The sequence below is a fragment of the Veillonella parvula genome (assembly GCF_032575955.1).
GTDB classification, from domain to species: Bacteria; Bacillota; Negativicutes; order Veillonellales; family Veillonellaceae; genus Veillonella; species Veillonella parvula_J.
Window position 1 is genome coordinate 173,015 of the sequence record NZ_JAWFXN010000003.1, and the last position, 57,671, is coordinate 230,685.

52 protein-coding genes (2 of these 52 running past the window's edge) are annotated in these 57,671 nt (G+C 38.1%); 6 read left to right on the forward strand and 46 right to left on the reverse strand.

Annotated elements, in window-relative coordinates; genetic code table 11:
* From E7L28_RS04975 to E7L28_RS05100, 26 genes are all read right to left on the reverse strand, one after another.
* Nucleotides 1-205 carry the beginning of an NAD-dependent epimerase/dehydratase family protein gene (locus E7L28_RS04975; protein ID WP_077708304.1) on the reverse strand. The gene continues 719 nt to the left of window position 1, outside the view, so 205 of the gene's 924 nt are visible here — the first part of the coding sequence; the start codon lies at nucleotides 203-205; its stop codon lies off the left edge, out of view.
* Between the two features lie 22 nt (nucleotides 206-227).
* Nucleotides 228-953, reverse strand: coding sequence for a ribonuclease H1 domain-containing protein (locus E7L28_RS04980; RefSeq protein ID WP_004697169.1), 726 nt, complete (start codon nucleotides 951-953; stop codon nucleotides 228-230).
* Nucleotides 954-962: 9 nt separating this feature from the next.
* Nucleotides 963-1,454 (reverse strand): Cys-tRNA(Pro) deacylase, encoded by a 492-nt coding sequence (ybaK, locus tag E7L28_RS04985; protein WP_004697210.1) that lies wholly within the window; start codon nucleotides 1,452-1,454, stop codon nucleotides 963-965.
* Nucleotides 1,455-1,535: 81 nt separating this feature from the next.
* Nucleotides 1,536-2,534: a nucleoid-associated protein gene (locus tag E7L28_RS04990; protein ID WP_004696999.1), complete on the reverse strand. Its 999-nt coding sequence runs from the start codon at nucleotides 2,532-2,534 to the stop codon at nucleotides 1,536-1,538.
* Between the two features lie 27 nt (nucleotides 2,535-2,561).
* Nucleotides 2,562-3,857, reverse strand: coding sequence for an AMP-binding protein (locus tag E7L28_RS04995; RefSeq protein ID WP_004697325.1), 1,296 nt, complete (start codon nucleotides 3,855-3,857; stop codon nucleotides 2,562-2,564).
* 1 nt (nucleotide 3,858) lies between these two features.
* Nucleotides 3,859-4,965, reverse strand: a complete 1,107-nt coding sequence (locus E7L28_RS05000; protein ID WP_077708303.1) for an acetyl-CoA C-acyltransferase — start codon at nucleotides 4,963-4,965, stop codon at nucleotides 3,859-3,861.
* A gap of 62 nt (nucleotides 4,966-5,027) precedes the next feature.
* Nucleotides 5,028-5,540, reverse strand: a complete 513-nt coding sequence (locus E7L28_RS05005) for a biotin transporter BioY (RefSeq protein ID WP_004693338.1) — start codon at nucleotides 5,538-5,540, stop codon at nucleotides 5,028-5,030.
* Between the two features lie 8 nt (nucleotides 5,541-5,548).
* Complete coding sequence (locus E7L28_RS05010) at nucleotides 5,549-6,115, reverse strand: hypothetical protein (protein WP_008600605.1); 567 nt, start codon at nucleotides 6,113-6,115, stop codon at nucleotides 5,549-5,551.
* A 177-nt stretch (nucleotides 6,116-6,292) separates the two neighbouring features.
* Nucleotides 6,293-7,156, reverse strand: coding sequence for a UTP--glucose-1-phosphate uridylyltransferase GalU (gene galU, locus E7L28_RS05015; RefSeq protein WP_004693334.1), 864 nt, complete (start codon nucleotides 7,154-7,156; stop codon nucleotides 6,293-6,295).
* Nucleotides 7,157-7,169: 13 nt separating this feature from the next.
* Entirely contained in the window at nucleotides 7,170-8,723 is a 1,554-nt protein-coding gene (locus E7L28_RS05020) for an LPS-assembly protein LptD (RefSeq protein ID WP_008600604.1), read from the reverse strand.
* 37 nt (nucleotides 8,724-8,760) lie between these two features.
* Entirely contained in the window at nucleotides 8,761-9,873 is a 1,113-nt protein-coding gene (locus E7L28_RS05025) for a hypothetical protein (RefSeq protein ID WP_004693331.1), read from the reverse strand.
* A 108-nt stretch (nucleotides 9,874-9,981) separates the two neighbouring features.
* Nucleotides 9,982-10,428 (reverse strand): hypothetical protein, encoded by a 447-nt coding sequence (locus tag E7L28_RS05030; protein WP_004693328.1) that lies wholly within the window; start codon nucleotides 10,426-10,428, stop codon nucleotides 9,982-9,984.
* A gap of 261 nt (nucleotides 10,429-10,689) precedes the next feature.
* Nucleotides 10,690-11,697 (reverse strand): hydrogenase expression/formation protein HypE, encoded by a 1,008-nt coding sequence (hypE, locus tag E7L28_RS05035; RefSeq protein WP_077708299.1) that lies wholly within the window; start codon nucleotides 11,695-11,697, stop codon nucleotides 10,690-10,692.
* A 1-nt stretch (nucleotide 11,698) separates the two neighbouring features.
* A complete protein-coding gene (hypD, locus tag E7L28_RS05040; RefSeq protein WP_077708297.1) occupies nucleotides 11,699-12,817 on the reverse strand; it encodes a hydrogenase formation protein HypD in 1,119 nt (372 codons plus the stop codon).
* A complete protein-coding gene (locus tag E7L28_RS05045; protein ID WP_004693324.1) occupies nucleotides 12,777-13,028 on the reverse strand; it encodes a HypC/HybG/HupF family hydrogenase formation chaperone in 252 nt (83 codons plus the stop codon). Before E7L28_RS05045 ends, hypD begins: the two co-directional genes overlap by 41 nt.
* Before the next feature lie 233 nt (nucleotides 13,029-13,261).
* Entirely contained in the window at nucleotides 13,262-15,541 is a 2,280-nt protein-coding gene (gene hypF, locus E7L28_RS05050; protein WP_004697256.1) for a carbamoyltransferase HypF, read from the reverse strand.
* A gap of 35 nt (nucleotides 15,542-15,576) precedes the next feature.
* Complete coding sequence (gene scfB, locus E7L28_RS05055; RefSeq protein ID WP_004697254.1) at nucleotides 15,577-16,986, reverse strand: thioether cross-link-forming SCIFF peptide maturase; 1,410 nt, start codon at nucleotides 16,984-16,986, stop codon at nucleotides 15,577-15,579.
* Nucleotides 16,987-17,152: 166 nt separating this feature from the next.
* On the reverse strand, nucleotides 17,153-17,296 hold the full coding sequence (gene scfA, locus E7L28_RS05060) for a six-cysteine ranthipeptide SCIFF (RefSeq protein ID WP_004693318.1): 144 nt from the start codon (nucleotides 17,294-17,296) through the stop codon (nucleotides 17,153-17,155).
* Between the two features lie 100 nt (nucleotides 17,297-17,396).
* A complete protein-coding gene (locus E7L28_RS05065; protein ID WP_004697341.1) occupies nucleotides 17,397-18,158 on the reverse strand; it encodes an ECF transporter S component in 762 nt (253 codons plus the stop codon).
* Between the two features lie 49 nt (nucleotides 18,159-18,207).
* The gene (locus E7L28_RS05070) at nucleotides 18,208-19,050 is read right to left on the reverse strand and encodes a hypothetical protein (protein ID WP_004697021.1); all 843 of its coding nucleotides are present in this window, start codon (nucleotides 19,048-19,050) and stop codon (nucleotides 18,208-18,210) included.
* Nucleotides 19,043-19,447 carry a hypothetical protein gene (locus E7L28_RS05075; RefSeq protein ID WP_004697236.1) on the reverse strand — a complete coding sequence of 135 codons (405 nt, stop codon included), beginning with the start codon at nucleotides 19,445-19,447 and terminating at the stop codon, nucleotides 19,043-19,045. The genes E7L28_RS05070 and E7L28_RS05075 overlap by 8 nt, the downstream gene beginning before the upstream one ends.
* Before the next feature lie 115 nt (nucleotides 19,448-19,562).
* Nucleotides 19,563-21,701, reverse strand: coding sequence for a heavy metal translocating P-type ATPase (locus E7L28_RS05080; RefSeq protein WP_004697375.1), 2,139 nt, complete (start codon nucleotides 21,699-21,701; stop codon nucleotides 19,563-19,565).
* A gap of 16 nt (nucleotides 21,702-21,717) precedes the next feature.
* A complete protein-coding gene (locus E7L28_RS05085; RefSeq protein ID WP_004697111.1) occupies nucleotides 21,718-21,978 on the reverse strand; it encodes a DUF6110 family protein in 261 nt (86 codons plus the stop codon).
* 104 nt (nucleotides 21,979-22,082) lie between these two features.
* Nucleotides 22,083-22,289 carry a FeoB-associated Cys-rich membrane protein gene (locus tag E7L28_RS05090; protein WP_004697259.1) on the reverse strand — a complete coding sequence of 69 codons (207 nt, stop codon included), beginning with the start codon at nucleotides 22,287-22,289 and terminating at the stop codon, nucleotides 22,083-22,085.
* 231 nt (nucleotides 22,290-22,520) lie between these two features.
* Nucleotides 22,521-24,893 (reverse strand): ferrous iron transport protein B, encoded by a 2,373-nt coding sequence (gene feoB, locus E7L28_RS05095; RefSeq protein WP_316711482.1) that lies wholly within the window; start codon nucleotides 24,891-24,893, stop codon nucleotides 22,521-22,523.
* A 9-nt stretch (nucleotides 24,894-24,902) separates the two neighbouring features.
* The gene (locus E7L28_RS05100; RefSeq protein ID WP_004697076.1) at nucleotides 24,903-25,136 is read right to left on the reverse strand and encodes a FeoA family protein; all 234 of its coding nucleotides are present in this window, start codon (nucleotides 25,134-25,136) and stop codon (nucleotides 24,903-24,905) included.
* Nucleotides 25,137-25,673: 537 nt separating this feature from the next.
* On the opposite strand from E7L28_RS05100, the gene E7L28_RS05105 reads away from it, so the two are divergent.
* On the forward strand, nucleotides 25,674-26,972 hold the full coding sequence (locus tag E7L28_RS05105) for a DEAD/DEAH box helicase (RefSeq protein ID WP_004697119.1): 1,299 nt from the start codon (nucleotides 25,674-25,676) through the stop codon (nucleotides 26,970-26,972).
* 123 nt (nucleotides 26,973-27,095) lie between these two features.
* Here the strand turns inward: E7L28_RS05105 and E7L28_RS05110 are convergent, their stop codons facing one another.
* Complete coding sequence (locus tag E7L28_RS05110) at nucleotides 27,096-29,417, reverse strand: DNA topoisomerase 3 (protein WP_316691667.1); 2,322 nt, start codon at nucleotides 29,415-29,417, stop codon at nucleotides 27,096-27,098.
* Nucleotides 29,418-29,595: 178 nt separating this feature from the next.
* On the opposite strand from E7L28_RS05110, the gene E7L28_RS05115 reads away from it, so the two are divergent.
* Both E7L28_RS05115 and E7L28_RS05120 read left to right on the forward strand, forming a co-directional pair.
* Complete coding sequence (locus E7L28_RS05115; RefSeq protein WP_008600556.1) at nucleotides 29,596-31,191, forward strand: peptide chain release factor 3; 1,596 nt, start codon at nucleotides 29,596-29,598, stop codon at nucleotides 31,189-31,191.
* Nucleotides 31,192-31,636: 445 nt separating this feature from the next.
* Complete coding sequence (locus E7L28_RS05120) at nucleotides 31,637-32,884, forward strand: sodium/glutamate symporter (RefSeq protein ID WP_008600554.1); 1,248 nt, start codon at nucleotides 31,637-31,639, stop codon at nucleotides 32,882-32,884.
* 91 nt (nucleotides 32,885-32,975) lie between these two features.
* Here the strand turns inward: E7L28_RS05120 and rsmA are convergent, their stop codons facing one another.
* Complete coding sequence (gene rsmA / locus E7L28_RS05125; RefSeq protein ID WP_004697159.1) at nucleotides 32,976-33,830, reverse strand: 16S rRNA (adenine(1518)-N(6)/adenine(1519)-N(6))-dimethyltransferase RsmA; 855 nt, start codon at nucleotides 33,828-33,830, stop codon at nucleotides 32,976-32,978.
* Between the two features lie 13 nt (nucleotides 33,831-33,843).
* Nucleotides 33,844-34,371, reverse strand: coding sequence for a ribonuclease M5 (gene rnmV / locus E7L28_RS05130; RefSeq protein ID WP_227036793.1), 528 nt, complete (start codon nucleotides 34,369-34,371; stop codon nucleotides 33,844-33,846).
* 106 nt (nucleotides 34,372-34,477) lie between these two features.
* On the opposite strand from rnmV, the gene E7L28_RS05135 reads away from it, so the two are divergent.
* The 3 genes from E7L28_RS05135 to msrB all read left to right on the forward strand — a co-directional run bounded on the left by E7L28_RS05135 (nucleotide 34,478) and on the right by msrB (nucleotide 37,734).
* Nucleotides 34,478-35,416, forward strand: a complete 939-nt coding sequence (locus E7L28_RS05135; RefSeq protein ID WP_316691668.1) for a LysR family transcriptional regulator — start codon at nucleotides 34,478-34,480, stop codon at nucleotides 35,414-35,416.
* Between the two features lie 257 nt (nucleotides 35,417-35,673).
* Nucleotides 35,674-36,795 (forward strand): 5-methyltetrahydropteroyltriglutamate--homocysteine S-methyltransferase, encoded by a 1,122-nt coding sequence (locus E7L28_RS05140; RefSeq protein WP_227036791.1) that lies wholly within the window; start codon nucleotides 35,674-35,676, stop codon nucleotides 36,793-36,795.
* Complete coding sequence (msrB, locus tag E7L28_RS05145; RefSeq protein ID WP_316691669.1) at nucleotides 36,796-37,734, forward strand: peptide-methionine (R)-S-oxide reductase MsrB; 939 nt, start codon at nucleotides 36,796-36,798, stop codon at nucleotides 37,732-37,734.
* A 122-nt stretch (nucleotides 37,735-37,856) separates the two neighbouring features.
* On the opposite strand, the gene E7L28_RS05150 is transcribed toward msrB, so the two are convergent.
* The 17 genes from E7L28_RS05150 to E7L28_RS05230 form a co-directional block, all read right to left on the reverse strand.
* Nucleotides 37,857-38,834, reverse strand: a complete 978-nt coding sequence (locus E7L28_RS05150) for a 3D domain-containing protein (protein ID WP_316691670.1) — start codon at nucleotides 38,832-38,834, stop codon at nucleotides 37,857-37,859.
* 425 nt (nucleotides 38,835-39,259) lie between these two features.
* On the reverse strand, nucleotides 39,260-41,377 hold the full coding sequence (gene ppk1, locus E7L28_RS05155; protein ID WP_128114301.1) for a polyphosphate kinase 1: 2,118 nt from the start codon (nucleotides 41,375-41,377) through the stop codon (nucleotides 39,260-39,262).
* Complete coding sequence (locus E7L28_RS05160; protein WP_004697172.1) at nucleotides 41,367-42,932, reverse strand: Ppx/GppA phosphatase family protein; 1,566 nt, start codon at nucleotides 42,930-42,932, stop codon at nucleotides 41,367-41,369. The genes ppk1 and E7L28_RS05160 overlap by 11 nt, the downstream gene beginning before the upstream one ends.
* Complete coding sequence (ppx, locus tag E7L28_RS05165; protein ID WP_004693276.1) at nucleotides 42,932-44,479, reverse strand: exopolyphosphatase; 1,548 nt, start codon at nucleotides 44,477-44,479, stop codon at nucleotides 42,932-42,934. The genes E7L28_RS05160 and ppx overlap by 1 nt, the downstream gene beginning before the upstream one ends.
* 214 nt (nucleotides 44,480-44,693) lie before the next feature.
* Nucleotides 44,694-45,464 carry a TatD family hydrolase gene (locus tag E7L28_RS05170; protein WP_004693274.1) on the reverse strand — a complete coding sequence of 257 codons (771 nt, stop codon included), beginning with the start codon at nucleotides 45,462-45,464 and terminating at the stop codon, nucleotides 44,694-44,696.
* Nucleotides 45,464-47,410: a methionine--tRNA ligase gene (gene metG, locus E7L28_RS05175; protein ID WP_004693272.1), complete on the reverse strand. Its 1,947-nt coding sequence runs from the start codon at nucleotides 47,408-47,410 to the stop codon at nucleotides 45,464-45,466. Before metG ends, E7L28_RS05170 begins: the two co-directional genes overlap by 1 nt.
* 34 nt (nucleotides 47,411-47,444) lie before the next feature.
* The gene (gene rsmI, locus E7L28_RS05180; RefSeq protein ID WP_004693269.1) at nucleotides 47,445-48,293 is read right to left on the reverse strand and encodes a 16S rRNA (cytidine(1402)-2'-O)-methyltransferase; all 849 of its coding nucleotides are present in this window, start codon (nucleotides 48,291-48,293) and stop codon (nucleotides 47,445-47,447) included.
* Nucleotides 48,283-49,008 (reverse strand): tRNA1(Val) (adenine(37)-N6)-methyltransferase, encoded by a 726-nt coding sequence (locus E7L28_RS05185; RefSeq protein WP_316604031.1) that lies wholly within the window; start codon nucleotides 49,006-49,008, stop codon nucleotides 48,283-48,285. Before E7L28_RS05185 ends, rsmI begins: the two co-directional genes overlap by 11 nt.
* A complete protein-coding gene (locus tag E7L28_RS05190) occupies nucleotides 49,001-49,846 on the reverse strand; it encodes a PSP1 domain-containing protein (RefSeq protein ID WP_004693266.1) in 846 nt (281 codons plus the stop codon). Before E7L28_RS05190 ends, E7L28_RS05185 begins: the two co-directional genes overlap by 8 nt.
* Nucleotides 49,847-50,887, reverse strand: a complete 1,041-nt coding sequence (locus E7L28_RS05195; protein WP_004693263.1) for a DNA polymerase III subunit delta' — start codon at nucleotides 50,885-50,887, stop codon at nucleotides 49,847-49,849. It lies immediately after the preceding gene.
* A 75-nt stretch (nucleotides 50,888-50,962) separates the two neighbouring features.
* Nucleotides 50,963-51,649 carry a dTMP kinase gene (locus E7L28_RS05200; RefSeq protein ID WP_004693261.1) on the reverse strand — a complete coding sequence of 229 codons (687 nt, stop codon included), beginning with the start codon at nucleotides 51,647-51,649 and terminating at the stop codon, nucleotides 50,963-50,965.
* A gap of 2 nt (nucleotides 51,650-51,651) precedes the next feature.
* Entirely contained in the window at nucleotides 51,652-53,133 is a 1,482-nt protein-coding gene (locus tag E7L28_RS05205; protein WP_004693259.1) for an aminotransferase class I/II-fold pyridoxal phosphate-dependent enzyme, read from the reverse strand.
* 57 nt (nucleotides 53,134-53,190) lie between these two features.
* Nucleotides 53,191-53,769 (reverse strand): aminoacyl-tRNA hydrolase, encoded by a 579-nt coding sequence (pth, locus tag E7L28_RS05210; protein ID WP_004693256.1) that lies wholly within the window; start codon nucleotides 53,767-53,769, stop codon nucleotides 53,191-53,193.
* Nucleotides 53,770-53,779: 10 nt separating this feature from the next.
* Nucleotides 53,780-54,733 (reverse strand): ribose-phosphate diphosphokinase, encoded by a 954-nt coding sequence (locus E7L28_RS05215; protein WP_004693255.1) that lies wholly within the window; start codon nucleotides 54,731-54,733, stop codon nucleotides 53,780-53,782.
* Between the two features lie 127 nt (nucleotides 54,734-54,860).
* Nucleotides 54,861-56,234 (reverse strand): bifunctional UDP-N-acetylglucosamine diphosphorylase/glucosamine-1-phosphate N-acetyltransferase GlmU, encoded by a 1,374-nt coding sequence (gene glmU, locus E7L28_RS05220; RefSeq protein WP_004693251.1) that lies wholly within the window; start codon nucleotides 56,232-56,234, stop codon nucleotides 54,861-54,863.
* Between the two features lie 131 nt (nucleotides 56,235-56,365).
* Nucleotides 56,366-57,184 carry a pur operon repressor gene (purR, locus tag E7L28_RS05225; protein ID WP_004693249.1) on the reverse strand — a complete coding sequence of 273 codons (819 nt, stop codon included), beginning with the start codon at nucleotides 57,182-57,184 and terminating at the stop codon, nucleotides 56,366-56,368.
* A gap of 226 nt (nucleotides 57,185-57,410) precedes the next feature.
* On the reverse strand, nucleotides 57,411-57,671 hold the 3' portion of the coding sequence (locus E7L28_RS05230; protein WP_004693247.1) for a peptidoglycan-binding protein. Its footprint extends 348 nt past the window's final position; only the last 261 of its 609 coding nucleotides appear in the window; its start codon lies beyond the right edge, outside the window; its stop codon occupies nucleotides 57,411-57,413.

The following is a 57,671-nucleotide window of genomic DNA, read 5'->3' on the forward strand; positions in this document are numbered from 1 at the left end:
CGATAGACGGCTTAAACTCTTCAAATACAGATAGTAATTTTGGATCTCGTACATCCATCTCAATAAATCGAGCATCTTCATGTACAAAGGAGCGCATACCTGTAGATAAATCATCTATAACGAGTACATCGTGCCCTAATTCAATTAATCTATCAACTAAATGGGACCCAATAAATCCGGCCCCACCAGTAACACATATATTCATAGCGCCCTCCCTTCTAATATCTTTAAATACCTGCACCTTGTTTTGCTAGTGCATCAGCCATTTCATTATATGTATCGCCTGTATGAGCAGCCACCTTGTGAAAGTATACTCGCACATGATTTTTTATAGAATCATAAAATGCTGAATACTCTTTGGTTAGCTCATTATTACGTTTCCATCTCTTAGTAGCCCACATTTCTATGCCCATATAATCATAGTAAAGTGAGCATTCAGAAATTCCATTATCAACAGCATATTTCATAACATGCATAGCAGCCAACAACTCACCAGCTACATTCCAAAACGATGTATATCGTTCATCAGTAGAGGAAAAAGAAAAAGTTTTCCTCTTGCCATTCAAAAAGATAACCCCACCTGCCCCAACAGTATTAGTCTCTTTATTATAACTACCATCGATATACCCAACCATATAGTTTGGAATAGTAAAATCTGGTTTCACAACACTTGCTGATACTTTACTTTGAATACTAGAACTAGAACCTATAGGCCTAGAATTTTTAGATTTAAACTTCACTTCTTGTGGCGATTTAAGTTCACTCTTTTTAGCGCTCATAAAATCACTTAAAGACAAACCTGAATTCTCTACAAAAGCACGTGCTTCTACTTCTGTGGAAAATGATTTGTAGATAGCACCACCATAGCCCTTTACTTGTTTCTCACAGTCAGACCATGTAGTGTAAACTCCTGGCACACGACCCTGACGAACAGCATAAAACTTTTTTGCCATACGCCCCCCTTAATGGTCCATTGTCAGTTCAACAAATTCAGCATTTACGACAGATGCCAAATCCTTTGGATTTACCTTCATTTGCATCCCGCGTAAACCTGCGCTTACATATACAAACTTTTGGGGTTCCATAGTAGCATCAAAATAGGTAGGAAATGCTTTTTTCATGCCTACTGGAGAACATCCACCGCGCAAATAACCTGTAATACTTAACAAATCCTTAACATGAACAAGCTCTACAGACTTATTATGACTAACACGTGCTGCCTGTTTCATATCTAACTCTTCAGCCACAGGAATACAGAATACTACATATCCAGTTTTGTCACCTTTGCCAACTAATGTTTTAAAGACTTGTTTCTCATCGAGTTTTAATGCTTCTACTACATGAAGGCCAGCAGCACGCTCTTCAGACCACTCATATTCGCTAATACTATAAGGTATCTTATGAGTATCTAAAATACGTAATGCATTTGTTTTTTTATGTTTCTCTTTACTCATCATAACCTCCATATACTAGCATAGCAAATAAATTTAATCATTACATAATATATTTCTATAGACAAATATAATTTTTCATTACTATTTATTTATGATTTTATTAATATTTTTTAATTCAATACGCAAAGTACCATCATCATTAGTTTTTATCTCAATAAACTCACGATTTTTCATATATTCTACAGGAAATGAAATCTCAATACCTGTATCTGTTTTAATCTTATGATGCTCTCCAACCTTCGTGGCGAACTCACGATTTACTGGCAAAGGACGCAGCATATCCGCATCAGCTAATTCTTTCTTTGCCGCCTCTTGTTGAATAGGATTCGCTTTAAATACCTCTTCTACAATACGAACAGGATCAACGGTATCTGATACTTCTGCATTTTTAGCAATCATAGATTTAGCGGTTGTCAACTCAACAACGCCATCAGACTCATGAGCTTGAGCCACCTTATCTACGATAGTCTTTACCTTTCTCACCGTATCTCGCGAGGATTGATTAGTCCCTAATTGCAAGACCTTATCTGCTAGGATATAGGATACCTCACCATCAAATTCACCTTTAGGTTCAAAAATACGAACACTAAAATTAGAGAGATTAATAGATGCAAAGGCCCGTAATTTTTGTGATGGCATAGGTAGTACTGCCTTATGAGAAACGAGTTCTGTAGCCAATGTACCATCATCTTCACTGAATAATTGATGGGTAAAAGCATCATGAGCTTGACACAAAAGAATACAAACATAAGGCATATCCGTAACGGCTTCACAGATAATTGTATCAATAACAACAAAATCAGTAGCTTGTTTCATGTATGTAAACAAGCTTTCACCTAAATTCTTACATAAATCAATAAACTTAAGCGCTCCATTTTTATAGTCTACTAATTGTTTGCCTACAGGACTCGCATCATGTAGGGTTCCGGTTCTAGCCCCTGGATCTTTAAAAGCCTTAACTACATGATTTGCTATATAATCTTGTATAGCTTGATCCCCAACCTTTAATTCATGTTCAGAATATACAGCTAACGAGGATGTAAAGTCGAAAATCTCTAGCGCCGCCTTATTAATCTGCATGATGCCTCCTTGTAGTACAAAAAATGTTTACCCTTTATTATACCACTCTTTTAACTTTCGTTTATCAACTTTTGAGCATTCCGTAAGGGGTAACATAGGAATTTCTATTATAGCTTTTGGCCACTCTACAGGAGGTCTTTTATTATGAATAAGTTCTATAACTTCACTCAATCTAGCCTCACCATCTAGCACCATATAAACTACGTAGTCTTCTCCTCGTATCTCATCAGCAATATCGATAATAGCAACCTCGGAAACCCCTTGTAAGGATTGTAAATACAATTCCATCTCTGGGATAGAAATTTTATATCCCCCTTTATTGATTACGTCACCTGCTCTCCCATTAAACATAAGATACCCGTCACTATCAATGTATCCACAATCATTTACAGTATACGTATTGGGAATCCCTTCAATACGATAATTTGTTGTCACATAAATGACATTATCATTCTCTGCGATTTTCACGGTTGGAAATGGTCTCCCTACCGTACCTTCTCGCGCTAACCATTCTTTACCAGTGCAATACGTTATATAGTTAAGCTCTGATGCACCATAGTACAAGATAAACTCCATATCAGGGCATATATGTTGTAACTGTTCCATTAATTGTCGATCCAGAACTTGAGATCCTGCAATGATGTATTTAATGGATGATAATTTACTTTTACAATGTCGAACCAATAATCGTAGTTTCGTTGGTAATGCATATATATGGTCTACATTGTATTCCTCTATAAGCTGCATCCATCTACTAGGACGCAAGGAACTCGTTGTAACAACAGTCCCTCCAGCCCATAAAGAGGCAATGACCATATTGCTAACACCTGTGAAACTAAAGTTTCCCTGTAAAAAGATTTTAGTATCTTTGTTTATATGAAAAATATCATTTTGAATATCAAAAAAATCGCGCCAAGACATTTCTCGTCTCCACAAAGGTTTTGGTTGTCCCGTAGTCCCCGATGTAAGTACCCCAAAATCAGCTAATGGCGGTACACCTTCATAGGCTATAACACGAGCTAGCTCATCTACATAAGCCGTATCCATCTCATTGTGACATACCATAGGAATATTACCTTTATGTAATGCCCCAAGCCACTGTGTAAGTTGTTCAACAAACGACAGTTCCTGAATTAAAAGAATCTTAGTATTTAATGTCTTTTTAGACTGAGTAAGATTTACAATGCGACTTGTATTATTAATATCTACCGATAGAATAGCATCATATAGTTCACCATATGTATATTGTATGTCATCTACGATTAAAGCCATTTTATGGGGCTCTAAATCTTTATGCTGTTGTAAGCGTTCAATAATTGTCATATTACATGCGTTCCATAATTAAAGCCGTACCTGTGCCCCCTGCACCAGCAATAGCACATAAACCATAGCGACCACCACAAGATTCTAAAGCAGCCATACAGTGAAGCACTAATATGGCACCAGAACATCCATAGGGATGTCCATAAGCTAAGGCACCTCCAAGCATGTTATATTTTTTAATGTGATTAGGGTACGCCTTGTTAAAAAGAACATCAATGATGGCAAAAGCTTCATTCCATTCCACCACATCAATATCATCCATAGTTAAACCTGTACGTTTTAAAATGCCTTCTGTGCTTTCAAGAGCGCCCTCCGGACTAAACTGAGGATTTCCTGCCCAAGGTTTAACGCTATGAATTTTAAAAGGACCTTTTTTATTAGATAAATATACAAAGGCCGCTCCATCATGAGTTAAACACGCATTGCCTGCATTTGTAATAGAGTCAGCTCCCAACAAAGGTTTCATCCTAGACAAGAGTTTTTCGTTCATCGTAGGTCGAATACATTCATCTATACATCTTTTACCATCTATAGTAATAGGCATAATATATGACTGTAAATATGGGTTATCTAAAGCTGCTGATGCTCTTTGATGACTGCCAATAATATGCGGATATAAATCTTCCTTTGTTACATTGTATTTATGAATAGTCCGCTCGGCCCCTTTGAGCATAGCTAAAGGCGATTGATCTTGGGGCGTAAATTGAGCTACCTTATAGGGACCTTCTCGGTCATCCCCAGATGCATACACCCGCTCTGGCTGTAACGACGAACTTTCAATACCGCCTGCAATAGCAGAATCCATAATACCAGACACAATATGTGCATATGCTATCTCAATACTCATCAAAGCTGAGGCACATTGCATATCAACGGTGATAGCAGGCACAGAATTTGGTAAATTACACATAAGACCCATGAGACGGCCAAGGTTACCACCAGTACCAACTGCATTACCACAGAAGATTCCATCTATATGTGAAATAGTATAACGATTAATTATTTCATCAATTACTTGAGAGCCCAAAATCTCGGGTCTCATATGTTTATATTGTCCATTTAAAACGCCGATAGGACTTCTAAGCCCACCATGAATATATACTGACATATATACTCCTTCTATTAAAAGCAAAAAAGAGGCATCCCGCAGAATGCCACTTTAATTGTATTCTAAATTTTAACTTTAGTTGCTAACCAAGAAGCAACCAGACATTTTACGATATCTCCAGGAATAAATGGGAACATGACTACAGGCAAGGCCGCCCAAAGTTCTGTTTTTGTAACAATCATAAAACCTGCTACACCAAAGAGGTACACTACAGGAATGGTAATCACAAGAGATCGCCAGGCATAAGAGAAAAAGCTTTTTTTAGAACCTTTAAATATACTTAGTAATGTATATGCAACTGGCCAAGAAAAAATAAAGCCACCTGTTGGTCCCAACAATTTGCCAAGACCAGCCGTACCGCCAACAAATACTGGTAACCCAACTGCACCAAGCAAAATATAAATGATAAATACGATAAGTGCATCCTTAGGCTGTAACAATAGGCCGATTAATGTGGCTACCAAAGTCAAAGCCGTTACCATAGCGGGACTAAATGGCAATGGGAAAGAAATATATGCTGAAATACATAATAAGGCTGTTAATAAAGCCATTTTTGTTAAACGTCTTGTTTCCATAATTACCTCTAACTAATACATCTTTGTTTCAAAGATGATGAATCTTCATTTTCACCAAAAAACGTAGCCGAAAATGCCAATGTATCGCCAATGTAACCTTCTACATGAGCATCTTCAGGATATTCCACCAAAGTTACCTTGTCATCTGCAATAACTGGTGCATGAAAATAAATCGCCATTTGCAGAGCAGATTTACTAATATTCCAAAAATCCCACATCGTTTCTAAAATCATGCAGCCAGGAACAACATAAGGATTCTCACGATGGATGGGGTTCGTATCATTAATATCATTTACAAATCGTATGACCTCTTCCTTAGAGAAAGATATAGCACCATCTGTTCCCTGTTGGTTTATAGTAGAACGAATGTTAAATTGTTTTGGCACTGGTCGTAAATCGACCATTAAGAAGCCAGTCGTATCCATAATACCAATTGTGGTGGTTTTAGCTACTTTCGATACAATTTCACATACGGTTCTATCACTACCTGAGGAATCATAATGCATATGTTTAATAACGCTATGTCCTGGCAGGTTCAAATCATTATTACATAATGCTTTAAATAATGTTCTCATATAATCACAGTCCTTTTATTTATTCAATATCTTGATTATAATCAACATTATTTCATTCGTCAACAAAATGCATTGTTCATATGTTAACAAATAAATATCAAATGAGTTTGAAACTATAAATAAAAAGAGCCTATGACATATATCATAGGCCCCTCACATGGAAGTCTCATAGATTATCTATTTTAGATCTAATTCCTTTAGGTAAGCTTTAAAGCTTTCACCCAATTCTTCGTTGCGCAATGCATACTCAACAGTGGCTTTTAAATAGCCCAATTTATCCCCTGTATCGTAGCGAATACCTTCATATGCTAATGCATACGTATCCGTTTTAGAGGCTGCCAATGCATCAGTTAATTGGACTTCATTACCTACACCAGGCTTAGTAGCTTCTAAGATATTGAAAATATCTGGTGTTAAAATATAACGACCTAATACAGCGAGTCGAGATGGAGCATCCTCTTTCTTAGGTTTTTCCACCAAGTTATCAACGCGATATAAATTATCAGCCAATGCTTCACCAGATACAATACCATAAGAACTAACTTTATCTTCCGGTACAAATTGAGCGCCTAAAATAATACCAGGATGCTCATTATAGCAATCAATCAACTGTTTTAAGCATGGATTTTCTGGATTGTAAACAATATCATCACCAAGTAATACTGCAAATGGCTCATCACCAATAAATGCTTTTGCACACAATACAGCATCACCAAGTCCACGAGGTGCTTTTTGACGAATAAAGTGAACTTTAATGTCCGCCAAATCCTTAATCATAGCCAATGGTTTATTTTTACCTTGACTTTGTAATAACAATTCTAATTCAACACTACTATCAAAATGGTCCTCAATAGCACGTTTATTACGACCTGTAATAATTAGAATTTCTTCAATCCCAGAATCTAAAGCTTCTTTTACAATGTATTGGATAGCAGGTGTATCGACAATAGGAAGCATTTCTTTTGGTTGTGCCTTGGTAGCTGGTAAGAAACGTGTACCAAAACCAGCTGCTGGAATTACAGCTTTTCTAATGCGTTGCATAGTATTCTCCTAACTAAAAGTCTTTACCTACAAATTTAATTTTCCATTGATCATTTTTATTTTTATGTCCATCTTTATATGTTAAGTACATATCGAAGGAGTGTAAATCACGATGCCATGTATAATAGACCGAATCAATATCCCCACTCATCATGTTATTCTTAACACTTACAGAAATATCATCAAGGCGAGTCAATTTATAGGTACCACCATAAATAAGCTCTTTTGGAAGCTCTGTCGTATCAAAACGATAAGGTGAATTATTGTAGGTAATATTTCGTTGATTATAGCTAACCCATACATTAGCACGATTACCAACTTTAGATTGGAATCTAGCCCCCCAATAAGGCATGCTACGGATACTACCATCATAGCCATAGTAGTCACGTTGGTAACCACCTAAGAAGCGCAAATCAGCATTTTTGCCAAGCTTAATAGGATCATGAGAAACTTCTGCATAATATTCTTTATGAGAACCTTTTACAGAACCCTCTTTCCAATAACCAGCATTAATACCACCACGTACAGTAATTGGAGAATTCCCTACATGATATGTATGAGTATCCAAACGAGCTTCACCTATTTTTTCTACCCATACTGTTTCATCATTATATTCATTAGACTCCTTGCTATACCCAACAGAAGCAGTCCCCCAAGGTAAATAATGACGATATCCCACCTGAGGTTTAAAACCAGATTTAGAATACCAACGATAGTCAATATAAGCTTCACCGTTTTTACCGATAGGATATTCTGTACTACCATGTAAGCCAATACCATCATCGTTACTATACGTAGGTTTTGGTATTAAGGAAAAAATACTAAATTTGCCTTCTTTGTCATGACGCAATGAAGTCGTATAAGATGGCAAGGATAATACTTTAAAGTTTTTAATATAAAAGGATGGTTTTTTAATAACGACTTTATCACCAGGATATACCTGAATATCTTGACCCTCCACACGATAATCTGGAGTATGAACAAAAGCCATTGCATGTTTTGTAGTTACCATGCCCTTTTCCATATGGCCTATTTGTCCATCAAAAGTAGCGTTATTGCCCTTTACATAATAGGGATCGCTCCATCCCATGGCTTGGTCCGCCTCAAAGTGACGATCGCTAGTGCGATACGTCATATTTTGACCTGTAATATCTTTTGTTTTACCGCCATCTTCCAAATAGCGATAGCCCCCAACAGTACGATACTCTGTAGTTTTAGTATTACCTTCAATACGTGGAGCCATCAAAGTTTGATTACCTTGAGACACCACAACATCGCCTTGAGCATATACATCACCTGTAGAGCCAGTATAAGACATTTTGTTAGCATCGATACGTGTAGGCAACTGTTCAGCAGGAGTAGCAGATTTCGCTTTTTCACCACGACGTACAACACGGATATTACTATATTCAGGTGTAGATGCTTTAGAAATTTCTCCTGCATAGGATTGACCTACGCTATCCAATGTATCTTGATATACAATAGTTGACTCAGTAGCGGCCCATACAGGTTGTGCTAAACAAACAACACATGCCGCTGCCAGCCATTGTACTTTACGTTTCCTCATGGTTACTAGAACTCCTATTACTTTAAGAATTTGTTAATTATTGATTACGCTTTACAACAACGATAGGTTGAGAAACATTTTCTACAGGTTCTTCTGGCTCCTCAACTGCTGTAGCATCTTCAGCTACAGCTGCATTTTCATCAGTATCATTATTTTCTACATATTCTTCAGATTCACCTGTTGTATTAGGTACAGTTACAGCATCAGCTAATTCATCATCACTATGAGCTAAACCATCACCACCAATAACAAGACCTTGAATTGTTACGGAATCTTGAGGTTGTACATATACAGTAGCACCAGCTGGGTACTCAATATTTTTACCTTTGATGAAAGCGCCCCCTACAAGCCCAACAGGACCGAGTAGAACTGCGCCCGCCACAGATGCACCTGCTGCTTTAACTTCACTACGAGTTTTATCCTTAGCCTCTTTACCTTGTACAGCAGTAAATTCTGTACCATCAATAGCTGGGATTGTATCAAATGTAATATCTAACGCACCATTACGACCAAAGGAACGAGCCTTTTTCAAAGAAGTAATTGTTCCGGAACCTACAGTGCCCGCAGGTACTAATAAGACATTGCCATCCATTACATTTTCTGCAACAGTAAAGGATACAGTATCACCTTCACGACTAGTTTTAGAAGAAACCGCTTCATTTAAAGTCACTTTGAACACTTGGTTACCAGACAATGTGCCTACTTGGTTAGTAAGAGACACATTGCTACCATATACCTTTGTCTTCAAAGAAATAATACGTTTTTGTAAGGAACCGCTACCAATGCGACCATTAACACTACGTTCCATCTTTTCTACACGGTCTACAAGAGATCCTGCGTTAATGCTATTTTGATATGTATATTCCAATGCATCCATTTCTTCGCGCAAAGAAATATTAGTACCACTGCCTTCTACGGAATTGTAGAGGGAGTCAACACGTTTGCTCAATGTTGCGGAATTACCATTGAAACCAGTACCATACACGGTTTCATCAAGTTGATTAATGCGGTCCACAACAGCACCATCTTGTACAGTTCCATATACAGTAGTTTCTAAAACATTTGTTTTTTCAGTTACTGTACCAGGAGCGGCAAATGCAGTGCCTGAAATTAGGGATGCCATTAAAAGTGTAAGTACTTGTTTCTTCATAAATTCCTCCACAATGTATCTAATGTATAACTGTTATACAACAGAATAAGCACGGGCCTAAGACCGTGCTTATTCCCTGAGTCTATCAATTTATATGCTCAGTGGCCATTAAATTTTCAAATCAATAATAGCAGATACACCTACGCCTTGAACACGAGATGCACCAACTGGGTTTGTGCTATCAACAGGAACTAAGCCTTTGACACGAACCATACCATTAAAGCTACCTTCTACTTGAGCAACAGCTTTAACTTCTTCAATGCTAGAAGCAGGCCCAGTAACTTGAGCAGCACCGATATAACCTTTTGTACCAATACTGATAATAGGAACTACTTTAGTTGTATATTCAGTACTCAAGTTATTTTGTTTCAATAATTTATTTAGGAAAGAGTCAATTTGTGGACCAAATTTGTTAACAACAATGCCGATACCACCAATTTTAGCTGCACCACCAAGAATGCTACTAAGTCCACCAGCTTGAGTTGTCAAGATACCACCAAATGCAGTTGTAGTTAAACAAATCCCTAGAACAGCTGTAATAATCTTCTTTTTCATAATAAGCCTCCTATAGATACTTATATTTTAACAAATTCTATACATAGATTCTAGTGAAAGTATAAGAACTTACACATAAAGATACTAACATAATATAGATTTTCGATGAATTCTTAATGAATTTTACGCAACTTAATTTAATGCTATCATCAACGATAAATCGTGTCAATATCTAATACGAGCTACATCTAGAAAGCTCAAAAATTGAAATAAAAAGATTAACAAAATGATATAGTTTAATTACTTTTATTAATTATAAATTTAACAAATTCGTGGAACCTGATCTTCGCCTAATAAATCAATCAAACGAACACCTCCAATAGCCGTTTGTAGACCAACCTTACCAATATTTTTATCTAAAGTTTTACCAATTAAAACTGCTTCGCTTCCCTCTTCAAAACTATGAAGAATCTTGAGAACTTCGTCCGTAACAGATGGTTCAACGATAAGAACTACTTTCCCTTCATTCGCTAAATATAAAGGGTCATACCCCAATATATTACATACTGACTGCACTTCTTCATGAATAGGTATGGCCGTTTCTTCAACTTTAATGCCTACTTGACTCTGATCAGCGATCTCTTTTAAAACGGTACCTAGGCCACCACGAGTGGGATCTCTCAACAAAGCAACTTGAGTTCCTACTTTATCTAATACTGCTTGAACCATCTTATTTAGTGGTGCACAGTCAGTTGTTAAGGAGTCAGATAAATCTAACCCAAACCGTTGCCCCATAACGGCAATGGAGTGATCTCCAATAGCACCTGACAAAATGATATCTAGCCCTGCTTTCACACGATGTGGACCAATATCTATTCCATCTGGAATCATGCCAATACCAGCAGTATTAATGTAGATTTTATCTACTTCGCCCTTTTTAACGACCTTTGTATCACCTGTAACAATTTGAACATTTGCGGCTTTTGCCATTTCTGACATAGTGCGAAGAATTTCATCTAGCTCTTCAAAGGCCAAACCTTCTTCTAAAATAAGACCACAACTTAAATATTGAGGTATCGCGCCATTCATGGCTAAATCATTCACAGTTCCACAAACAGCCAACTTGCCAATATTACCACCAGGAAAGAACGCAGGTTGCACCACATAAGAATCTGTAGAGAAGGCCATGCGCCCGGCTGTAACAGGAAACTGGGCACCATCGTGTAGGGGCGCCAATAAATCATTTGTAAAATATTTCAAAATAAAACGGTCCGTCAACTCATGACTAAATCGTCCACCATTACCATGGACTAAGCGAACTCGTTCCATATTAATCCTCCCACGTCGATCCACCACTAGAATAACCATATTTATACCATGCAGCACAGCTACCCTCTACAGATACCATACAGGCACCCACCGGATGATCTGCGGTACAGCTTTTACCAAATAACGGACATTCACTCGGTTTAATAAGGCCTTGCAAAACACGTCCACATTGACAGCCTTTAGGATCAAGAGATGGTTTATCCAAGTTAATAGGAAGGACAAGCTCTACATCATAAGCTGCATACTCACCCTTTAATGCTAAACCAGAGTTAGGAATCACACCAATACCACGCCATACATCATCGCATACTTCATATACTTCCTCGATCATAGCTTGGGCTACAGGGTTTCCCTTCTGCATAACTACAGAATGATACGTATTGCCCACCACAATATTACCAGACTCACGTTGCTCTAAAATATTAGCTATGGCAGACAATATTTCTAAGCCATCAAAGCCAGCGATACAAGATGGAATACCGTATTCTTTGGGCAAAAATCGGTATGGTTCTTCACCAATAATAACACTCACATGGCCAGGTAAAATAAATCCATCGATATGACCTTCTTGTTTATCTAATAGTGCACGCAATGCTGGAGGCACTAATTTATGAGATACTAAAAAGAATACATTCTTAAGTCCTGCTGCGTGAACGGCTTTCACAGTAGCACATATAATCGCAATAGTCGTTTCAAAGCCAATAGCTAAGAATACTATTTTCTTTTCTGAATATTTTTTGCTAAGTTCTATTACCTCTAAAGGCGTATAAATAACATGGATATGAGCTCCTTTTGTTTGAGCTTCATTGAGACTACTATAGCTACCTGGAACCTTTAACATATCCCCAAAGGTAGCAATAATAACATCCTCACGTTCTGCATAGGCTAAAGCCTTATCCATATAGGTTTGATCAGTTACACATACTGGACATCCTGGTCCACTAACAAGTTCTATGCCACTTGGCAATAATTGACGAAGACCTTCTCGGAAAATCGATACTGTATGCGTACCACAAACCTCCATAAGCCGCACAGTTTCACCGGGCTTATGAAGCGCATTGATGCGCCTTAACAAAGCATCAGCTGTGTGCTGCTTTTCCTGCAAAGTAAGCTTCTTCAAGTTCTTCTAACTCCTTAAAGGCCTCTAATGTTTTTTGAGCCTCTTCTTCATCAACAATTTGTACAGCAAAACCTGCATGAACTAACAACCAGTCCCCGACCTTTGCATCTGGTACGAGGAGCAAGCTGCAGTCACGGGTAGCACCTGTCAATTCAACGGTACCAATAGCATCATTCACAGCAATCAATTGCGCTGGTACAGCTAAGCACATATTATCTCCTTATCTATATCATTTATAACAAGTTTTATATACATTTACTTCAATAAAACAGCTCCGAAATATATGAATAAAATTAATATTATTGTATCACAGTTACACTCATTATTTAGTGATAGTGTGCACAAACAACTAGAACTTAAACTAGCTATGGCACTCACATAGATTAAACAATATTCAGGACATTACTAAATAAATTTATCTAAGAATAAGAGCTATATGACAATTTATAATTGATTTCCTAACCACAGTTGTCCTAAAGCAAGTCCACCATCATTAGAGGGAACCGCTTCATTCATATATAAATTACCTATATGCCACGTCTTATATATAAATTCTAATAGTTTACGATTTTGAAATACACCACCAGACATAGCCACATCACTAATATTATATCGCTCCATCAAGTCTGCAGCCGTTTCGCATAGTGCGATTGCCATTGTTTTATGAAATGAAGCGGCTAAATGAGCTCGACATTCACCACGAACAACGCCATCCATAATAGATTGAACTGTAGGTGTAAAATCAAGAATATGTCCGTCATAATTGTAAGCAAGTAGTGATCCTTTTTCATCACCACATAGAGTTTCTAAGGAAATGGCAATTTGTGCATCATAACTATGGACCATACCAAGACCTAATAAAGCACCTACAGTATCAAATAATCGCCCACAGCTTGTAGCTTGAATCATGGGCATCGTAGATTGTAATGCTTTATCTAAAATTTCCCATCCCTTTGGAAGTTCTTTCATCCACTCTTTATATACAAAAGGGATATCATCGCCATAATAATTACGAATATACCATAAGGCTTGTCGCCAGGGTTCAGAAACAGCCTTTTCTCCACCAGGCAATGGAGCCGCATGAATATGTGCCAATCTCTGATATTGATTGCCTTTACAAAGGAGAAATTCCCCCCCCCATATAGTCCCATCTGGTCCATAGCCAGTACCATCCATAGCAATTCCTAGTACCAGCCCCCTTAAATTGTGTTCTGCCATAACAGACGCTATATGAGCATGATGATGCTGAACAGGTATAACAGAAAGATGGAAACTTTCACCTATTCTTTCACCTAACCGAGAAGAGAAAAACTGGGGATGACTATCTATAATAATCTTTTCTGGTTGTATAGAAAATAAATTTTTATATCGCTCAATGGTCCATTCTAAGGTTTTATGAGTAGATGCATTCTCTAAATCTCCAATATGGGGTCCTACAAGAGCTTCACTACCTTTATTCACAGCAAACGCATTTTTCAAATCACTGCCCATAGCTAATATCGAAGTTTGTTCTAAACAGTCACAATGAATTGGCTCAGGTACATAGCCACGACTGCGACGAATAAATCGAGGTTTATTATTGATGACCACCACCACAGAATCATCAAGAGGAGCATAGATTTCACGATTATGAACGAGGAAATAGTCTGCTACCTCACCTAGTTCATTAAACGCTTGGTCGTCATTATATAATACGGAATCACCACTTCTGTTACCACTGGTCATAACCCAGGCTGCATCAGAGGGCAATAACACCTCATGCATTGGTGAATAAGGCAACATCACACCCAACATATGATTGTCAGGTGCAACGTGAGGACTTAACCGAACAGAACTATTATGATTCCTTTCTAATAACACAATAGGACGTTCCATCCCCGTTAATACATCTAGTTCTACATCGTTAATATGTACTAACTCAATCGCCATATCTAGAGATCCCACCATTATTGCTAATGGTTTATGCGGTCTATTCTTCCGCTTACGTAATCGTTGTACAGCAGCGTCATTTCTAGCATCGCAAACAAGATGATACCCTCCTACACCTTTTATGGCGATAATATTACCTTCATTGATCAATTCCCGCGTAGTATTCCATACATTTACCGTATCTACAGCCGTGCGATTTGGCTTGTATAAAGTATACCAAGGCCCACAATAAGTGCATGCATTTGGTTCAGCTCTATAACGACGCCCCTCTATATCTTCATATTCAGCCTTACAATCTTCACACATGGGGAACTCATTCATCGTCGTCCGTTCTCTATCATAGGGCAAAGATTTGATTATCGTATACCTTGGTCCGCAATTTGTACAATTGATGAAAGGATATTCCTTTCTACGTTTATCTTGTTGTAACTCTTTAAGGCAATCATTACAAGGCGCAGTATCAGCACTAATAAAGGTACTCACGGATTCACCTAAAGGGGATGCCTGCACAACAAAATCACTTTCATGCATATTAAGTGTAAGATGCTGTACAGTTTGACTAGTAATACGACATAAACGAGGTTGCTCCTCTTGAACAGCATCTAAAAATAACTGCAATTCACCTAGAAAACCTTGAACTTCAACATACACGCCTTGACTATCATTATATACAAAACCTGTTAATCCTAGAGAATGGGCCAACATAGAAACAAGGGGTCGGAATCCGACCCCTTGAACTATACCGGTATAGCGAATTCCCCAGCGTTCTGTAGTTTGATTACTATTTTGTTTCATATAAACTCCTACTATACTCGGAGAATCAAGTGTAATTAACCTAATGCAACAGGAATACTGCCATCAATACCAGCTTGTTCTAATTCAGCTTGAATCATGATAGCACATTCAATACGTTTCTTCTGTAAACGACAACCAAATTCATAAGGTGTCTCTAGATCGCCACCCAATGTAATGTTGTTAGCATGACAGCCACCGGAACAGAAGAATTTCGCCCAACATTCAGCACAAATTGGCTTAGAGAATACATGTGTATTACGGAAATCTTTAGGAATCTCTGTATTTTGTAAACCATCATACACATTACCAAGCACGTATCCATCTTTGCCTACAAATTGATGGCATGGATAAATATCACCATTTGGTACAATCGCCATATATTCATGACCTGCCCCACAACCTCGAAGGCGTTTCGCCATACATGGCCCACGATATAAATCCATGCGGAAGTGGAAGAAGTTAAACTTCTCACCCCAGCCTTCTAACTGGCGTTGTAAATAAATATCTGCTAGTTTTTCATATTCTTTCTCTAAAGCTGGCCAATCTTCTTCACGAAGTACATAGTCCCCTTCTTCACCGACAACAGGCTCCATGGACAAATGCTCAAAGCCGAGATCAGACATTGCCATAACGTCTTTAGTAAAGTCTAAGTTTTTATGTGTATACGTACCACGTACATAGTATTCAAGACCGTGACGCTGTTTTACAGCATTGACAAGATTCTTTGCAATATATTTATAGGATTCAGCACCACTACCCGCTACAGGTCGCATCGCATTATGAACGGATTCACGACCATCCAAAGATAATACAAGACTCATCTTATGCTCATTCACATAATCAATTTTATCTTGTGTTAAAAGCATACCATTCGTGGTCAATGTAAGTTTGAAGATTTTGTTGTGCTTTTCTTGAATGGATTCAATGTATTCAACCGTTTGCTTAACAACATCCCAGTTCAACAATGGCTCACCACCGAAAAAGTCAATTTCACAATGTTGGCGAGGTCCACTCATTTTAATAAGAAAGTCCACAGCTCGTTTTGCTACATCAAAGCTCATCAATTCTCGTTTAACACCGCCGTAATCACCTTGACTAGCAAAGCAATATTTGCATGCTAAGTTACAATCATGAGCAATATTTAAGCATAATGCCTTAACAATAGGTTTCTCACCTACTACAAGTTTAAACTCTTTACTCATCGGTGCAAATAATTGCTCCGCTTTGATGAGCTCATCTAACTCGTCCATAATCTCATCTAGTTCTACTGCATCTTCTTTAGCATCTAACGCAGCATGTACAGCATCGCGATTAGTGCCATCATATATGTCAAGAACTCTATCGATGAGTTCGTCGATAACATGGATAATACCGCTATTTACGTCTAAGCAGTAATAGTTATCCTTCATCCGAAACTTATGGATCATTGGTTTTAATTCTAACATGGTACCTCCAATTGATTTGTATGGTAAAAGCTCTAGTATATAGAACTTTCTAGATAATTGTACCACATTTCCACACTAAACGTTATAAAAAGAGTCATAAAGATATACTATACAATGTATGTCTTTAAAACATAAATAAAAAAGGCCCGCTAAGCGAGCCTCTTCATTATTTTTGTTTGCAAACTTGGTTACCAACTGTGCAGCTTGTTTTACAAGCGGATTGGCAAGATGTTTGACATTCCCCACAACCGCCAGTTTTAGCAGTTTTTTGTAAGGATTCAGTGTTGATAGTACGAATACGTTTAGCCATGATTATCCTCCTCAATACTTATCGAATGATATTTATTTTATCATATTTATAAAAAGCCTGTAAAATACTATTTCGTTATATTTTCGTCTACAACTTCAGCTTATTTGGTTTCTACCACTTCAGTTTCTCCTAATTGATGGTCTGTAACTTTTGCGTCTCGCATAGCTTCACCTTTAGTTTTCTTAGGAGCATCCTTACGCAATACTTTTCGTAAAGCCATTGCCACTGGTGTTACAATTACAGCAGCAAAAACTGCTTCTGGAATACCATGTGTAACAGACAAGAATACAATAGAGCCTAATACTTGATCTGGACTAAGATTCATTTTAAGAGCAAACATATCTGCATAGAGTAAGAAGATTAATCCCATAACCATGATCGTATGAAATACAGTCCCCATAAAAGCAGAAACAATAATACGCGGACCTTGCGGTGCTTTCCACAATAATAGATATACCAAATATGCTAATACTGGGAAAAGTATACGCGGTAATACGGAAATGATTGGATTAATAAATAGTGGGGATAAAATATTAGGAGCTGTAATATTTTGCCACAAACTATAGCAACCAAAGATAAAGCCAACAAAGGCCCCCACTTTTGGTCCTTCTACAATAGCACCAATTAGAGTTGGTACATGTAAAGTTGTTACATTTAGCGGTCCTAATGGAATAATACCATAACCAGAAAGCCCTAATGCAATAGTGATACCTGCTAGTAGACCAATAATTGTCAATTCTCGAATCGTAATGCCACTTTTCTTCTCTTTTTTGGCCTCTTTACGTTCAACTTGCTTCAGTTTTTCATTGTCGTGGATTGATACAGTTGAGTTATCATCCACTGGACGTTCAATGTTGTTCATAGATCCTCCTTCGTTCTCATTCCTTACGGATATAAGTCGAAACTAGAAATTAAATACGTTCACGGCGTCGTGAAATTATACCACGTTCTACCAATGCGCCTATAATCACCGCTATACCTGTCATACCAGCTTCTAATAAAGTGGGAGTAACAAACACGAGCGGATTACCTTGATACGTTGGGAAAACGGTGGGAACTAAAGATACAATAAATTCTGGAATATAACCACCGTATAAAATATGGGCATTCATAGCAAGCCATAAAGCAGCGGTTAAAACAATGCGAAATAATCGTATACCTCTATATGCTATATCTCTTGGATATAAATAAAATACAAATACCAACAAAGAAACTAGTAATAATACAAGTTCAGCAAATAATATATTCACATTCATTGATGATGCATACATGAAGTATACCATCGGATCCTGTAAATCAATATACAAAAGCGAACCAATGTATAAAAATGGGATTGGTATAGTATACCCGATTATATCAAGGGCTTCATCTACCATGCCCCATCGATGTTTTCGATCAAAAAACTTAGTTGCTAACAGACCACAAAGTTCAATGAGCACTTGAACGATAAAATACACCACGAATAGAAGCAATGCTGTTACAATTCCATTCTCTGTTGTAAAGCTAAATGGCGTATGAAGAAATGAAAATACTGTCCACCAAGCCCAACTATATGCATGATAGCCCATACTCAATGGTAGGTCGTCGTTAAATTTAGCATTCTTAAGTCTACGCACCATGAGTGGTATTACAAGAGACAATACAGGGAATACTAATATAGGTAACGCTAATGCTCCACTCAAGGAAAGAACTGTTGTTACAGCACTTACAAATAAAGCGCAAACAACGGTAAATAACCAGAAACTCTTATTCATTACGGCCTCCCACTAAGCGAGTAAGACCATACGCTAGAATCAAGCTAATAGTGACACCGATATACATAGCTACTAAGAAAGCTACATCTCGGCCTGCTGTAGGCCAGCCCCATAACATCGATAAATCTACACCGAGAAAAATACCTTTATAGCTAATGCCGTGGATTATAATCCAACTTACAACATAAGCAATACGGCTAATCGATTTACCATCTCCAAAGGTACTACTTTTAAATGATAAATATGCCCAAGGCATAATTAGGGATAAAAGCAAATACCATACAAGTGCTACCATCGCACTCGATCCATTATGAATCATATACGCAATAATAGGAATGACTACAATAAATAGATTCAAGTAGATGGATCTTTTACAAATATCCATTAATGTGTTCATAAAGATCTCCTATGATATGTAATCTCTTTGTATTTTACAATAATCATAGATAAATGTCATCAAAAAAGAAAAACCTCCATATAGGTAAATGAATACCTTATATGGAGGTTTCTAATTAAGCTACTACAGAGTCAGCTGTTACATCAATTGTAGGAACAGCGTCCTTTGGTTCTTCTTTTTTCAACAATGGAGTCATGCTTTCTAAGCCGATACCCAATGTGAATAGATTATGCAACCATGCTGTTTGGCTTGGCGGCATAATACCGAGTACGCCACCACCTACAAGAGCACCGTTGAAACCAACGATACCATTGTAATTAGCTTTGATACGTTTCATCAATGCCATAGAAATGCGGCGTAAATCTACAAGAGCTTGTAGATGATCGGAAGAAATAGTAACATTTGCAATTTTTTGAGCGATTGGTGCGCCTTCATTCATAGCGATACCAACATGTGCTTCAGAAATTGCTGGGGAATCGTTAATACCATCCCCTACCATCATAACAGTATAGCCTTCAGCTTTTGCTTGTTTTACATAAGCTGCTTTATCTTCTGGCAATACTTCAGCATGCAATTCATCGATGCCGAGTTCGTCAGCTACACGTTGTGCATTACGTTTGGAGTCGCCAGTCATCATGACAACCTTTTTAATACCCAATGTGTGTAAATCAGCTATAACTTGTTTTGCTTCCTCACGAACAGGGTCTTTAATACAAATAACCGCTGCTAGTGTACCTCCAATAGCGAGGTAAATATGTGAAGATGAATTTGGTAAATTGTTGAATTTTTCTTGTTCATCTGCAGGAATTTTTGTCTTTTCATCATCAAAGATGTAGTGAGCACTACCAATGCGTACACGGTAGCGACCAACTTTAGATGCAATACCATGAGCTACAACGTATTCTACGTCGGAGTGCATTTCCTTGTGAGGCAAGTCATGATCCTTAGCAGCGCGTACAATTGCTTTTGCCATGGAGTGAGGGAAATGTTCCTCAATACATGCAGCTAATTTCAACATTTCATCTGCATCATGACCGTTGAACGGGATGATTTGTTCAAACTCAGGTTCTGCTTTTGTAAGAGTACCAGTTTTATCGAACACAATCATATCTGCTTGTGCAATTTGTTCTAAGAACTTACCACCTTTAACAGTGATACCGCGTTTAGATGCTTCTTGCATAGCGGAAAGTACTGCTAATGGAATGGATAATTTTAGAGCACAAGAGAAGTCAACCATAACGAAAGACAATGCTTTCATTACATTTCGAGTCAACAAATATGTTAAACCAGCACCAATAAAGCTAATTGGAACTAATTTATCTGCCATGCGGTATGCTTGTTGTTCCATACCGGATTTCATTTGTTCAGACTCTTCAATGAGGTTAACGATTTTTTCGTAACGAGATGTTTTGGATGTACTACGTACTTCTACAATAGCTTTACCGTCTTCAACAACAGTACCTGCATATACAGAACTGTCTTGATCGCGACGAACCGCTTCTGGTTCACCAGTCATGGAGCTTTCATTAACAAGAACAACACCATCGATAACGACGCCATCCAAAGGAATCACTTCGCCTTGGCGAATAATAATTTGATCACCTGCCACAACTTCGTTAACTGGCTTGCTCACTTCAATGTCATCAACTAAAACCCATACTTTATCTACGTTCAAGGACATGCTTTGAGCGAGATTTAATACAGATTTACGGTGAGTCCATTCTTCTAAGATATCACCAATACCTAATAGGTACATAACAGCGCCAGCTGTAGGGTAATCCTTTTGAAGTAATGCAGCACCAATAGCTACACCATCAAGTACTTCGACAGTTAACTTACGTTGCCACAATGTTTTAATAGCCTTACCAATAAATTTAATACCATCAAACCAAGCCCATGCAGCTGCAATAGGCGCAGGAAGCACTGCTTTTTTACCTAAGTAAAGTGCAGTACGGTTGATCATCATTTCACGGTATTTTTTATTTACCAAGCGAGGAGAATATTCGTTTAAAGCAGGAGCTTCAGACAAATCTAAATCGCGTAGACCTAGCACTGCATCACGCACAGCATCAACATCGCCAGTATGTTTAATGGCGATTTGACTGCTACGAGTGTAGAAGGTTACATCTACAATTGCATCATTAAGGAGTAATGTATCCTCTACATAAGCTGCTTCAGCCTCTGTAAAGTGATGACCAGTTACCTTAACATGCAAGCGATTTCTGAGTTTTTTTACTACAGAAAATTGTAACATATGTGCAATCCTCTAATTATTTGTTTTCTTCAAAGATTTCTTCGTTGCGTGCTTCGTTGATTTCTTGAGCTTCTGCCAATACATCAGATGCGGATGCTTGTACTTTTTCAGCTGTTTCTAATACAGTTTCTTTAGCGCGAAGACCAGCTGCTACGATACCAGCATATACTTTTTTAGCATCTTTAGAAGTTAATACTTTAAGACCTACAGTACCCAATGCAAGACCTGCTGCGAATAAGTTAGCGTTTTTAAGATTTTTTTGATCGATGTTGAACATGATAATATTCCTTTCTACTAAATATGATAAAAAATTTAATTACTATATTTGAAAAGAGGAGCCATTATAGAGACCCCTCATTCAAATTCAGAATTCGTATTAGCTTACTTAGCAGTACGTTTAATGCCTAGTGCTTTATTGGAACCATCACAGCTGCAGTTACCACCGCAACCAGAAGATTTTTTAGAGCCAGACTTGGAGCTACCGCCACCACAGCCGCAGCCACCTTTACCAGACATTTGTTTGTAAAATTTATTACCGATATAAGCTAATGCTAATACAACTATGAGTCCTATAACAAGATTATCCATTATTATGCCTCTTTCTCAATATCTACTAAATTATAATATGTGTATTAGTGATAAACAAGATAAAAGCAATATCTAAAGGATATTTCCCTTTTCTCATTATCATTTAACCACGAATATTGATAATTATCAAGTATTATTTTTAAATTACTTATAACAAAATCGCAATTTTTAAATTCATTTTTGTTTAAAGAATCTAAAAGTGGCTAAACTCTCCTATTTAGCGATTTTAGATTAGAAACCTAATGCGCGACCTATGTTATAGAAGATGAAACATGCAATCCATGCAAATGTATTTTCATAGCAGAACATGAATGCAACCCATTTCCAAGAACCTGTTTCACGTTTGATAACAGCTAATGTTGCCAAACAAGGTGGGTAAATTAATACGAACAACATCATTGTTAATGCAATCAATGGTGAGAAGTTTGAATCATTTTGTAAGTAATCAGTCAATGGAGCTGGATTTTTATCATCACCACCTACTGCATATACTGTACCCAATGTAGAAATTACTACCTCTTTAGCCGCTAAACCAGCTACGAGAGATAAGCCCATTTTCCAGTCGAAGCCCAATGGTTCAAGTACTGGGTTGATTGCTTTACCAAAGGATGCTGCATAGGATTGTTCAATTTTTTCAGCAGCTTGTTCTTTATCAAGTTTGTCATTTTCAGCATCTAAGTTAGCACTGTTTTTATACATTGCCCATGCTGCTGGGAACAAGTCTTTATTTTCATCTTTAATATCATTGAATAATTCAGGTGCTTCAGAATCATCCTCTACTGCTACTTCAGGTTCATCTTCTCCTGCTTGCTTAGCAGCATCAGTAGCATCTTGTACAGTAGATTTCATATCTTCAACAATTTTATCAACTGCATCTTTTTGGTCATCTGTAGCAATACCGAATTGAGATAATGTAGCTGCATCTTTTACTTCATACTCTTGAGCAACTTGTTCTTTCACTGCATCATAATCTTTGGAGTATTCTACATCCATTGGATATGCAGTGATGAACCAAATCAAGATGGAAGCAGCCATAATGAAAGTACCGGCTTTAATGATGTACAATTTAGCACGTTCATACATGTGCATCCATGTAGCTTTCAATGTAGGCAAATGATATGGAGGTAATTCCATTACAAATGGTTCTGCTTCACCAGCAAATAAGAACTTACGGAAAATTTTTGCAAAGATAATACCGAAGATGATACCCAAGAAGTATACAGAGAATACAACTAAAGTACTATCCCAACCATTTGGGAAGAACGCATTTGCAAATAAGATATACACTGGCAAACGTGCAGAACAACTCATGAATGGTGTAATCAAAATCGTAACCATTCGATCCTTGTAGTTGTCGAGGATACGGGCACCCATTACGGATGGTACGGAACAACCGAAACCCAATAATAAAGGAATAAAGGATTTACCATGTAAGCCACATGCGCGCATTACACGGTCAATAACGAAGGCTGCACGAGCCATATAACCTGTATCTTCCAAGAAAGAAATGCCAAGGAAGAGTAATAAAATTAATGGTAAGAATGAAAGTACCGCACCTACGCCGGCAATAATACCATCAGATACGAGTGACTGTAATTGGCCCTCTGGAATAGTCTGAACCGCATAAGCTTGTAATGCAGCGAAACCATCCTCGATCCAACCTTGAGGAATACCACCAACGAAGTTAACGAACGCAAACAATAAGTACATAACAACCATGAAGATTGGTAAGCCCCAAATTCGATGCGTTAAGATTTTGTCATAACGGTCAGAGCGTGTTTCCAATTGAGTTGGCGCTTGTGTTAAACATGTATTATATACTTCTACTGCAAAGCGGTGACGATATTCTTGGAAGACAATATCAAGATCAACTTGATCCTTAATTTCTTCACGAATAGCTTCAGCCTTTTGAATAACAGCTTCCGTATTATCAAAGCGCATAACTTTGCCAATAACGTCAGCATCTTTTTCTAACAACTTAACAGCAATCCAACGAAGTGGATATGTAACAGTGCCCGCTTGTTTTAGCAATTCTACAAGCTCACTAATTTTACCTTCTAACAAATCACCATAGTTAATTGTTACACCAGGAGCTTTTTGAGAAGCAGCTACACTAATTGTTGCTTCTAACAAGTCTTTTGTACCAATGTTTGTACGACCTACTGTGCTAACAATTGTAGCCCCTGTCATTTCTGCCATTTTTTTTAGGTCGTATTTGATGCCCATTTCTTCAGCAACGTCAGCCATGTTTAGAGCAATAACCATTGGCTTTTCAAGTTCCAATAATTGTGCAGCTAAATATAAGTTACGTTCCAAGTTAGATGCATCAAGAACATTAACAATAACATCTGGGTTATCATTTACGATAACATTACGCGCTACTAACTCATCCAAGGAACGTGCAGTTAAGCTATATGTACCTGGTAAGTCAATAAACAATAACTCATGGCCATCAAAGTTCGTATGGCCTTCCTTTTTTTCTACTGTAACGCCGGCATAGTTACCAACGTGTTGCTTCGCCCCTGTGATATTGTTAAACATTGTAGTTTTACCACAGTTAGGGTTACCTGCTAAGGCAATGCGAATTTGCCCATTCTCTGCCATGTGAACCTCCTATTGAACCTCTACATCAATCATGCCAGCTTCGCTTGTACGAAGTGCTAATTCAAAGTTTTTTACTTTGATTTCCACCGGATCCCCCAAAGGGGCAAACTTCATAACATGGATTTTTGTACCATTTACAAGACCCATGTCAATTAGACGATGCTTAACATTGCCACTGCCATGTAGTGCAACAATAAGACCAGACTCACCTGGTTTCATGTCTTTTAACTTTTTGATAGCCATACGACACCTCCTAATTATTGTACCTAACAACCTCATATTAAACACACCAAATAATAATGCGTATTAATATCTTAAATTATTATATCAAATCAAGCATTAATTTCAACAATTATTATCATTTTTATGGTTATTTTTTATCTCATATCTATATTTTATTATCATATTTAATATGAGATTATCTATATAATTATCTAATAAAATACTGAATACTAGCTGAAATTTAATATTTCATAGCTATATATTTAGATACTGTAATCAATAAACTCTATTAAGATTATCATTTACAAATACTCTCACATTCTCAATTAATAGTTTATAAACAGTTTAAATGTAGCTATTTTAATATTTTCATTTCTCATTTTACTTAGTTATATCAGTATTTTTCCATATATTATCAAAAAAATATACCCAAAATACTATAATATTTATTGAGCCTAGAGTATGTTAAGACTATACATCTTCCAAGTTCAATTCATTTGCCCCTAATATGTGCATACGTTATAATTAATATAATATGTATTATAGAAAGGACGATTCATGAAATCTTTTAAATCTTTAGGTGTTTGTGATGAACTTATCCAAGCCCTACAAAAACAAGGTATAAAGGAGCCTACGCCAATTCAAGAACAATCCATTCCTGTCGTCTTTAAAGGGAATGATGTCATAGCCAAAGCTCAAACCGGCACGGGGAAAACACTAGCATTCTTACTGCCAATTCTACAACGTGTACATACTGATGTTCATCAAGAACAAGTGCTTATCATTGCGCCTACACGAGAACTAATTAAACAAATTTCCGATGAAGCGAAGGAAATAGGTTCTATTTTAAATGTAGATATCCTCCCTCTTATCGGCGGCAAAACAATCGAGGCACAGTTACAACAGTTAGGCCGCCGACCTCAAGTCATCTTAGGTACACCTGGTCGTCTATTGGATCATGCAAAGCGCGGTTCTCTCCATCTAGACTGTATTCGTCGTGTTGTACTAGATGAAGCAGACCAAATGCTTCACATGGGCTTCTTACCAGATATCGAAAATCTCATCGGCCAAACAGATGCCAATAGACAACTATTACTATTCTCCGCTACAATTCCAGATAAAATCCGAAATCTCGCAAAGGCATATATGTCTAAACCCGTTTCAGTAACGGCAGAAGGAAAACACATCACTCTCGAATCAATTGATCAACGAGTGTATATGATGAATCCTGAAGAAAAAACACAACGGCTCATCAAAATGATTGAAGATGATAATCCGTTTTTAGCTATAGTTTTCTGTAATAAACGGGAAGGTGCCATTCGTTTATCCTACGAATTAACTGCAGCGGGGCTCAATATAGCAGAAATGCACGGTGACTTGACACAAGGTCGTCGCACACAAATTCTGCGAGACTTTGCAAAAGCTAAAACACAAATCTTAGTGGCTACTGATATTGCGGCTCGCGGTATCGACATCGAAGGTATCACACATGTATATAATTACGACGTACCTCGCGATGTAGATTACTACATCCACCGCATTGGCCGTACAGGTCGTGCTGGTAACTCTGGCGTGGCTGTAACCTTTGCGACACCACAAGACGAATCATGGTTACGACGCATCGAACGAGCTATCCAAGCTACACTTACAAAATATACTAAGGATGGTCAGATCAAAACTAAGGGCAATGCTAGCACTGCTCCAAAACGCACAAAATTAGCTAGTAAACCTAAGATTACAAGCACTTACCAATCCACTAAGGCTAAAGCTCACAAAGCACGAGGCCATAAAGGCTCCAATACACGCCAACGCCGTGCTTCTACCTCCCAAACTGGTCGTCGTGGCAAACGCAGATAAAATTCAGCTTAATATCCTAAACTAAATGAAGCAATTTTTCTTCTACAAGAACAGTTTCAAAAAAAGACGCGCACAGCTAAGCTGTACGCGTCTTTTTATTATTTACAATAAAAACAATCATTTCTAAGTAATGTTAGATTTGTTAACATAAATACTCGGTACCCCATCTACATCAGAACATTGGGTCTTACATTGAGATCGATTACTACAAATCCAGTTTGTTCGACCTCTCACCTCTTGTTTCACAAAGTAACCTACTTTACATCTAGGGCATTTATATTGTTTATCTTCATCAGATACTTCAATATTACCTTCAACACTAGAAGTATCCTCTTCTACTTGCTGCGTATGTTTACACCTAGGATAATTCGTGCACCCTAAAAAGGCACCAAATTTACCATTCCGCTGTTGCAAACGGCCCTTTTTACACTTAGGACATACAGGCAATGAAGACAAGTCTATGCTTTCATTATCCATAGGGCGTTTACGATTTTGGCTCGTTATAGTTCGAACCACATTTGGCATCATTTGATCAAAGTTTATTACTTTATCAAAATCAAGTTTATCAATTAATAATTGTAAAAACTTAATTTGATCCGCTAAGAAGGAATCTAACGTATCCGCTCCTTCACTCATGAGTGCTAAGCGTTCTTCCCAAACAGCTGTTTCATCAGGATAAAGCAGCTCTTCTGGCAGAGCATCTACTAAGAGATAGCCCGTTTCCGTTGGAGATAAGACTTGCTTCTTCCCTGACGTTTTCATAAAGCCTCGACTGATAAGCTCATCAATTATGTTTGCCCGAGTTGCTTCTGTACCAATACCAGATACAGCCTTTAATTGCTTTTTCAAGTCTTCATTTTTTACGAATTTATGAATTTCCTTCATCGCTTGTAGTAATGTGGACGGCGTAAAACGGGATGGTGGCTTTGTTTGTTTAGCCTCTACAGAAGAATCCGTATATAAAACAGTATCGTTCTTTTTAACCGCTGGCAAGTGGTCCGTTTCTTCAATAACCTCTTTTTTAGGGTCTGATTCAGCCCCACGCTCATCGGTTAGATCAGGCTCGTCATTGTCTGTCGTAGATTTAGACTTATGTCGTTTATAAAGCAATTTCCATCCTTCTTCGATAACTACACGACCATTAGCTACAAACTCTTCCTTACATTGTTCTACTACAATTTTAGTTTGCTCGTAAATATGCTTCCCATAAAATTGCGCAATATAAGCTTGACTGATGAGGAAATAAATATTTCGCTCCTCTTGGGACAAACTATTTATATTGCAGGCCACCGTTGTAGGAATAATAGCATGATGGGCGGTAATTTTCTTTTCATTCCAAGCACGGCTCTTAATAGAACGATCTGCATCGGCAGCCCACTGTGCTAATCTCTCATCACCTGCATTTTGTAGATTGTTGAGGATTGCATTGCGATCATCATATTGATTGGGTGGTAAATATTCACAATCAGAACGTGGATAGGTAGTTAATTTCTTTTCGTATAATTTTTGCGCTGTATCAAGTACAGTCTGTGGATCATAAGAAAAGGCTTTACCTGCCAATACTTGTAAGGATGATAAGGATAAAGGCAATCGTTGTACATCTTTTTTCTTAGACTTTGTAACACCTTTAATAAAACCGTCTGGTCCAGCTTGTAAACATTCTACTAATTCATCAGCAATAGCTTTATTAATGAGTCGTCCATCTGGGTCAAGCCCCTTTTGTTCGTCTGTAGGCTGCCAAGTCGCCCAAAACACCCCATTAGGATGGTTATATAATACCTTTACAGTAAAATAGTCTACTGGTTTAAATGCAGCTAACTCTCGTTCTCTACGTACAACAAGAGCTAACGTTGGCGTCTTTACACGACCAATTGGCAATGTTACCTTATGACCTTTATAACGTTCAGATAATGTATAGGCCCGAGATAAATTCATCCCAATGAGCCAGTCTGCTCGCGCTCTTGCCAATGCAGATTGATATAGATTGTGAAAGTCCTTGTTATCTCTCAAATCATCAAGAGCAGAACGAATAGATTTTTCATCGAGGGCATTTAATAGAATACGCTGCACTGGTTTTGTATTACCTACATAGTACAAAACTTCGTCAACTAAAAGTTGACCTTCTCGATCCGGGTCACCTGCATTGACAATGACATCTGCTTTACTAATAAGGTCTTTTACAATTTCAAACTGTTGACGGCTGCTATCTGTGACAAGCAATTTCCACTCATCAGGCACGATAGGAAGATCTTGAGGGCGCCAACGGATATATTTATCATCGTAATCTCCTGGCTCAGCCTGATGCAATACATGACCTACTACCCAAGTCACCACATCATCCCCTTGGATAAAATAACCATTCCGTTTTTGGATATTCTTATTTTCTGGTAAGCATTTACTGATTTCGCGAGCCATGGATGGCTTTTCTGCAATAAATAACCGCATGGATCCCCTCCTTAACCTGAAGATAACGGCTAACCCCAAGCCGTTCTATGAAATCTCATTATACTACAATTTAGTGGTCATAACTAGAAAAATCATGTATAATTTTTACGATATATAGACTGTGAAAGTAAAACCTAAAGATTTATCTGCTTTCACAACACATTAATAGAGGTGAATCATGACATTTTTAGAAGAAGTACAACGTCGCCGTACGTTTGCTATCATATCTCACCCGGATGCGGGTAAAACAACATTAACGGAAAAATTACTATTATATGGTGGTGCCATTCACTTAGCCGGGTCCGTAAAGTCTCGTAAAACTGCAAAACACGCCGTATCCGACTGGATGGAAATTGAGAAACAACGTGGTATCTCTGTAACGAGCTCCGTGTTGCAATTTGACTACGACGGTTGCCGCGTAAACATCCTCGACACCCCTGGTCACCAAGACTTCTCAGAAGATACATACCGTACATTGATGGCTGCCGACAGTGCAGTCATGCTTATCGACGTAGCAAAAGGCGTAGAGGCCCAAACAAAGAAACTATTTGCTGTATCAAAAGAACGCGGTATTCCTATCTTTACATTTGTTAACAAAATTGACCATTTCGGTCGCAGTCCATTCGATCTAATGGAAGAAATCGAAAATGTTCTCGGCATCCGTACGTGCCCTATGAACTGGCCTATCGGTATCAACGGCGAATACAAAGGCGTCTACGATAGAGAGCACGAAACTATCGAACTCTTTGCAAAAGACGAAACTCATGGTCAAGAAAAACTTGCATCCGAAAAAGGTGCTTTAACGGATCCGCGCATGAAAGAGCTATTAGGTGACGATGTATACCAAGCATTGCTCGACGATATTGAGTTGCTAGACGTTGCTGGCGATCCATTCGATTTCGATAAAGTTCGTGCTGGTGAATTGACCCCTATGTTTTTTGGTTCTGCTATGACGAACTTCGGGGTAAAACCATTCTTAGAAAAATTCTTGGAACTAGCTCCATCCCCTGCTCCACGACAAGCGATAGAGGAAATGGTACAACCCACTAGCGAAGACTTCTCTGCTCTAGTATTTAAAATCCAAGCAAATATGGACCCGAACCACCATGACCGTATCGTATTTATGCGTATCTGCTCAGGTAAATTCGAAAAAGGTATGTCCGTATTACACCGCCAATCTAATAAAACAATCCGTCTATCTCAGCCTCAACAATTCTTGGCTACGGAACGTACCATCGTAGAAGATGCGTACCCAGGCGATATTATCGGTGTTTTTGATGCAGGTACTATGGGGGTAGGCGATACACTTTGTGCACAAAAACACAAAGTAACTTTCGGTGACTTCCCTGTATTCCCTCCGGAATTCTTTGCCCGCGTATCCCCAAAGGATACTATGAAACGTAAACAGTTCCAAAAAGGTATGACTCAATTGGCTCAAGAAGGAGCTGTTCAAATCTTTGAACAACCAGGCGCCCTTGATTCCTTCGTAGTCGGTGCCGTAGGTATGCTTCAATTTGAAGTTCTTGAGTACCGCCTCAAAAATGAATATGGTGTAGATTTATTAAATCATACTTTGCCATATGGTGTTGCTCGTTGGATTGACGGCGAAGTTGATATTGCATCCTTGAAAGGTATAGATAATGCGATGATTGTAAAAGATAATCGCGATCGCACCGTAGTTCTTATCTCTAACGAATGGCAAATGGGTTGGGTTCAAGAGCGTAATCCGGATGTAACATTCTTAACGGCCCCTAAATTACACCATGAGCTATAACGCCTAATTAACTTATTGCTAGGTCTATACATTTTAGTTATATCTTAACATGCATTTATAGAGCGAATTTATCACCATATATAATTTAGAGTCTTACTAAATCAACATAAAAATATTAAGTTTTAGAACTGGAGTATATTTTATATGATTATAAATATAAAAAATATATTCCAGTTTATTTTTTTATAACAAGAAGGAAAATCACAGATTTAAGTCGAATACATATAGTATGATTATGTACATAAGTAATATATATTATTACTTTTCTATATTTATATGTATAATCATAAAATTAGTTTTATTAATATTATTGTTTTTTGTGTTGTTATGAGTGTTTAAAGATAAAAATATAAACTTTTTATACGTTATATATTCTATAGTATTTTTTGACCATTCATGATACCATAAAACTCAGATTTATTTTTTATTTTAAAGGAGTGATTTTATGCCACTTATTGACTTAGCCTTAGTCAACAATGTATGGACCTTAAAACTGTCCATGATTCAAACTGTAGGTCTTGCCGTAATTACCTTATTCATCGGTACTTGGATCAATAAGCATTCCAAGTTCTTACAACGTATGTGTATGCCTGCACCAGCGGTAGGTGCTCTTCCATTTGCATTTTTAACTGCTATTTTATCTTATTATAAGATCTTAAACATTACCTTTGAAGGTTCCTTACAAACATTTTTAATGCTTGCCTTCTTTACCACGATTGGTTTAATGGCATCTTTAAAAGTCCTCAAAAAGGGCGGTATCTTCATTATTTTCTTCTTCTTAGCTTGTGCAGTGTGGATTGTAGTACAAAATACTGCAGGTATTATGATTGCCAAAGCATTAGGGATTGAGCCGATTATCGGCATCATGGCAGGTTCTGTATCTATGATTGGCGGCCTTGGTACAGCTGGTGCCTTTGGTCCATATTACGAGCAATTACTTGGTATCCCTGGTACCGCTTCCGCAGCAGTTGCAGCTGCAACATTCGGCATGGTAGCTGGTACAATCCTCGGCGCGCCTGTAGGTGAACGCATTATTAAAATGCATAAAGTTAAAACACCTTATGAAAATCCTGAGTTAATGGAGGATGAAGGCATCGATATAATTGAAGATCACGTTGAGAGCGGTGGCAAACAATTCAACGCTCAAGATCTTTTAACAATCTGTATGTGGATTGGCCTTGCATTAGGTATCGGTACCATCGTAAGTGCTGGATTATCTGTTCTTACTCCACTACCTGCATATATTGGCGCTATGATTTGTGCAGCAGTAATTCGTAACTTTGGTGATTTTACTAAAGCATACAAAATCAACGATGCAGCTCTTGATGCAGTATCTAATGTAGCATTATCCTTATTCGTAACAATGGCTATCAACAGCTTGAAATTAGTTCAATTAATTGATCTTGCTTTACCACTCATTACAATCTTAGTTGTACAAATGGCACTTATCTGTGTATTTGCATACCTTATTTACTTCCTCTTTGGTCGCAACTACGATGCAGTTATGCTTGGTGCCGGAGCTATCGGTTTCGGACTGGGTGCTACACCAAACGCATTAGTTAACATGTTATCCTTAGCAAGTAAACACGGCCCATCTCCTCGTGCTTGGCTCGTAGTTTCCTTAGTAGGTGCATTCTTAATTGACTTTGCAAATGCTTTCCTCATTACAACCATGGCTGGTATTCTTTACTAACTAAAAAGGACCCATTCGGGTCCTTTTTTTCATGAAAAAGAGCTTACTGGAATGATATTTTATCAGTCCAATAAGCTCTTTATGTATTATACTATTTGATTAATGCTGCCCATGCGTTGGCTACATCAGCAAATTCTTGAAGTGTAAAGGTCTCACCTCTTCGTTGACCATCAATATTTGCTTTTGCTAATAACTCTTCAATTCTATCTCTTGTTAAACCCGTTGTCTTCATCGTATTAGAGAATGTTTTACGGCGTTGCGCAAAACCAGCTTTCACAACGCGAAAAAATAGTTTCTCATCAATCACATCTACAGGTGGTTTATCACGCAATACGCAACGGATAACAGAACTTGTCACCGCTGGAGCTGGCAAAAAAGATTTAGGCGGTACATCAAGAACAATATCTGGTTCCGTATAATACTGAACAGCAACAGATAATGCGCCATAGTCCTTTGTACCGGGCTTTGCTATCATCCGTAAGGCCACCTCTTTTTGCACCATCACAACTAGACGTTCAATAGGTAATTTACTTTCCAACAAAGACATAATAATAGGTGTTGTAATATAATATGGCAAATTGGCAACCACTTTAAAAGGTTTGTGATTCATAATCGTTGGCACATCAAGCTTTAACACATCACCATGAATGATACGTACATTGTCATAAGATGCCAATGTCGTATCTAGTACCTCTAATAAGCGACGATCTAGCTCGATAGCCGTTACATCTGCCCCACTTTGAGCTAAACCTTGTGTCAACGTACCAATACCAGGACCGACCTCTAGGACAGGTTCCCCTACGGTTAATTCCGCAGCATGTACAATTTCATCAACTATGCCTCGCTTAATAAGAAAATTTTGCCCTAGCTTTTTGCTCATTTTAATATCAAAACGCTTACATATATAATGCACAACCTCTGGGCTTGCAATTACTGATTCTAACATCTTAACTCCTATTTTAACAATTTACTGCCTCTTCATAAGCATCTCGAGTTATACCATAATGATTTAAACGGTACAAAAATTGTTTACCATTACCGTATCCAATACCTAATTTAGCACCAATAACCGCTCGACGTGCTGCACTACCAGGCATACCAGACAATCCGTGACGCACTAAGTCCACCATAGTAAATTCGTTGGATGATTCTAAAGACTCTACGTGTAATGTAGATAGAGCTTTTCTGATTGAATCTGGAGATGCTTGTTCTATGCCAATGTCATCATTTGCAAACGCTTCGTCACGAGGCACAAAAGCATGTTGTGCATTAGGAAATTTTTTAGTTAAAACGCGTCGGATTCGCTCCCCTGCTGTATCAGGATCAGTTAATATGATAATGCCACGTTTCTCATAGGCAACGCGAATCATATCGATAACACCTTTTCGAAGAATGAAACCTTCTGTAGCAATACAATCAGCCTCTACAGCTTGAGCGATACGCTGAATATCAGATTTTCCTTCTACGACAATGACTTGTTTTAGCATAAATCCCCCTTTTATTCTATTAGTACATTGTAACATATATATAACATTGCTTAAATACTTATAATCGAGTAGTATTAATAGTGTAATATATAAAAGGAGGCCAATCATGACCTTACAACAATTAAAATATGTAACAACAATTGCCAATATAGGTAGCATTAGCGAAGCTGCCAAGAGATTATTTGTGTCTCAACCAAGCCTTACCAAAGCGATTAAAGAACTAGAGAAAGAAATGGGCATCACCATTTTCGATCGCACCAATAAAGGAATTACCGTATCCAAAGAAGGGGAACGCTTTCTCGGCTATGCGCGCCAAGTGCTGGAGCAAGCAGCCCTTTTAGAGGAACAATATAAAAGCCAAAGCGGCGGTAAAAAACAATTTTCCGTGTCTACCCAACACTATTCCTTTGCAGTCAATGCCTTTGTAGAGCTTTTAAAAGGCGCTGGAATCGACCAATACGATGTATCCTTACGAGAAACACAAACCTATGAAATCATCGATGACGTAGCTCATATGAAGAGTGAAATTGGTTTACTCTATTATAATGATTTCAACCGTCCTGTATTGGAAAAACTGATTCATACTAATGAATTAACCTTTACAGAATTATTTACGGCCCATCCTCATATCTTTATTGGTAAAACACATCCATTAGCCAATAAAGAGGTCGTCTCTATGGACGAATTAGAAGAATATCCATATATTTCCTTTGAACAAGGTGATCATAATTCCTTCTACTTTTCTGAAGAAATCTTCAGTACCGTAGTACGCCCAAAACATATTCGTGTTCGCGATAGAGCATCTTTATTTAGTTTACTGCTTGGCCTTGATGGATACACTGTATCTAGTGGTGTAATCGATAAAGAGGTAAATGGTGAAAACATCATTTCAGTACCACTTGCCGAAGAAGGTTTAATGCACATCGGCTATATTACTAATAATAAAATGCAACGCAGCCGTTTGGGTCAAGAATATATCCATGCCCTAAAACAATATGTTAGCAACTACGGTAGACATATTAAATTGCCGGAAAACAAAAAATAATTACATATCATATTATTAATAAGTCTATATAACACGATTGTTCAATTTAGTTCGATTAAATAATATATTAATAAAGCACTCTCTTTTTAGAGAGTGCTTTTCTATAGGTATAACTTATCGAGCAAAAATTTATATCAACATAGCTTTAAACTATATCAAACTTAAACATATTGATATTTTTATATATAATCATACTTCGCTATAATAAGCCTATCGAAATTATCGGTTTTACCGTTTATATAAGGAGGATTATTATTATGGCTAAACATACAGCACCATTCCACTTTGATATTGTAGGTTCTTTCCTACGTCCTGTAGAATTAAAAGAAGCTCGCGAAGCTTTCAATAACGGAAATATTACTAGAGAAGAATTAACAGCCGTTGAAGATCGTCTCATTACAGACCTCATTCAAAAACAGAAAGCGGCTGGCCTACCAGTGATTACAGATGGCGAGTTTCGCCGTGCCTATTGGCATCTAGATTTCATGTGGGGCTTTAACGGCGTAAAAGAGATTGAACTAGAACACGGTTACAAATTTGTCGGTCAAGAAACAGCGCCAGGTTCCCTCGCCCTTACTGGTAAAATTACGGGAACAAACCACCCATTCGTTGAGCATTTCAAATTTGTAAAACAATTTGAAGACGAAAATACTACGGCGCGTCAAACAATCCCAGCCCCATCCCAATTCTTAGCTGAATTATTTCGTGAGGATAACGGCATTACAACACGCTCCTTCTACCCTGATTTAAAAGAACTCATTCAAGATATTGCAGCTGCCTATCGCCAAGTGATTAAAGACCTCTATGATGCAGGTTGCCGCAACATTCAATTCGATGATTGTACTTGGGGTATGTGCTGTGATCACGCTTACTGGACAGGTCGCCAAAAAGATAAAAGCGTAACCATCGAAGGTGAAACTGCTAAATATTTACGTTTGAATAACTTGGCACTTGAAGGACGCCCTCACGACTTAGCATTTACCACACATGTATGCCGTGGCAACTATAACTCTACTTGGGCTGCTAGCGGTGGTTACGAACCTATCGCCCCTATTCTATTTGCCAAAGAGAATGTAGACGCTTATTACTTAGAGTTTGATGATGATCGTTCTGGAGGTTTTGAGCCATTGCGTGAAGTTTCTCCTAATAAGAAAGTTGTATTAGGCCTTATCACATCTAAACGCCCAGAGTTAGAAGACAAAGAAGTCATCAAAGAACGTATCAAAGAAGCGACAAAATATATCCCCCTCGAAAGACTTTGCTTATCCCCTCAATGCGGCTTTGCATCCTGTGAAATCGGCAACCAATTGACCGAGGAAGAACAATGGGCTAAACTAGCATTAGTTAAAGAAATAGCTCAAGAAGTATGGGGTGATTAAATGAATGAACATACAATATATTTAGGTGGCGGTTGTTTCTGGGGCCTTCAAGGATACATCAGAAAAATCTCCGGTGTCTTTTCTACTGAAGTAGGCTATGCTAACGGTCCTACAGAGAATCCAAGTTATGAAGATGTATGCCACAATAGTGGCCACGTAGAAGCTCTCAAGGTTACTTACGATGCTGATATACTATCTTTAGACCACTTAATTCAATATTTCCTACGCGCTATCGATCCATTTAGCGTTAATAAACAAGGTGGTGATGTAGGCATTCAATATCGTACGGGTATTTATTATACTGATCCAACAGATAAGGCCGTTATTGAAAGTACCTTAGCTCGTGCTCAAGCTTTTGAAGGCAAACCATTTGCTATCGAAGTATTGCCTTTAGAGAACTACTACTCTGCTGAGGAATATCATCAAGATTACTTAGACAAAAATCCTAATGGCTATTGTCACATTCCATTGGGGTTATCTGATGAACCACTCATCGATGATAATACATATGCTAAACCTTCCCAGGAAGATTTAGAGGCATTAACGCCACAAGAGTTTGAAGTAACTCAAAACTCTGCTACAGATGCACCTTTCAGCCATGAACTAACAGATGAGTTCAAAGCAGGTCTCTACGTAGATATCACCACTGGAGAGCCACTATTTGTATCAGCCCATAAATTCGATTCCCATTGTGGCTGGCCTAGCTTTACTAAGCCAATAGCTAAAGATGTTATCAAATATTACCAAGATAACTCACATGGTATGAATCGCATAGAAGTTCGTAGCCGCATCGGTAATGCTCATTTAGGTCATGTATTTGAAGATGGTCCTAATGGCTCTCTTCGCTACTGTATCAATGGATCAGCTTTAAGATTTATCCCTAAAGAAAAATTAAAGGGTACCAAATACGAATACTTAATTCCATATATTGAAGACTAAAAAAGGACGCCTTAATCATAAGGCGTCCTTCTACTATATCTATTATAATTGAATATTACTGAGCTAAGTAGGTCCAATAAAAAGAGGATATATCTTATAGATATACCCTCTAAATCATCATATTAGTCCAAAACGTACACTGTAACGTCTTGGCGACCAAAGTCCATAGCCTCCCCATAAGAGTCCATTACAAGGTCGATTTTGTTACCTACTATAGCACCACCTGTATCGGCAGCAATAGCTTCACCGTAACCAGGAATAAATAAACGTGTACCCAATGGAATAACATCTGGGTCTACTGCGGCAATGCCACGTACTGCAGGTAGACCCGTAGCGGTAATACCAGCACCATCACCATCGCCAGCAAGATAAGCAGATGCTTCCATTACGATAGCGCGAGATGCACGTCCTGCTACATTACGAGATGTAGTCATCTCACGAGTGCCCTCTTTAATAATTGTAGGTACCATTGCACGTTGTGTTACTTTAGATACATCATTAGTTTTAATAACTGTACCATTACTATATAGTGTTTCACGTTGTACTCGTTCTAAGCCAGGTTGACCAACTTGAACAACCTCTTCTTCGCCCTTAGCCATAGTATCATCTTTTTGACGAACCACTTCAACAGCAACTTCTTGATCTACTGTAGATAGAGAGCGGCTTGTTACTTGAGCAATTGTTATACGTGTACCACTTAAAACAGATCCATTTTCATCGCCCACTACTACATAATTAGGTGCTTTGAAACCAAGCTCATTAGCAACACCTTGAGCAGTTGTTTCTGTAGTGAATACAGCTCTTGTTTTACCATTTACAGTTACATAAACTGGAATAGCACGAACAACCGTTAAGGTTGTTCCATTTTGAACTGTAGATGAACTAGAAATAACTTTATCATTTGGATTTAACTTAACCCCAGCATCGCGTACAATGCCTTCGTTAGAATTTAAATGCGTTCTAACAGTGTGTGCTGCACCATCGACCATTACGGTAACGGTTTTATCATTATAAGAAAACCCGGTCATGGTTACAGCTGTTACAATCAATCCGGCAACAACAGACGAAATATATCGCTTGTGTGTCTTATGAATTCTCATGTTGTAATCCCTCCTGTAATGGTATTATTCTACTACAGATAGATATAACCTGTCAAACACTGTAAGTTAACAATAGGGCAAAACCCTTTATAAATACTGAATTTATAATAGTTTGTATTTTGTATTTTTTAATAAAAGTCCACTGTATGCGTACATATCGATATTTTTAAATACTATACAATATATTCCGAATTGTGTACATATATACAATACTAATACCACATATAGTATATACAGATTTTTTATTACTAAATTTGTATTTTTATGTGTTTGTCAATTGTTACCAATATTTTCTAGAATACCCAAAACTTCACTTTACCCTCATTTTTAAATGTATAAGAAAGTAAAAAAGCCCATATAATGGGCTTTTTATATGTTATGTAATTGTATTAAAATTCATTACCTAATATATTAAGGTTTCTTCATCATCTATTCATTTTTAACATCGGTTGTAACCGTTCAATGACCGTCATTGACTCTCTGTGTTCATGCTCAATAGCAGCTTTCATTAGTTCCTCTTGAGCAGATATAGGATTCTCTCGATCATTGATTTTATGATACGAACCATCTGCTCTCATAAAATGAGCTTTTAATGTATCATCTAAATATAAATCTAAAATACTTTTTACCCGTTCTTTATGGCGTTTATCTTCAATAGGAATCATAAGCTCTACACGTTCATTCAAATTTCGAGGCATCCAATCTGCACTAGATAGATACAGACTTTCATTCCCTCCATTACGGAAGTAGAACAAACGATGATGTTCAAGAAAACGGCCCACAATTGAGCGTACTGTGATATTATCACTAACACCGGCAATGCCAGGACGAAGCGTACAAATACCACGCACGATAAGATCGATACGAACTCCAGCAGAAGAAGCTTCATACAACTTAGCAATGACCTTTTTATCGAGCAGAGAATTCATCTTACCAATGATATAGGCTTCTTCCCCATTCTTAGCAAACTCGATTTCACGGTCAATAAGTTCCATAATTTTTTCACGTAAATTTAAAGGCGCTACAATAAACTTATTCCAAATTGGTGGGTCAGAATATCCAGAAATCAAGTTAAAGAAACGTGACGCATCATCGCCATACTCATCATTACAAGTAAATATACCACAATCAGTATACATGCGAGCTGTTTTACCATTATAGTTTCCCGTTGCTAGATGGACATACCGCCTAATACCATCCGTTTCCCGGCGTACCACCATAGTAATTTTAGAGTGTGTCTTAAGACCTTTTAAACCATAAATAACATGACATCCCGCTTTTTCGAGTCGACGAGCCATATGAATATTGTTTTCTTCATCAAATCGCGCCTTAACCTCCATAAGGACGGTTACTTGTTTCCCATTATCTGCCGCTTTTATTAAGGACGCAATAATCGGAGAATCCCCACTAACGCGATATAATGTTTGTTTAATGGCCAATACATCAGGATCTATAGCTGCTTGTGCAATAAATTGCTCAACCACTGCAAAAGATTCAAAGGGATGATGAACAAAAAGATCTTGCTTACCAATAATAGAAAATAAGCTATCACCTTCATAATCAACTAATTCACTAGGAATCTTAGGATCAAACGGTTCATATCGGAGCTTATCATAACCTGGATAATTACAGAAATCAAAATACATACGGCAATCCAAATGTCCATCAATGCGATATACGTCCTTTTGCTCTAATTCTACACTTGTAAGGACAAAGTCTAATAAGTGATCCTTTATCTCTCCACAAACTTCAAGACGTACCGCATCACCACGACGGCGACGCCGCAAGGATGCCTCTACTTCAGATAGCAAATCTGTTGCTTCTTCCTCATCTATTTCAAGGTCTGCATCACGAGTAATACGGAAAACCATATAATCTTCAATACCATAACCTTGGAAAAATTGATTTGCATAATAAGTAATGACATCTTCTAGATAAACAAATCGATGTTCCTTATTACCACGGCTTGGAACTTCAATGATTCGATCTAATACAGATGGTATTGGCAAGATAGCAATCTTGTAATCCTTAGTCCCATCCTCTTGTATTTGAAAGATACGTACAATTGCATTAATGGTATGATTTGTTAAAAATGGAAATGGATGCCCCGAGTCAACAGCCAATGGTGTTACTACGGGGTATATATGTTCCTCAAAATAATGGCGTAGCCAAGCTTTTGTTTTTACATCTAGTGTATCAGGATGGGTAAAGAAAAAGCCATGAGCCTCTAGTTCAGTCAGTACATTATTTAAATACGTGCTTTGCATGGAAACAAGACGTTGTACAGATTCATCAATCGCCTTTAATTGTGCTTTTGCATCCATATGGGCTGCATCATATTTAACAATGCCATTCACAACTTGATGACGTAAGCCAGCCACTCGAATCATAAAAAACTCATCTAAATTAGAACTAGCAATAGCAATAAAACGCAACCGCTCCAACAGCGGAGTATTTGGATCTATGGACTCTAATAGTACACGCTGATTAAATTTTAGCCAAGATAATTCACGATTAAAATAATATTTAGCATTACTGAACATGGCGGTCACCTCCTCTTACAAGCATAAGTTCCATACCAAATACTTCTGTAAAATATTCAGCATCTCGATTAAACGTCCACCATTCTAGAGAAATATCCTCATTAGTGCGACAGAATACATACAATACATTATCGCGCTCTTCCAATATAACATCTGAGATTTTTTGGTTACTCCCTGCGTCGAGAGCACAGGCCACACGAATGATAGCTACTAACTTTGTAACCTGAATCTTTTGTAATTCTGTTAAGGAATTAAAATATGTATCATCATCAGATGGAGTTCCCTTATAGTGATAAAATACGACATTTGCAACTACTTGTTTTTCTTCTTCTGAAAGCCCAAAAATATCTGTGCCCATCACAATATGATACGCATGCTCTCCATGGTTTCGTAAATTAACAAACTTGCCTACAGAACACAATATAGCTGCAATGCGGCATAAGTAACCCCACCGCTCCGGTAAACCTTTATGGCGTAATGTTTTACAAAATAAAGAACTGAAACGTTCCACCTCAGCATCATGAATGCTGTCTGTATGATATCTAGCGGCAACAGCACGAGCTAATTGAGCATTTTGCTCACGCAATTGGTACATAAAGGGATTATTTTCCGCCTCAACGCCATAGAACCAGCTTATTCCTTGAGAGAAGGAGAAGCTACTAAAAATCAACGATTTAGGCTCTATAGCTGTTATAATTTCATTAAATAAAATCATAGTAGGCATCAAAATATTCGCCTTATATTCAGGTAGTTTATATCGATTGATCAACTTAGTGGCTGTTACACCATCAAAGGATTTGATGAAGCCCTTAAAACGTTCTGGTTCAATTGTAATAATATCGTCCTTATTACTGCCATCTCCCATGAGACGCGCCATATATTGAGCTTCATCGCCTGATAAAATAACACTATTAATATTGAAGGTCTTAAGCTCCTCCCGTAATGGGCCTATCATGCGATGTAAATACTCAGTAATAGCCATTGGAAACGATGTAGAGGAACGTTGGTTGCGATTAAAAGATTCCATAACACGTAATGACCCGCTATGCATATTGCGCTGGAATAATAAGCTTTCACCACGCCAAACGGTTAAACCTACACCACCAGAAGTAATATCAAGGAATAATGTTGCCTTTGTAGGATCCGTCAAGCGGTACTGATTAGTCATCTTGTAGTATAGTAAGGCATATTTGTAATACACCTCTTTAGGCATGTCGATAACCTCAACACGCATACCTGTTTGAATATAAATTTGGTCCAGAATACTACGACGATTAGCGGCTTCACGTATTACAGTAGTACCATATAATCTAGAGCGACTCACACCGTAATCAGCCATTAATTGTTTATATCCCTTTAATATATGACAAATTTCCTCAATCGTTTCAAAACTTAAACGAGAGGTTTGGAATAATTCTTCCCCAAAGGTTACCTCCCTAGCTGCATAATCTATAACGCGTACATCATCGATGCCCTTGTATTCTAAAATAGTAATACTCATGCTACTGGAGCCTACATGTAGCACTGCATATCGTAACGCTTTTGGTAATGCCATTATGCCTCCTTACGAGCTTCCTTCCACTCTATTTCTAATGTTTTCTTGAATTCTTTTTTAAAAGATTTTCCTAATTTCTCTACAGCCGCTTTTGTGACACTTATATCGCGACCGTTCAAATAGGTTACTACTAATTGTACACTAGTATATTTTAGATTCACGGATAAATGGCGAATGAATTGTTCATGACTTTCATCAAGAGCTTCAGCCAAGGCTAGAATAATAGATATTTTTTGTCCCAACAAACGCTGTTCTTGATCTAACAATTTACCGTATAAGAAGTTTTTATACTCTTTTGGCGTCAAACCATGAGAGTTCATAACAAGGAACGCGCTAAAAGCTTGTTCAATATGGGAAAGCCCATATAAATTACTATTGACAAGCATATAACAGCCATGTCGGGCATGACTATAATAATTAATCCGTTTACCAATATCATGTAATAAGCTAGCCGCAATCAAACAACGTCTTGTATTTTTATCAGCTCTATGAAGTGGTTCTAATTCATCATACAGTTTAATAGCTAAATCTGTAATATATTTAGCATGAACTAACTCATGTTTAGTCATACCTAATAATACATTCTCTGCAGAATGTACTAAAATATCATCAATAATAGAGTTACCACCTAAGTAGTGCGCTCCATAATAGTCGTAAAATAAACCTTCTCGCAAACCACAACCACCAACAACGAGTGTTTTAGTATTTACGTAGTTAAATAATTCTTCTACGATAGTGAGACCTGCAATAATGATATCAGCGCGCTCCGATGATAAACCACTAATCTTTTTGCGCTCCTCTAGAGTTTTGCCTTTTACTTCTTCCAAAATTTCATGGAATCTATGATATGGAATTTCATAATTATGTAGCTTTGTAATAGGATAAGATAACTTGCGTTGATCCATTTTAGCAATATTACGAGCAGTGCCACCGATACCAAGAAGCGGTAATTTCACATTGCGAAGCCATGTATGTTCCTTAATCGTTTTCTTTACAACTTTCGTCAGTTTATCAAGTTCTTTAGGAGTATATTCATCCCCTTTTTGATAGGTACCTGTTAAGGTAAGGGCCCCTATCGGCAAGCTCACCGATTTTGTAATATGACGATTTCGTACAAGGGTTATCTCGGTACTGGCACCACCTAAATCAAAAATAATAAAATCCTTAAGTCCAATGGTATTGATAACGCCAAGAAACCCCAGGCGAGCCTCTTCTTCACCAGCAATACATTCTAAATCCAAACCCGTTCGTTCTTTTACGGATTTAATAAAAGCATCCCCATTTTTAGCCAAACGTACTGCTGCGGTAGCAACAGCTTTAATCGTATTTGCCTCCATTGCATCAGCCATGTGTACAAAACCTTTTAGAGCACGCAAAGAGCGTTCCATAGCTTCTTTGGTCAGTTCGTGAGTTCCCCACATATTCTCACTGAGACGTACACTTTCTTTCTCTTGATATATCAGTCGATAACTACCAGTCTTAGAAATTTCATATATGACAAAACGAACTGAGTTCGAGCCTAAATCTATAAATGCAATACGTTTCATGTTGCTATCCTCATCTTACTTCTGTTCAGTCTGAATATACTTTAGTATACCATAGAAAAACGCGATTCTCACCGCTAAGGGAGAACCGCGTTTTATAATTTATAATTCTAATTTAGTTTTATCATGTATTCTAATACTTTGTACGCAAAAACTTAGTAATTAAAGCCAAACAGATATTTTATTCGCTAATTATCTTATGAACTAGTTTCTACATTTACTCGATACCAAATACTCGTTTACCATTATTAAAAGCAATTTCACAAAACTCATCTACATCGAGCCCTTTAAGGCTTGCAATTTCTTCTGCCACAAACTGAGTTTTACTTGGATCATTACGACGGCCTCTAAATGGTGGTGGTGTCAAATACGGTGAATCGGTTTCAATAAGTATTCGTTCTAATGGCACTTGTCTTGCCACTTCCTTAAGATTTGTAGACTTAGGAAATACTACAGGACCTGCAAAGGAAATATAAAAGCCCATTTTAATGGCTTCTTTTGCCATCTCCCAGCTACCAGAATAGCAATGGAAAATGCCCCAGTTATCCTTCCCTTCATTGCGCAAGATATTCATAATATCACCATGTGCATCGCGGTCATGGATAATAATTGGGAGATCTACTTCACGAGCAAGCTCTAACTGACGAATAAATACGCGTTTTTGTGTTTCACGGTCAGAAAAATCATAGTAATAATCTAGTCCAATTTCACCAATAGCACGTACCTTATCATTGTTAAGAGCTTGTTCCTTATAAAACTCGTAGTCTTCTTCTGTAAAGTCCTTTGATTCATGGGGATGAGTCCCTACAGCCGCATATAATTGATCGTACTGTTTAGCCAAAGCTAAACCAGACTCAACGGTACCTCTGTCAACACCAGGAATCATAATATATTCTACACCTGTATCAAAGCAGGCTTGTAACATCTCATTACGATCATTATCAAAGCGCCCATCATTCACATGAGCATGTGTATCAAAAAGTTTCATTATTTAACCACACTTCCTGCCGGTAATGATTCGATATTTGTTACCTCTAAATGTTCTTCCCAATCAGAGGCGGACAAAATCATACCATAAGACTCAATGCCCATCATCTTTTTAGGAGCCAAGTTAGACAAATAAATTACCTTTTTACCAACCATAGCCTCCGGTTCATAATATTGGGAAATGCCACTTAATACTGTGCGTTCTTCAATACCGATATCCAATACAAATTTCAACAACTTCTTGGACTTAGGCACCTTTTCACAGCTTATAACTTTAGCTACACGAAGATCGAGTTTCTCAAAGTCATCATAGGTAATATTTTCTTTTAATGGTGGAATATTAGATGTATCTATAGCTTCTTCAACTTCTTCTGTAACAACTACATCTACCATTTCAGGAACTTCAAAACGTGGATAGATAGGCTCACCTTTTACAACTTTAGTACCTGTTGCCAATAATCCCCAAGTTTTAGCATCTTCCAACGTAGCCGCTTCAAAACCTGTAAGCCCTAATTGTTCCCAGATTTTTGGAGCTCCTACAGGAATTACAGGACTTACTAAGATGGCAATGATACGCAATGCCTCTGCCAAGTGATACATAGCAGATTGCAAGCGCGCTTTATCATGAGCATCTTCAGATTTAGCCAATACCCAAGGCATTGTTTCATCAATGTATTTATTCATGCGACCAATGAAGGACCATACAGTTTTGATAGCTTTATTAAGCTCCATATTTTCCATCGCCGCTTCAAAATCTTTTGCAGTTTGAACGGCTAATGTAGATACATCACGATCCAAATCATCCATATCATCGCATTTTGTAATCACACCACCATGGTATTTTTCAATCATCGCAATAGTACGGTTTAATAAGTTACCTAAATCATTAGATAAATCTGCATTAATTTTTGTAACGAAGTTAGGTAACGTAAAGTTGCCGTCATTACCTAACGTAATCTCGCTTAATAAGTAATAACGCAAAGAATCTGCACCATATGTATCAATCAATGGGATTGGATCGATTACGTTCCCCAAGGATTTACTCATCTTTGTGCCATCTACAATCATCCAGCCGTGTCCAAATACCTTTTTTGGTAATGGCAACTCAAGGCTCATGAGCATCATAGGCCAAATAATAGTATGGAAACGTACGATTTCCTTACCTACTAAATGGAGATCTGCAGGCCAGTATTTTTTATATAGTTCACCATCACCATCAAATGGAGAGAGTGCACTAATATAGTTCACTAATGCATCGAACCAAACATATACTACATGTTTAGGATCAAATGGAACCTTGATTCCCCAATCAAAGGATGTACGAGACACCGCCAAGTCTTCTAGACCTTGATTTACAAATTGAATCATCTCATTACGCCGAGATTCAGGCTGAATAAAGTCAGGATTCTCTTCAATAAACTTAAGCCATTGATCCGTATATTTACCGAGTTTGAAGAAATAACTTTCCTCTTTAACACGCTCTACAGGGCGACCGCAATCCGGACAAGTATGATTAGGTCCTAGCTTCTGCTCTGTCCAAAAAGTTTCGTCCGGTGTACAATACCAGCCTTCATATTCGGCTTTGTAAATATCGCCCTTCTCATAAGCTTTTGTAAATAACGCTTGAACAACCTTTTCATGACGTTCATCGGTAGTCCGAATAAAATCGTCATTGGAAATATGCATTTTTTCCCACAATGCTTTAAAACCATTTACAATATTTGTAGTATATTCAAGAGGAGTAATGCCTTGTGCTTCTGCAGCACGTTGGATCTTTTGGCCATGTTCATCTGAACCAGTCAAAAAACGTACATCATATCCTGCTAATCGTTTAAAACGTGCGATTGTATCGGCTACAGATGTACAATACGTATGACCAATGTGCAACTTAGCACTTGGATAATAAATAGGTGTCGTAATATAATACGTTTTCTTTGTGTCTCCCATGATGAGCCTCCTTCTAACCTTCGAATGGGAAGGTTTAACGTTCTACAATATTATATACATCCCGGCGGGAAACGTTAAAACGCTTTGCCACCTGGCGAATAGCTTCTTTTTTAGGTACCCCTGTATCTACAAGGGCTTGCACAGCATCTTCATAAGATACTGGTTTATCCAACACTTCACTAGTATCAGACTCCACTGTATCAGCACCGCCTACGATAAGGACGAATTCACCTTTATAGGTGAGCTGTTCTAAATCCTTTATAAGGCTTTCTAGATCGGTGCGTACGAAGGTTTCAAACTTCTTCGTCAGTTCCCTTACCACCGTTATAGAGCGATTACCAAAGACTTCATACATATCTTGTAAAACCTCTTGTAATCGATGCGGGGCTTCGTAAAACAGCAAAGTTCCCATCACTTGTGAAAGTCTTTTTAATTCTTCAATACGATGTTTCCCCCGTTTAGGCAAGAACCCTACAAAGGTAAAGGATTTAGTATCTAAACCTGATGCAATAAGTGCTGTTAACGCCGCATTGGCTCCTGGTAATGGAACTACAGTTATGCCTTCTTCAATGGCCTTTGTTACAAGGTCTGCCCCTGGATCAGAAATAGCAGGCATACCCGCATCACTAACGCAAGCAATAGACTGACCTTCTAACAAAAGCTCCATAATATAAGCACCTTTTTCCTCCTTATTATGTTCATGATAAGAAATCAAAGGCTTTTTAATATCAAAATGTTTTAACAATATGCCCGTATGACGCGTATCCTCAGCCGCAATAGCATCTACCTCACCCAAAATACGAACAGATCGATACGTCATATCTTCTAAATTACCAATCGGTGTAGGCACCAAGTATAAGGTGCCCCATTCATTATCGTTCATACCAAGAGGACACCTCCTTCGTGTACACATTCGTTTTTTTGTAAACGATGAGTGGTGGCTCAAGTACAAGACCTGCCTGACCTTGAAAAATAGACTCTATCAAAACTAATTTTGCTGGTTTATCTAGCATACCATGAACAAACCGAATTCGTTTTGCTTGGAAGTTAAACTTTTCTAGTTCATGTAATACATATTGCAAGCGACTAGCACTATAAATCATCCACAAGCGACCTTTACATTTAATAAAGGAGTGTACCGATTTCAGAACATCACATAAAGTTGTATGTCCATCATGAAGTGCTAAAGTACGCTCTTCAGATGTAGGCTTTGCACCGCTTTCACAATCATAAAAAGGGGGATTAACAATAACACCATCAAAAGGCTTATCTTGTATATCGCGATATGTCATATGTCGATAATCGCCACATAATATATTTACCACATCTTGTTTACGATTATGTTCTACGCTACGCTTAGCCAACTCAACGAGAGTTTCATTAATTTCTATACCTGTAATATGACCTGCCCCTAATGACGTACCTATAAGCGGCATAACCCCTGACCCCGTTCCAAGATCAACATAGGTATGACGACCATTAAAACGACAAAAATGAATGAGTGCTATGGCGTCAAAGGAAAAGCGAAACATATCAGAACGCTGATAAATCTGTAAGCCATCGATAATTAAATCATCAAGTCGTTCTTGATCATTCATCAGGCAATGCCACCTCGGACCATTTCAAATCGATAGTACAGCCCGCTTCGAGCTGTACCTTTACAGTATGTTTATGATGATTTACCTTTAAAACTTTACCAATACCTTCATCGGTAACAACCTCCTTACCAATGCCAGGAGGTGCTATATCTTGAGGAGATTGAGGGCGTTCCTTCTTCACATATAGGTCGCCACCTTTTTTATATAAATCATCTTCGTAGTTAAGGCAACACATCAATCGACCACATACACCAGAAATCTTCGTAGGATTTAAGCTCAAATTTTGATCCTTTGCCATGCGAATCGATACAGGCGTAAAGTCACCTAAGAAATTTGAACAACACAAAGGTCGACCACAAGCACCAATACCATTTAGTACTTTAGCCTCATCACGGACACCCACTTGGCGTAACTCGATGCGCGTTCTAAATATAGTTGCCAAATCTTTAACGAGCTCACGGAAGTCAATACGGCCATCTGCAGTAAAGAAGAATATAATCTTATTCATATCAAATGTGTATTCCACATTGATAAGTTTCATCGGTAACTTGCGTTTTTCAATTTTTTCGAGACAAATTTCAAAGGCTTTTTCTTCGCGCTCTTTATTCTTCTCAATTTGTTTCAAATCCTTAGAAGTTGCCTGTCTAATAACAGGTTTCACAGGGGCAACAACAGAATCTTCAAAGACCTCTTTGGGTCCAATCACAACCGTGCCGTATTCTACACCACGTGCTGTTTCAACGATAACCCCATCCCCAACGGATAGTTCTAATTGTTCAGGCTGAAAATAATAAATCTTTCCCGCCTTTTTAAAGCGTACGCCAACTATGGTTAGCATTTAATCCTCCTCCCGAGCATCATGAAGGGCGATACTAAGACCGTCCACCACGAGAGCGGTTTTTATATGTAAGCGCAAAGCCCGTTCTGCTTGCAATGTTTCGGTAATAACCTTAGCCAATGCTTGCATGGACCAGCGCGGTAATAATCGTAATAATTGAGTTTTGTACATAGGTACTTGTAATTGCGTATCTTGAGCACCCATTTTAATAGCCATCATATCTCTACTTACAAGGCGTAGCCAGTGCATCAATTCCGCTAGGCTTTCACGAGATAAGCTTTCACAAGCTAAGGAAATCATAGTAAACCATCGCGTTTCAAAAGCTAATATGTCCATCACCTTAACGGCTAACTCTAGCATTTCAATGCAATCTTGTGTCGCCAGTTTTTCCACCAATTGTGGATTACCATGACCAGCTAACAAAGCCTGTTCTATATCACCGGTAATTCCACGCGCTACAAAAGCGGTGCGAATCGTATCTACATCAACACTGTTAAAACCAACGCCCATACATCTAGAAATGATGGTAGGCAATACGGTGTTAATCTTGTTCGTAATAATGATGAAGTACACCTGTTCGGGCGGTTCCTCAATGGTTTTTAGCATAGAATTTGCCATGACTGCATTGGCTGTGTGAAAGTCCTCCACAATGACAACGCGGTTCCCATTGCCCGCCACAGACAGATGATCTTGTAATAATGAATACCACTGCTCTACCTTTAAGGTTGTTTTCATAGGGCGAATCCAAAAGGCATCACCCTTATCCATATAGATAGGTAATCCTTCGGCTTCGATACGTTTTTCCGTATCCCCATTTGCTAAACGGGCTTCCTTAACCTCTGCTAAATAAGATTCCCCCTTAGGTTGAGAGAATACTTGACGCCCTAGTAATAAAGATGCTAGGCCTATGGCCATATCTAGCTTGCCAAGACCAGATTCGCCATAAAACAAGAGACTATGAGGTAATGCATTACGACTTACAAGTTCAGATAGGTGTGCCTTAATCGAATCTTGACCAATTATAGAATCAAAATATGTCATAGCGCCTCCTATCAATACATGCTCAATATTAATATTATATAGGAAAAAGGCGACTTTTAAAAGAGTCGCCTTTTTCTAAGGTAGTAGATTTTCTACTACACTATATACATCATTATGAATTTCTTCAATAGTACGCAACGTATACTGACTAGACTTAGCTTTATAAGCACAAGGTATGCGGTGCCATTGATAACGCTTTACTAATTCTTCATACGCACCGTGAACGGCTACTAAATATGCATGATTTCCTTCGTGAATATCACCAGTATTGCCTCCTGTTTTACCAGTGCGCTCCGCCATAAGGGCTTCGCTCACTTCAAGGGGCATATCTAAAAGGCATACCGCATCAGGTTTAGGCAAGCCAAATTTTTGGAACTCAAAATCTTCAAGCCAATCTAAAAATGCAGTGCGTTCCTTCGGATTATCGTATTTTACCATTTGGTGCACCATGTTAGACGTTGTATAACGATCTGCAATGATGATTCCCCCATTTTTGTAAAACTGTTCCCAATCAGTTCTAAAGGAAGCAAATCGATCGATAGCGTACATGGAGCTTGCCACATAAGGATTTACATCATGTACATTCTTACCAAATTCACCAGCTAAATACATTTTAATAGGCATAGCGGCGCCGCTATCATAGTTTGGAAAGCTCACAGACTTAACGGCATGCCCTTCTTTGGTCAAGCGTTCTACTAAGAGTTTAGTTTGTGTAGCCTTACCGCTGCCGTCTCCGCCTTCTAATATAATCAAAGTCCCCATAATTACTCCTGTAACACCCAAATTGTTTCCAATGTCATATCATCAGACCCATTAGGTACATAACCTAGAGCCTTTCGATTCTCTATATATTGTAACACAGAGGCACTAATCTCTTCACCTACTGCTACACAGGGAATCCCCGGTGGATAATAAGCAATTGTCTCCCCTGCAATACGATGAAGTGCTTCTTTTAACGGTATTTGCTCACGATTTGCATACATAGCATTACGAGGGGTTATGCGCACAATAGGCGCTGGCAGCAGCGCAGAATCTTTACTAATGTCTTGCAATTGCTCTTCCTCTGTATTATTAAATTCTTTAAATGTACGTAACACCTTTTCACTTACAGCTTGTACAGCCTTAATAAGAGCAGTTACAGACTCGTTTGTATCACCTATGGTAATAAGCACTAACACATGATTTGCCTGTACTAACTCCACTTCGATACGATGATTGCGCAATAAATGTTCAAATTCTACACCTGTTAAACCTAAGCCTTTTGCATCAATCAGCACCTTAGTACAATCATAATTTATTACCCGCTCTTGAATATCTGTATATTCCATAGTAGCAATACCAGAAATTTTATTGAGTTCCTCACGTAAGTACATACTCAACTCTACTGCACGACTTACTAAATCATTACCTGCTGTGGCTAATTGATGGCGCGCCATATCTAAGGAAGCAAGGAAAATATAGTTTGGACTCGTACTTTGTAGCATTTGATGCATTTGCGTAATACGCCGCTTATCAATTTTTTTACCTTGCCCTAATAGCCAAGATGTTTGTGTCAAAGAGCCAACAGATTTATGTGTACTTTGAGCCACCAAATCTGCTCCAGCCTCTATAGCCTCTATAGGTAAACTTTCAGAGAACGGCAAATGAGGCCCATGAGCTTCATCAACAAGTACAATAAGTCCCCGCTTATGAGCCTCTTGTATGATATTAACAATATCTATGCCCACGCCATAATAGTTTGGATAAATTAAAAGAATCGCCTTTGCCTCTGGATGTGCATCCATTGATTTGATAGCATTTTCTAATGATACACCTAGTGGAATTCCCCAGCGTTCATCAAAATCACAGTCCATATATACTGGTTTGGCTCCTGAGAGGACAAGCCCACTAATAACGGAACGATGTGCTTCTCGAGGAATGATAATGATTTCATCAGGCCCTACAGTCCCCATGATCATGGCTTCGATCAAAGCTGTAGTACCATTAATAGAAAACCAACAACAATCAGCTCCATATAATTCGGCTGTTAAGTCTTGCGCTTCTTTTAATTCCCGTTCAGGTTCATGTAAATCATCTAAAGCATACATAACACCTAAGTCATAGGATAACGCTGGCCCCATCCAATTCTTTAACAGTTGAGGTGCTTCAACACCTATCTTATGACCTGGCGTATGAAAGGGCACAAAATGTTGTTCTTTATATGATTCTAAAGCCTCTACAAAAGGCATTTTTTCTTGATTACTCATATGTACCTCGTAAAAAGGGCATGAATCTCAATGAGACTCATGCCCTTATGCATGTATTTATCGCCGTGGACGACGTTTAGGATTGAATTGATTCATGCCTTTATCAATACCTACCTCTAAGGTGCCTAATACGGCTTTTACCGTATCCTTAATACCTTTTTGTACCTTCTCTTGCGACTCTTCACTAAATGGTGCTAAAACGTGATCAATGACAGTCCATTGTGGCAATGGACGTCCAATTCCTACGCGGAAACGAGGAAAATTTTCTGTTCCTATATGGGAAATTAAAGATTTAATCCCATTATGTCCACCTGAACTACCATTTGGTCGAATACGCAACTTACCTATAGGTAAATCCATGTCATCATAGATACAATACACATCAGATGGATCAATTTTATAGTACCGCATTAACGGTCCTACAGACTCACCACTTAGATTCATAAATGTTTGCGGCTTTACAAGTAATACTTTCTCACCATCTACGGTAATACTGCATACCTCAGCACGTTGCTCCTCTCTCCAAGGCGTGTGAGGGACACTATCGGCTATGGCATCAATAACCATAAATCCAATATTATGTTTTGTCTTTTCGTATTGCTTGCCGGGGTTACCGAGGCCTACTACTAATTTCAAGAATCACCTATTATTTATCAAATAAATTACTTACAGACACTTCATGGAAGATACGCATAATTGCTTCACCCAACAATGGAGCTACGGATAATTGCGTAATATTTGGTAAGTTGCAATTTTCCGGCAATGGAATAGTATTAGTAACGATAAGTTCCTTAATATTGGAATTTGCAATTCGTTCACTTGCCGGATCTGTCAACACTGCATGTGTAACAGCGGCGGTAACGGATTTAGCACCGAATTCTTCCAATGCTTTAGCACCTTCAACCAAGGATCCAGCCGTATCTACGATATCATCGATAATAATACAGTTTTTACCTGCCACATCACCGATGAGATTCATAACTTTAGCCACACCTGGTTCAGGGCGTTTTTTCTCAATGATTGCAATCGGTGCACCAATGCGGTCAGCCAAATCACGAGCTCTTGTAACACCGCCAAGGTCAGGAGATACAACGATAACATCTTCCATATTTTTTTCATTAATGTATTTAGCCAAAATAGATGCGCCAAACAAATGATCTACAGGCACATCAAAGAAACCTTGAATTTGGCCTGCATGCAAATCAATTGTTACAAGACGTGTAATACCTGCCGTTTGCATCAAATTAGCTACTAACTTAGCTGTAATCGGCTCACGACCGCGAGTCTTACGGTCTTGGCGAGCATAGCCATAGTAAGGAACTACTGCAGTAATATGACGTGCAGAAGCGCGTTTTAACGCGTCAGCCATAACCATGAGTTCCATTAAATTATCATTTACAGGATAGCTAGTTGGTTGAATGATAAATACATCTTTGCCACGTACGCTTTCATCAATCATTATTTGTACTTCGCCATTGTTAAAACGACCTACAAATGCTTCACCTAAAGGCAACCCTAAATAATCACAAATTTCCTTTGCCAATGCAGGATTTGCATTACCTGTGAAAATCTTGAGTTTTTTGCCGTCTTCAAATGCCATTTTGTTACCCTTTCATTTGCTCCTATACTGGTTACTTATCCATAATCCATACATTACAGATACACACTATTGCCTTTTTATTGTATACTATTTTGACCTAATTGTGTTAAAAAATATGAGATTTTTTTTATTTCTTTTTGAAAGTATCCTCTGTTACCCAATTATCTTTCACAATTTGCTTGCTACGACCTACCGCCAAGGCCTTATCTGGTACGTTTTTAGTAATAGTTGAGCCCGCACCTACATAGCTATAATTACCTATTGTTACAGGAGCAACTAAGTTACTATTACAACCAACAAATGCACCATCACCAATAGTCGTACGATGCTTAACTTTCCCATCATAATTTACGGTAATAGTGCCACAGCCAATATTAACACCGGCCCCAACATCACTATCGCCGATATAGGAGAGATGTGGAAACTTGGTACCTTCCCCAACAATAGAGTTCTTAACTTCTACAAAGTTACCTACATGAACCTTATTACCTAAAACTGTATTTGGACGCAAATGGACATATGGACCTACATCTACACCGTCTTTTACTTCACAGTCATGACCATAAGTAAAATGGATAATCGTATCATTACCGACTTTTACATTCGTCAAACGAGTATGTGGTCCAATTTCACAACGTTCACCAATGATAGTATCACCTTCAAGGACTGTACCAGGATGCAAAATTGTATCTGCACCTACTGTTACCTCAGGAGCCACATAGGTATTTTCAGGGTCAATAATTGTTACGCCAGCAGTCATTAACTCAACATTTTTACGATGTTTTAATATAGCTTCAGCCTCTGCTAATTGCAAACGTGAGTTTACACCTAAAGATTCTTCAAAATCCTTAGTCATGTATGCACTTACCTTGTCGCCACCATTTACGAGAATACCTACTACATCAGTAATATACAATTCACCTTGGGCATTATCATCAGATAATTGATCTAAGCAAGGCCATAGTTTTTTACTATCAAAAGCGTACATACCTGTATTTACTTCTTGAACCGCTAATTCTTCAGGTTTACCATCTTTCTGTTCTACGATACGAACTACAGAACCCACTTCATTACGAATGATACGTCCATAACCAGTTGGATCCGGCATATGAGCAGTTAAAATTGTAGCTGCTGCACCGGAATTTTTATGTTCTTCTAAAAGCGCTTCTAAACTTTCTTTTGTAACCAGGGGAGTATCACCGCATAACAATAAGATTGTACCATCATAGTCACCAAGTACTGGTTGAGCCATCTTAACTGCATGACCTGTACCATTTTGTTCTTCTTGACGAACAAATTCAGCACGCTCTCCCAAGTAATTTTGTACTGCATCGCCACCAAAACCAACAATAACAACATCGCGATTGGTACCAATGGATTGAACCGTTTCAAGAACGCGTTCTACCATCGCCTTACCGCCGACCTTGTGTAACACTTTTGGCAATTTAGACTTCATACGCGTGCCCTTACCAGCAGCTAAAATAAGGCTTGCAATATTCATAGTAATCTCCTATCTGTTATCTCTTATATCTCTAACCCATTTTAAATATTATTTACGTCATTATTTAGCCCATAGGTCAATACTCAATATAAACCATTATATCAGCCTATAATCTTCCTAATATTAATGATTTACTCTGCATCTAACACAGGCTCTATACTAATTTTCTTTGTATTTTCATCGATACCATAAAAAGTAAATAGTGATTCATAATCATCGATCAACTTCGGACTTGGTTCAGCTGTAGCTACAAGAACACCTGTGCCAACAACGACACCACTCATTTCAAGAACTAATTCTTTAAGCCCCTTAGCGGTACCGCCAGCTTTCATAAAGTCATCGATAATTAACACTTTCGCATTTGGAGGAATTGCCCGTTTAGTTAGAGTCATAGTTTGAATGCGCCCAGAGGAACCTGTTACATAATTGATACTAATAGCAGAACCTTCTGTTACCTTACTATCACGTCTAGCAATAACAAGTGGTTTATTGAAAGCTCTCGCTACCATTACAGCCAAAGGAATCCCCTTTGTCTCTACAGTCAAAATATAGTCTGGTTCACGGTCCACGAAACGAGTCATAATAATCTCACCCAGACGTGTCATTACATGCCAATCATATAAGATATCAGACATATAAATAAAACCACCTGGAATGATGCGATCTGGCTCCATTAAACGAGCTTGTACATCGCGTAAAATATCGTTCGCTTGTGTTCCCTTACGATGCGGAATAAATCGTACCCCACCAGCTACACCGGCCACCGTTTCTAAGGTCCCCAGTTGAAAGTGTTCCATAGACTGCCTTACACATGTCAAATCTTCACTAACCGTTGATTTAGCCATGCCAAAAAAGTCGCAAAAGTAATTTAAAGGAATCAATTTTTGCGGTGAATCAACTAACAGTTTTGTCATTGCCACCATTCGTTCTACACGCCGTACTTTATCCATAGGATTATCCTTTACTATTCATCATATAACTATTGAGTATGCTCATTAATTTAACATCATGAGTCATCATCATATATCTATTATTTATTATACCATAATTTCCGAATATTCGAGGTTTTGAATACATTATAATTCGGTAAAAGAAAAACTCTCTAGCATTTTATACAAGAATATGATTGTAGTCTATACATCTATCATATAATCATATAAAACTAGAGAGTTATCATTATAAAATATAAACCTTTACAGATTGACGTCCAAACTGTAATGCTTCTGCACGAGAATCAAAAGCTAAATCAATGCGATGCCCTTTAATAGCACCACCTACATCGTCAGCTACAGCATAGCCATAACCTTCAATATATAATCGCGTTCCCAAAGGAATTAATTTAGGGTCTACAGACACAAGTCCCTTCCGTAGACGACTACCTGTAGCTGTATATTTTCCGTTGCCAGGATCTTGAGATGAATAGCCACTAGCCTCCAT

Coding starts and splice junctions, on each gene's coding strand:
- ppk1 (WP_128114301.1), bottom strand. CDS start 41,377: ATGTTCAGTAATGCTAAATATTATTTTAATCGTGAATTATCTTGGCTA.
- rsmI (WP_004693269.1), bottom strand. CDS start 48,293: ATGAACGATAATGAATGGGGCACCTTATACTTGGTGCCTACACCGATT.
- ybaK (WP_004697210.1), bottom strand. CDS start 1,454: ATGAGTAAAGAGAAACATAAAAAAACAAATGCATTACGTATTTTAGAT.
- hypF (WP_004697256.1), bottom strand. CDS start 15,541: ATGAAACAAAATAGTAATCAAACTACAGAACGCTGGGGAATTCGCTAT.
- E7L28_RS05000 (WP_077708303.1), bottom strand. CDS start 4,965: ATGTCAGTATATATTCATGGTGGGCTTAGAAGTCCTATCGGCGTTTTA.
- E7L28_RS05080 (WP_004697375.1), bottom strand. CDS start 21,701: ATGTTACAATTTTCTGTAGTAAAAAAACTCAGAAATCGCTTGCATGTT.
- scfB (WP_004697254.1), bottom strand. CDS start 16,986: ATGTTAGAATTAAAACCAATGATCCATAAGTTTCGGATGAAGGATAAC.
- hypE (WP_077708299.1), bottom strand. CDS start 11,697: ATGGAACGAGTTCGCTTAGTCCATGGTAATGGTGGACGATTTAGTCAT.
- E7L28_RS05170 (WP_004693274.1), bottom strand. CDS start 45,464: ATGAAACTTTTTGATACACATGCTCATGTGAATGATGGGCGCTTTGAT.
- E7L28_RS05205 (WP_004693259.1), bottom strand. CDS start 53,133: ATGAGTAATCAAGAAAAAATGCCTTTTGTAGAGGCTTTAGAATCATAT.
- msrB (WP_316691669.1), top strand. CDS start 36,796: ATGAATGAACATACAATATATTTAGGTGGCGGTTGTTTCTGGGGCCTT.
- scfA (WP_004693318.1), bottom strand. CDS start 17,296: ATGGCTAAACGTATTCGTACTATCAACACTGAATCCTTACAAAAAACT.
- E7L28_RS05190 (WP_004693266.1), bottom strand. CDS start 49,846: ATGCTAACCATAGTTGGCGTACGCTTTAAAAAGGCGGGAAAGATTTAT.
- rsmA (WP_004697159.1), bottom strand. CDS start 33,830: ATGTTAGAATCAGTAATTGCAAGCCCAGAGGTTGTGCATTATATATGT.
- E7L28_RS05135 (WP_316691668.1), top strand. CDS start 34,478: ATGACCTTACAACAATTAAAATATGTAACAACAATTGCCAATATAGGT.
- E7L28_RS05215 (WP_004693255.1), bottom strand. CDS start 54,733: ATGGCATTTGAAGACGGCAAAAAACTCAAGATTTTCACAGGTAATGCA.
- E7L28_RS04995 (WP_004697325.1), bottom strand. CDS start 3,857: ATGACAATTATTGAACGCTTACAACAGCATAAAGATTTAGAGCCCCAT.
- E7L28_RS05030 (WP_004693328.1), bottom strand. CDS start 10,428: ATGAAAAAGAAGATTATTACAGCTGTTCTAGGGATTTGTTTAACTACA.
- galU (WP_004693334.1), bottom strand. CDS start 7,156: ATGCAACGCATTAGAAAAGCTGTAATTCCAGCAGCTGGTTTTGGTACA.
- E7L28_RS04990 (WP_004696999.1), bottom strand. CDS start 2,534: ATGCAGATTAATAAGGCGGCGCTAGAGATTTTCGACTTTACATCCTCG.
- E7L28_RS05160 (WP_004697172.1), bottom strand. CDS start 42,932: ATGGCATTACCAAAAGCGTTACGATATGCAGTGCTACATGTAGGCTCC.
- E7L28_RS05020 (WP_008600604.1), bottom strand. CDS start 8,723: ATGAGGAAACGTAAAGTACAATGGCTGGCAGCGGCATGTGTTGTTTGT.
- E7L28_RS05200 (WP_004693261.1), bottom strand. CDS start 51,649: ATGGGGACTTTGATTATATTAGAAGGCGGAGACGGCAGCGGTAAGGCT.
- feoB (WP_316711482.1), bottom strand. CDS start 24,893: ATGGCAGAGAATGGGCAAATTCGCATTGCCTTAGCAGGTAACCCTAAC.
- E7L28_RS05115 (WP_008600556.1), top strand. CDS start 29,596: ATGACATTTTTAGAAGAAGTACAACGTCGCCGTACGTTTGCTATCATA.
- E7L28_RS05195 (WP_004693263.1), bottom strand. CDS start 50,887: ATGACATATTTTGATTCTATAATTGGTCAAGATTCGATTAAGGCACAC.
- rnmV (WP_227036793.1), bottom strand. CDS start 34,371: ATGCTAAAACAAGTCATTGTCGTAGAAGGAAAATCTGATATTCAGCGT.
- E7L28_RS05090 (WP_004697259.1), bottom strand. CDS start 22,289: ATGGATAATCTTGTTATAGGACTCATAGTTGTATTAGCATTAGCTTAT.
- E7L28_RS05075 (WP_004697236.1), bottom strand. CDS start 19,447: ATGAACACATTAATGGATATTTGTAAAAGATCCATCTACTTGAATCTA.
- E7L28_RS05110 (WP_316691667.1), bottom strand. CDS start 29,417: ATGCGGTTATTTATTGCAGAAAAGCCATCCATGGCTCGCGAAATCAGT.
- ppx (WP_004693276.1), bottom strand. CDS start 44,479: ATGAAACGTATTGCATTTATAGATTTAGGCTCGAACTCAGTTCGTTTT.
- metG (WP_004693272.1), bottom strand. CDS start 47,410: ATGGGAGACACAAAGAAAACGTATTATATTACGACACCTATTTATTAT.
- E7L28_RS05065 (WP_004697341.1), bottom strand. CDS start 18,158: ATGAACAACATTGAACGTCCAGTGGATGATAACTCAACTGTATCAATC.
- E7L28_RS04980 (WP_004697169.1), bottom strand. CDS start 953: ATGGCAAAAAAGTTTTATGCTGTTCGTCAGGGTCGTGTGCCAGGAGTT.
- E7L28_RS05185 (WP_316604031.1), bottom strand. CDS start 49,008: ATGAATGATCAAGAACGACTTGATGATTTAATTATCGATGGCTTACAG.
- glmU (WP_004693251.1), bottom strand. CDS start 56,234: ATGAATATTGCAAGCCTTATTTTAGCTGCTGGTAAGGGCACGCGTATG.
- E7L28_RS05120 (WP_008600554.1), top strand. CDS start 31,637: ATGCCACTTATTGACTTAGCCTTAGTCAACAATGTATGGACCTTAAAA.
- E7L28_RS05070 (WP_004697021.1), bottom strand. CDS start 19,050: ATGAATAAGAGTTTCTGGTTATTTACCGTTGTTTGCGCTTTATTTGTA.
- E7L28_RS05045 (WP_004693324.1), bottom strand. CDS start 13,028: ATGTGCTTAGCTGTACCAGCGCAATTGATTGCTGTGAATGATGCTATT.
- E7L28_RS05085 (WP_004697111.1), bottom strand. CDS start 21,978: ATGTTCAACATCGATCAAAAAAATCTTAAAAACGCTAACTTATTCGCA.
- E7L28_RS05100 (WP_004697076.1), bottom strand. CDS start 25,136: ATGGCTATCAAAAAGTTAAAAGACATGAAACCAGGTGAGTCTGGTCTT.
- E7L28_RS05150 (WP_316691670.1), bottom strand. CDS start 38,834: ATGAGAATTCATAAGACACACAAGCGATATATTTCGTCTGTTGTTGCC.
- E7L28_RS05010 (WP_008600605.1), bottom strand. CDS start 6,115: ATGAGAACATTATTTAAAGCATTATGTAATAATGATTTGAACCTGCCA.
- E7L28_RS05140 (WP_227036791.1), top strand. CDS start 35,674: ATGGCTAAACATACAGCACCATTCCACTTTGATATTGTAGGTTCTTTC.
- E7L28_RS05025 (WP_004693331.1), bottom strand. CDS start 9,873: ATGAAGAAACAAGTACTTACACTTTTAATGGCATCCCTAATTTCAGGC.
- E7L28_RS05005 (WP_004693338.1), bottom strand. CDS start 5,540: ATGGAAACAAGACGTTTAACAAAAATGGCTTTATTAACAGCCTTATTA.
- E7L28_RS05105 (WP_004697119.1), top strand. CDS start 25,674: ATGAAATCTTTTAAATCTTTAGGTGTTTGTGATGAACTTATCCAAGCC.
- purR (WP_004693249.1), bottom strand. CDS start 57,184: ATGGATAAAGTACGGCGTGTAGAACGAATGGTGGCAATGACAAAACTG.